Below are 42430 nucleotides of genomic sequence, written 5' to 3'. Positions count from 1 at the left end.
CACCCCCCGGCGCGGCCCCGACCCACCACCCGGCGATAGGCGCTACGCGCACCCCACCAAACCCGCACCCTCACGCCACCGACCCGATCCGCGTCCTGATGTCCTCCGGCGACAGTGCCCCCTTGGCTGTCACATGGTCCCCCGACGACTCCCCGCGCAACCGGCGTCCGATCCACGGCACCAGGAACTCGCGCGCCCAGTGGACGTCGTCCCGCCGGATGTCGAGCGTGCCGCGGGGCGGCAGCGGAGGCCACTCCTGCTCGGGGTCGGCCGGAACATCGAGGCCGAGCACCTGGCCCGCGCGGAGCGCCACGCGCGTGTGGCCGTCGGGCGACAGGTGCAGCCGGTCGGCGTCCCAGGCCCGGCGGTCCTGGACACTGCGCAGGGACCACAGGTCGAGCACCGGACAGCCGTACCGGTCGGCGATGGCCCGGACATGCCCGTTGTACGTGGCGATCTTGCCGCGCAGATGCCTGAGCACGGGCACGCGACGGGTGTCGAACCCGGTCGTCACCATCACCGTGCCGGCCACCGCGGCCAGCTGGGCGATGGCCTGCTCGAACCGCTCGGCCACCTCGTCCGGGTCGGTGCCGGGCCGGATGATGTCGTTGCCCCCGGCGCAGAACGAGACGAGGTCCGGGGCCATGTCGACGGCCCGCGGGAGCTGGTTCGCCACGATCTGGTCGAGGAGTTTTCCGCGTACGGCCAAGTTGGTGTACCGGAAGTCGCCTTCGGGCCTGCGGTCGGCGAGCAGGACGGCGAACCGGTCGGCCCAGCCGACGAACGCCCCGTCGGGGCCGGGATCGCCGACGCCCTCGGTGAAGCTGTCCCCCAGCGCCACGTACGACCCGATCACTGCTCTGCTGTCACTCTTCGAATCGTCTGCCACAGCCGCTCATGATTCACCCTCGAATGTGACCTACGCGACCGTAGGAAGGGGTTGACGGGCGGTGAGATAAGCCACTCCTAAAGGCTTCGCCAACTCCGGAATAGGCCGCCCCTCACGGACGTTCCGGGGTCAGTCGCCAGACCCGGAAGCCCGTGATCCGGAAATGGCTCCACACGGTCCGGAAGGCGAAGTGCCCGCTCGTGTACGGCTGCGGATCGGTGTAGTCGAAGACGAGCCGCCCGTTGTTCCACCACCGCACCGTCGACCCGTCGGAGACGATCCGGACCCGGTTCGGCTCGCCCGGGACCAGCAGCGGCTCGGTGTAGTCGTAGACCAGTGGGCGCACACCGGCCTGGCCCACGTAACGCCGCAGCCGGGTCGTGGTGTTGTAGTTGGCGCCGAACCCGGCGTAGTACGTCGTCAGGTGGTCGTACTCCTCCAGCGCCCCGCCGCGCGGCGTCGCGAAGAGGTCCTCCGGGGAGCGGACGTCGGTCGCGTTCCAGAAGTTGTTGAGGTCCGAGACCCGGTCGTTGACCCCGCCCTCGGAGACGGGCGTGGCGGTGTACTCGAGGACGTACGGCCCCTCGAGACGCCGCCTGAACCAGACGGTCGCTCCGCCCGGTACGTCGATGTCCAGGACGCCGCGGGAGGCGGTGACGGAGCCGCCGTCCTGGAGTTCGGCCGCCCACCGACCGAGGCCGTGGCAGAAGTCGTCGTGGGCGATGAGGCGGCGGCGCCGGGGTGCGGCGTGGGCGCTCCCCGACGGGGCGAGGGTCGCCAGCGCGGCTCCGGCCGCCAGGGCTCCGAACGTTCTGCGGGTGGTCGGCACGGGACACGGCTCCTTCAGAAAGCGCTTGCACTCACGACGGGATCACTGTGTCCCAACTGCCGCCTTCTGTCGATCCCTTGAGGGCCGATCGATTGAGTCGACCGGCAGCCGCACACACCGAAGGCCGGACCCGGGGATCGGGGTCCGGCCTTCGGCTGCGTGTCAGGCAGGTGGTCGTGCGAGGGGTCAGCCCACGGAGACGCCGTGCGAGCGCAGGTAGGCGACCGGGTCCACGTCCGAGCCGTAGTCCGGCGAGGTGCGGATCTCGAAGTGCAGGTGCGGTCCGGTCACATTGCCGGTCGCACCGGACAGGCCGACCTGCTGCCCGGCCGTCACGGTCTGGCCGGCCGAGACGGAGAGCTGGGACAGGTGGGCGTACTGCGCGTACTTGCCGTCCTCGAGCTGGATGACGACCTGGTTGCCGTACGCGCCGCCCCAGCCGGCGGAGACGACCGTGCCGGCGCCGACGGCCTTGAGCGAGGTGCCGGTCGGGACGACGAAGTCGACACCGGTGTGGTAGCCGCTGGACCACATGCTGCCGGACATGTGGTACGGGGTTCCGACGGCGGCGCCGTCCACCGGGAGGCTGAAGCCGGAGGCCTCGGCGGCCGGCTTGGCGGCGGCCGGCTTCGCGGCGGTGTCGGCCTTCGGGGCCGACTCGGAGGCGGACGACTTCTCAGCCGACGCCTTGGGCTTCTCGGCCGCCTTGGGCGCGGACGACTGCGTCTTGGGCGCGCTCGCCGTCTTCTTGCCGATCGAGAGCTTCAGGCCCGGGTGGATCAGCGACGGGTCGGAGCCGACGGCGTCACGGTTGTCGCTGTAGAGCTTCTTCCAGCCGCCGCTGACGTTCTGGTCGTCGGCGATCTTCGCGAGATAGTCGCCGGCCTTCACGGTGTACGTGTGGGCGCCCGTGGCCTTTCCGGCGGCCTTCTTCTCTGCGGCCGGAGCGGACTGGACGGCCTTTTCCGGAGCCGACTGCGGGGTCGCGGCGTGGGCGCCTGCGGCCCCCATGAGCGGAAGGGCGAGGGCGGCCCCACCGGTTCCGGCGACGGCTATGGAGCGGGTGAAGCGCTGGGACTTCGGGCGGCGGTGCTTACCCTTCGCGGGCATGGCGAATTCCTCTCCGGCGCCTGCGAGGTGAGCTGTCGGGTGCGGGCTGGAGATGCCCGGCCGCGCCGAAGTGCGGCTGAACCCCAAGCCGTTCCGGGAACCGGAACAGGCGTCTTACCTGTGGGTCCCCCGCTCCTGCCATACACGGGTGAGTGTGTGGGGCTCCGGGCGGCGGCAGGATTAGGCGTCCGTCCGGATTGGTGTGGAACGTAAGCGACCGAGACGCAATGGGACAAGCTTGCGGTTGCCCGTGAGGGCGTTTTTCTTGACGCGTCGGCACATTTCCCGTCACCGAGCGTGGATTTCCGATCTCTGTTTCGCCTCAATGCCCCTGAATAACGCAAGAATTACGTGAACATGACGACAACAGATCGTCACGAATATGACGATGGTCACGCACCCCGACCTCATCTCCTTTACGATCGGGGCACGTTATACCTAAACACCTGAAGTGCCTTATTCGCCTTATCCACCCGATCCGGACAGAACGGCTACTTGCGCCGAAGGCGGACTACCGCGGCATCCAGATCCCCGCGCAGACCGATCCGCAGTCCGTGGTGAGTGAGTACGACCCCTCGGTGAACTTCGCCCGTTTCGAGGCATTCGTACACTGCTGTCGGGTCGAGACCCCGCAGCCGGAGGGCCGGAACGGGCTCGCCGTAGCGCTGCGCCTGGAGCCAGGCGAGGACGACGGTCTCGTCACCGAGGACGTACTGCACCGCGCTCGAGCCGCCCTCCGGCGCCCGCAGCCGGTACAGGTCGCCGCGCTGCACCACGGGCCGGATCTCCTTGTAGAGCTCCACCCAGCCCCGCGCCTCGGCGAGCTCCTCCGCCGTCCACCGTGTGAGGTCGCCACCCACTCCGAGCACACCGGCCATGGCACTGACGAACCGGAACCGCAGGGAGCTGGCCCGCTGGTTGAGCATGGCGTTCGGGCTGTCGGTGACCCAGGCGGCCATGACCCGGGCCGGATGGATCTGGCTGAAGCCGTGCTGGATGGCGAGCCGGTCGAGCGGGTCGGTGTTGTCGGAGGTCCACACCTGGTCCGTGCGGCCCAGCACCCCGAGGTCGATCCGGCCGCCGCCGCCCGAGCACGACTCGAAGGCCACACCGGGGTGGGCCGCCCGCAACCGGTCCAGCAGGGCGTACAGGGCATGGACGTGGTCGACCCAGAGCCGCTGCGGGTAGGGGTCGTCCGGCCAGCCGGCGTCGGTGAAGCAACGGTTGAAGTCCCACTTGACGTAGTCGATGGGTGCGCTGGAGAGCAGTCCGTCGAGCTGCTCCCACAGGTACTCCTGGACGTCCTCGCGGGCCAGGTTCAGTACGAGCTGATTGCGAAACTCCGTCCGCTTTCGTCCCGATTGGTACTGCACCCAGTCCGGGTGGGCGCGGTACAGGTCGCTGTCCGCGTTGACCATCTCCGGCTCGACCCAGATCCCGAACCGCATGCCGAGGCCGTGCACATGGTCGGCGAGCGGCTTCAGCCCGCCCGGGAAGCGGTCGGGGTTGGGGGTCCAGTCACCGAGCCCGGCCCGGTCGCTGGTCCGGGATCCGAACCAGCCGTCGTCGACCACGAACAGCTCGACGCCCATGGCCGCGGCCCGCTCGGCGAGCGCCCGCTGCTGCTCCTCCGAGATGTCGAACTCGGTGGCCTCCCAGGAGTTGAACAGCACCGGCCGGTCCCGGTCCGCGTCCGGGACGACGTGGGCCCGCTGCCAGGCGTGCCAGGCGCGGCTCGCCCCGCCGAAGCCGCCGTCGCTCCAGAGCCCGGCGAAGACGGGGGTGGTGTACGACCCGCCCGCGCCCAGCCTCAGCAGGCCCGAGTCGTCGTGTCCGGCCCCGCCGGTGATCTGCACGCGCGCGTCCGGGAGTTGGGCCACCGCGATCCGCCAGGACCCGGACCAGCCCAGGGCGCAGCCGTAGACCTCCCCGCGCTCCTCGGTCGCGTCGGAGTCGAGCGCGACCCAGGGCAGATGCTGGTGGGAGGTGTGGCCGCGGCGGCTGCCGATGACCTTCTCGCCGTAGGTGAGGGCGGAGCGCGTCAGCCGGGACTCGGCGCCCCAGCGGCCGTGCAGTTGGGACAGCCGCCAGGTGTCGCGGTCGGGCAGGGTCCAGGTGGCGGAGTCGGCGCGCAGCACCTCGACGTCCGGCCCCTGGTTCTCCAGGGTCACCCAGCGCTCCACGACATCGGCCGAGGAACGCATCCGGTAGTGCAGCGTGACGGCCAGGCCGCCGTCACGGAAGCGGAGCCGCAGCTCGCCGTCCTCGGCGTCATGCCCCTCGTAGGACCACTCGGTGCCGCGGCGCTCTGCGGTGCGCACGGACAGGGCGGGCCGGGCGAAGCGGGGGCCGCCCTCGACCGGATACTCCTCGCGTCCGTCGAGCGGGGACTCGAAGGCCCAGTAGTCCGGCAGTGGCCGGACGGCCAGGGCCTCGGCGTCGGCGAGGCCGATCCGCGCCCCCCAGTGCAGGTGCAGCAGCTCGTCCCGGTCGGTGACATGGACGGCGTAACTGCTGGCCGGCCCCGAGAGCACCCATGTACGACCGTCTTCGGAGATCTCCAGCATCAAGCCCTCACAGATTCGAACAAGCCCGACCAGGTGCGACCAGGCCCCAACATCATCAAGGGCTTCGGGGGCTCCCGGCAACGCCTGTGGACAACTCATTGCCCCTGGCAGGCATGTCGTATCGTCAAGTGGTGCCCGTCGACGAGCCGCGCCGACGGCACCGAGTGGGAGGAGCCCCCGTGACGCAGCAGGTCCCCTCGACCGAACCCGAGCTGGCCGCAGTGCGCAATTTCCGTGATGTGGGCGGACTGCCGACCGTGGACGGACGGCGGGTGCGGCCGGGAGTGCTGTTCCGCAGCGGCCACCTCGCGCACGCGACCGGTGAGGACGCCGCCTTCCTGACCGGTCTGGGCCTGCACACGATCTTCGACTTCCGTAACGAGGCGGACCAGAAGCTCGAAGGCCCGGACGTCGAGCTGCCGGGCGTGCGCAATGTAAATCTGCCGCTGACCGACCCAGCGGACGGCGCGGAGTTCTGGAAGATGGTCCGCGACGGCGACCTGGAGCAGCTGCGCGCGCTCCTCTCGGACGGCAAGGGCGCGGGCCGGATGATCGCCTCGTACCGCACGATCATCAAGCACCGCACCGCCGAGCACTCGAAGGTGCTGCACGCGCTGGCCGAGGACAGCGTCCCCGCGCTGATGCACTGCGCGGCGGGCAAGGACCGCGCGGGCCTCTCGATCGCGGTGACGCTGCTCGCGGTGGGCGTCGAGCGCGAGGCGATCGTCGAGGACTATCTGAAGTCGAACGCCAAGCACCGCCGCTACAAGGTGCGGCGCAGCGGTTCAGCCGACTCGGCCTACTCCCCCGAGGTCATGGAGCTGCTCAGCCCCCTGTTCGACGCGCGCGCCGAGTATCTGTCGGCGGCCTTCGACACCATCGAGGAGACCTGGGGCGGCGTCGACGCCTATCTGGAGAAGGGGCTCGAGATCGCTCCGGAGACGCGTGAGCGACTGCGCGAGCGGCTTCTCGACTGAGACAAGGGTCAGCGGGCCCCCGCCTCGAAGAGGAAATAGACGAACGCGGCGAAGACGTGCCCCATCACGAGGTAAACGAACAGCCGCACCCACAGGGCGCGCGGGAACTTCTCCTCCATGTCGCTCAAGGCGTCTCTCCAAGGGTGGGGCCCAGGCACAGGGTGGCCGTGGGACTCTGCAACAGGGTGTGGACGAAAAGCAGCTCGACGCCGTCCTGGTCCTCGGCGGCGATCCGGTGCGGGGTGAGCGAGTCGAAGTGGGCGCTGTCGCCGGGCGCCAGCCGGTGCGTGGTGTCCCCGAGGCGCAGCCGCAGCCGGCCCCGCAGCACATGGAGCCACTCCTCGCCCGGGTGGACGCGCACGATGTCGCCCTGGGAGCCGTGGGGCACGTGGACCCGCAAGGCCTGCATCCCGCGTCCGGGGGCGCCGGCCTGCCAGTACGTCCAGCCGCCCGCCGTGGTCGGTTCCATGTCGGCCGAGCGGACGACGGCGTCCCGGTCGGCGACCGTCTCGCCGAGCAGTTCGGAGACAGTCGTACCGTAGACACGGGCGAGTGCGAGCAGCATCGGCAGCGAGGGCTGGCGCTGCCCGGTCTCCAGACGGGAGAGGTGGGCGGGCGACAGCCCGGCGGCACGGGCCGCGGCCTCCAGCGTCAGGGAGGCCTGACGCCGCAGCGCGCGCAGCTGCGGGGCTACGACGGGCAGCTCACCGGGCTGTTCGGAGGAGCTCATGCCTCCATTCAGCCGGAGACTTGCCTCTGCGGCAACTTTCTTGCCTCTGAGGCAAAGTCCGCCGAGCCCGCGCCTACCGGTTGGCCACCGCCTGCTTGACCAGGGTCTTCCCGAAGTCCCACACCAGGCCGCCGTTGTGCGCGTCGTCCATCACGGCGGTGAAGGCGTCGACGAAGCGGTCCACCTCCCGCTCGCCGATGATCAGCGGCGGGATCAGCTTGATCACCTCCATGTGGTCGCCGGAGACCTGGGTGAGGATCCGGTGCCGCTGGAGCAGCGGTACGACGACCATCTGCGCGAACAGTCCCTTGCGCGCGGCCTGGAGCATGGTCCAGCGGCTGCGCAGCTTCAGCGACTTCGGCCGGCCGAACTCGATGCCGATCATCAGTCCCCGGCCGCGGACGTCGGAGAGCATCTCGTACCGGTCCGTCAGTGCCGCCAGCCGGGATCTGAGCCGTTCCCCGGTTGCCCGGACATTGGCCACGACCTGCTCGTTCTCCATCACCGACAGCACCGCGAGGCCCGCCGCCATGGCCTGCGCGTTGGACCCGAAGCTCGCCGAGTGGACCAGCACCCGGTCCATGGACGAGTAGACCTTCTTGAAGATCCAGTCCTTGCCGAGCGTGGCGCCGACCGGCACATAGCCGCCGGAGAGCGCCTTGGCCACGCACACCAGGTCCGGTTCCACGCCCTCCTCGTGCTGGTAGCCGTAGAAGTCGCCGGTGCGGCCGAGGCCGGTCTGCACCTCGTCGGCGATGAGCAGCGCCTTGTGCCGGTGCAGCAGCTCCTGGGCGGCGGGCAGATAGCCGGGCGGGGCCGCCAGCACGCCCTTGCCCTGGATCGGCTCGACGATCAGGGCGGCGACATCGCCCTTCTTCAGCTCCCGTGAGAGCGCGTCGAGGTCGCCGAGCGGTACGGCCGTGTCGGGCAGCAGCGGGGCGAAGCCGTCGCGGAAGCCGGACTCGCCGTTCACGGAGAGGGAGCCGGTGGTCAGGCCGTGGAAGGCGTGCGCGCAGTACAGGATCCTGGGCCTGCCGGTGACGAACCGGGCGAACTTCAGCGCTCCCTCGACCGCCTCCGTGCCGCTGTTGCCGAAGAACACCCGGTCCAGATGCGGGCTGTGCGCGAGCAGCTTCTCGGCCAGCAGGCCCGGCAGCGGCTGGCAGTCGAACCGGGTGAGGTCGGCGAGCCGGGCGTCCAGGACGTCGTGCAGTGCCTTGCGTACGACGGGGTGGTGGCGGCCGATCCCCATCACCCCGAACCCGGCGAGCATGTCGAGGTAGTCGTTGCCGTCCGCGTCGTAGAAGTAGGCGCCCTCGGCGCGCTCGTAGACCTTGTCGAAGCCGATGGTGTGCAGCATGCGCGGGAGCTGGTGGTTGAGGTACCGGGTGTGCAGCTCGTAGCGCTCGGCTCCGCGCTCGGCCAGCAGCTTGCCGAGGTCGAACTCCCCTGCCTGCGACGACTCCGACGCGGATTCGGCGGTTGTCATTCCAGTGGCTCCTTGGACAGCTCTTGCGTGACGGCCATGCTTCCGCTGATCCGTCCGGCGATCTCGACGGGTGTCAGGCCGATGTCGGCGAGCACCTCGCCGCGCTTGGCGTGCGCGAGGAACTGCTCCGGGATGCCGAAGCGCCGTACCGGTACGTCGACGTCGGCGTCACCGAGGGCCAGCGCCACGGCGGAGCCGACCCCGGCCGCCCGGCTGTTGTCCTCGACGACGGCGACCAGGCGGTGTGCGGCGGCGAGGCCCGGGAGCGCCGGGTCGACGGGCTTGACCCAGCGGGGGTCGACGACGGTGCAGCCGATCCCGCGGGCTTCGAGCAGTTCGGCTGCCTGGAGGCAGACGGGCGCCATCACGCCCACGGCCACCAGGAGGACCTGTGGCTCCGGAGCACGGTGCAGCACGTCCAGTCCGCCCACCCGGTCCAGAGCCGGGACCGCCGGGCCGACGGCCTCCTTCGGGAAGCGCAGCAGGGTCGGGGCGTCGTCGACGGCGACCGCCTCGCGCAGTTGGGCGCGCAACTGGTCGGCGTCGCGCGGCGCGGCGATCCGCAGACCGGGGACGACCTGGAGGACGGACATGTCCCACATGCCGTTGTGGGAGGCCCCGTCGACGCCGGTGACCCCGGCCCGGTCCAGGACGAAGGTCACCCCGCAGCGGTGCAGGGCCACGTCCATCAGCAGCTGGTCGAAGGCGCGGTTGAGGAAGGTGGCGTAGACGGCGACGACCGGGTGCAGGCCGCCCGTGGCCAGGCCCGCCGCGGAGACGGCCGCGTGCTGCTCGGCGATGCCCACGTCCCACACCCGGTCCGGGAACCGCTCGGCGAACGAGCCGAGGCCGACCGGGTGCAGCATGGCGGCGGTGATCGCCACCACGTCGTCCCGCTCCTCGCCGATTTTGACGATCTCGTCGCCGAAGACCGAGGTCCAGGAGGGGCCGCCGGCCGGTGAGAGCGGCGCGCAGGTCAGCGGGTCCATGACGCCGACGGTGTGGAAGTGGTCCTCCTCGTGGGCGAGGGCGGGTTCGTAGCCGCGGCCCTTCTCGGTGAGGCAGTGGACGAGGACCGGCCCGTGGAAGCGTTTCGCGCGCCGCAGGGCGGACTCCACGGCCCCGATGTCGTGCCCGTCGATCGGGCCGACGTACTTCAGGCCGAGGTCCTCGAACAGGCCCTGCGGGGCGAAGGCGTCCTTGAAGCCCTTCTTCGCGCCGTGCAGGGCCTCGTAGAGGGTGTGGCCGATCAGGGGCGTGCCCTGGAGCACGTCCTTGCCCCAGGCCAGGACCCGCTCGTAGCCGTCGGTCGTGCGCAGTGTCGCGAGGTGGTTGGCGAGGCCGCCGATGGTGGGGGCGTAGGAGCGTTCGTTGTCGTTGACGACGATGATCAGCGGCCGGTTCTTGGCGGCCGCGATGTTGTTCAGGGCCTCCCAGGCCATGCCGCCGGTCAGGGCGCCGTCGCCGATGACCGCGACGACATGGCCCTTCTCCCCCTGTACCTGGCGGGCCTTGGCCAGCCCGTCGGCCCAGCCGAGGGCCGTGGAGGCGTGGCTGTTCTCGATGACGTCGTGCTCGGACTCCTCACGTGAGGGGTAGCCGGACAGGCCGCCCTTGCCGCGCAGTTTGGAGAAGTCCTGCCGTCCCGTCAGAAGCTTGTGGACATAGCTCTGGTGGCCGGTGTCCCACAGGATGCGGTCCACCGGTGACTCGAAGACCCGGTGCAGGGCCACGGTGAGCTCCACCACGCCCAGGTTGGGTCCCAGATGGCCTCCGGTCCTGGCGACCGCGTGCACCAGGAACTCCCTGATCTCATCGGACAGTTCACCGAGTTCCGCCTCGGACAGCGCCTTCAGATCGCGTGGTCCCCGGATGCTCTCCAGAATCGTCACGTCGGGCCCCCTTCGAATTCCGTGCTGCTCAGCTCACGGTGACGGCCGGCTCCCCCGGGCCCGTGCCGTCCTGCTCCATCTGCTCGGCGATCTTCATCGCCTCTTCGATCAGCGTCTCGACGATCTTCGACTCGGGGACGGTCTTGATGACCTCGCCCTTCACGAAGATCTGCCCCTTGCCGTTGCCGGAGGCCACCCCCAGATCGGCCTCCCGCGCCTCGCCGGGGCCGTTGACCACACACCCCATGACGGCGACGCGCAACGGCACCTCCAGGCCATCGAGTCCGGCCGTGACCTCGTCGGCGAGCTTGTAGACATCGACCTGGGCACGTCCGCAGGAGGGACAGGAGACGATCTCCAGCCTGCGCTCCCTGAGGCCCAGGGACTGCAGGATCTGGATGCCGACCTTGACCTCCTCGGCCGGCGGCGCCGACAGCGACACCCGGATCGTGTCGCCGATACCGCGCGACAGCAGCGCGCCGAACGCCACCGCCGACTTGATCGTGCCCTGGAACGCCGGGCCCGCCTCCGTCACCCCCAGGTGCAGCGGGTAGTCGCACTGCTCGGCGAGTTGCCCGTACGCCTCGATCATCACGACCGGGTCGTTGTGCTTGACGGAGATCTTGATGTCCCGGAAGCCGTGCTCCTCGAACAGCGAGGCCTCCCACAGAGCGCTCTCCACCAGCGCCTCCGGGGTCGCCCTGCCGTACTTCTGGAGCAGCCGCCGGTCCAGCGACCCGGCGTTGACGCCGATCCGGATCGGGGTGCCGTGGTCCTTGGCGGCCTGCGCGATCTCCTTGATCCGGTCGTCGAACTGCTTGATGTTGCCGGGGTTGACGCGGACGGCGGCGCAGCCCGCCTCGATGGCCGCGAACACGTACTTCGGCTGGAAGTGGATGTCCGCGATCACCGGGATCTGCGACTTGCGCGCGATGGTCGCGAGCGCGTCCGCGTCGTCCTGGGTCGGGCAGGCGACCCGGACGATCTGGCAGCCGGACGCGGTGAGTTCGGCGATCTGCTGCAGGGTGGCGCCGATGTCCGACGTACGGGTCGTCGTCATCGACTGCACCGACACCGGGGCCCCGCCCCCGACCGCCACCGGACCGACCTGGATCCGGCGCGAGGCGCGCCGCTCCGCGATCGGCCGGGCCGGCACCTCGGGGACACCCAGCGAAATGGCGGTCATGGCATCCGCTCCCGGTTCCCGGAGACCGTCTCGCGCATGGCGCGCAGGGACTCCTTCAGCGATCCCATGGTGGCCAGCACGGCGGTGGGCTCGTAGCCGCAGTGCGCCATGCAGTTGGCGCAGCGCGGGTCCTTGCCGCGTCCGTACTTGTCCCAGTCGGTGTCCTCGACCAGCTCCCGGTACGTCGGCACGTACCCGTCGCTCATCAGGTAGCAGGGGCGCTGCCAGCCGAACAGCGAGTAGTTCGGGATCGCCCACGCGGTGCACGGGAAGTCGACCTTGCCCTCCAGGAAGTCCAGGAAGAGCGGGGAGTGGTTGAGCCGCCAGCGCCGCCGGTTGCCGCCCGCGAAGGCCTTCTTGAACAGCTCGCGGGTCTGCTCCACACCGAGGAAGTGCTCCTGGTCGGGGGCCTTCTCGTAGGCATAGGCGGGCGAGATCATCATCTCGTCGACCTTGAGGTCGTCGTTGAGGAAGTTCAGCACCTCGATGATGGTCTGCGGGGTGTCGGTGTTGAAGAAGGTCGAGTTGGTGGTCACCCGGAAGCCGCGCCGCTTGGCCTCCTTGATGGCCTCCACGGCCTCGTCGAAGACGCCCTCCTTCGCCACCGACTCGTCGTGCCGCTCGCGCAGCCCGTCGATGTGCACCGCGAAGGCGAAATAGGGGGAGGGCTTGAACTTGTCCATCTTCTTGCGCATGAGCAGCGCGTTGGTGCACAGGAAGACGTACTTCCGCCTGGCCACCAGCTGACGCGCGATCTCGTCGATCTGCGGGTGCATCAGGGGCTCGCCACCGGCGATGGACACCATGGGGGCACCGGACTCCAGCACCGCTCCGACCGCCTGCGCGACCGGCATCCGCTGCTTGAGCACCCCGGCCGGGTGCTGGATCTTGCCGCACCCCTCGCACTTGAGGTTGCAGGCGAACAGCGGCTCCAGCTCGACGATCAGCGGGAACTTGTCCCGCCGGCGGAGCTTCTGTTCAGCCAAGTATGTAGCGACCTTGATGGACTGTCGAAGCGGCATGGCCATCTGGCTCACCTCCTGGGGAGCAGCAAGGAACGGTGCCATTCGAAGAAAGCGGGAAGGACGGAACGAAGAACACGGAAAGCTGATATTCCACCGCGCACCGTGCCGATCCGGACGAGTTCATGTTCTGGAGCGTCCACGACCACCCGGACGGCCGCAACCGGGCGCTCGCCCGCGCGCACGGCGCTCAGGAGCGTGACGGCGGACTCCATGTCGACCGCGATCGCCCCGGTCGCGCGCAGATCGGACCGTTCGGGACCGCGCACGACGTGGTCGGAGCCGGTGAGCGGCCCGGTGTGCACGGTCCGCCCGGGTACGGCCCGGGCCAGCTCCTTGACCAGCAGCTCGGTCCCGACGCAGGCGGTCGTGCCACGCGGGTCGCGGGTCTCCTCGGCGACGACCAGGTCACCGGGGTGCATGCCGGGGGCGAGGCCCGCGCAGAAGCCGGTGGCCAGGACGGCGGCCTCGCTCAGGGCCGGATCGGCGAGCATCCGGGTGACGGACCGCTCGGCCGCCGCCGGCCCCATGCCGGTGCGCAGCACGGTGACCAGCCCGCCGGCGCCGCCTCGGTCGCCCGCGCGCAGGGCGAGCTGCTCGATGCCGAGCGCGCAGGCGATCAGCAGCGGGACCGGGGCGGGCGGGGTGCTCATCAGCTCCCCTCAGCCTCGGTGAACGGCCTCCCGGCCGCACCACTCCCCTTGTGCCGGTCGGCGAAGGGCTCTCCGTGGAGGTACCGGCCGAGCGCGGTGAGCGGGAACACCTGCCGGTAGAGGTGGTAGTTGATCGAGAAGTCCCACGGGAAGCCCGTCCCCGTGAAATAGGGCTCGTCCCAGGAACCGTCCTCCCGCTGGGTGGCCGCGAGCCATTCGACACCGCGTTCGACGGCCTTGGAGTCCCGCTCCCCCGCCGCGAGCAGGGCCATCAGGGCCCACGCCGTCTGGGAGGCGGTCGAGGCGCCCTTGCCGCTCCATTCCTTGACGTCCTTGTAGGAGCGCAGGTCCTCGCCCCAGCCGCCGTCGTCGTTCTGGACCGACTCCAGCCAGGCCACGGCCCGCCGGATCGCCGGATGCGCGGCGGGGAGGCCCGCGGCCACCAGGGCCGGTACGACGGATCCGGTGCCGTAGACGTAGTTGACGCCCCAGCGCCCGAACCACGAGCCGTCCGCTTCCTGTTCGGCCAGCAGCCATTCGATGCCGCGCCGGGTGCGCGGGTGGTGGGCGAGTCCCTCCACCGCGAGCATCTCGACGACGTGCGCGGTGACGTCGGCGGAGGGCGGGTCGATGACCTCGCCGAAGTCGCAGAACGGCAGCCGGTTCGGGAACGGGCTGGTGTTGTCGACGTCGAAGGCGGCCCACGCGCCGTTCTTCGACTGCATGCCGAGGGTCCAGCGCAGACCGCGCCCGATGGCCTTGTCCAGCTTCTCCGGGTCGTGGTGCGTGATCCTGCGCAGCGCGAGGATCACCTCGGCGGTGTCGTCGATGTCGGGGTAGTTGTCGTTGTGGAACTCGAACGCCCAGCCGCCGGGCGGCAGTCCGGGCCGCTTGACGGACCAGTCGCCCGGTCTGACGATCTCCTCGCCCAGCATCCAGTCCGCGGCCTTCACCAACTGGGGGTGGTCGGCGGGCAGTCCGGCGTCGACGAGCGCGATCGCGGCGAGGCAGGTGTCCCAGACCGGCGACTGGCAGGCCTCGATCATCCGGGCCCCGTCCTCGCGCCACACGGCGAACCGGTCCAGGGACGCCAGGCCCTCCCGCATCACGGGGTGCTCAAGGTCGTAGCCGAGCAGGTGCAGGGCGATGATCGAGTACACGGCGGGCGGCTGGATTCCGCCCCAGCAGCCGTCGTTCTCCTGCCGTTCGACGATCCAGCGGGCGGCACTGTTCATGGCGGCTCTGCGCAGCCGGCGCGGGGCTACCTTCCGCAGGGCGTGCAGGCCCTTGTCCATCCGCTGGAAGGCGCCGTCCCAACTGACCACCGGGGCAAGGGGCTTGGCGGGATTCGGGACGGCCGGGTCGGTGTGCAGCTCGTCGAGCGGGAAGGGCGCGGGGCGTACCGGCCGCTTCGCGGAGACGATCGTCAGCGGCACGATGGTCTGCCGGGCCCAGCAGCCGAAGTCGTAGATGTTGAGCGGCAGCCACTTCGGGAACCAGATCAGTTCCGGGGGGAGTTCGGGCAGGTCCTCCCACTTCCACCAGCCGAACAGGGCCAGCCAGATCCTCGTGAAAACCCGGGCGGCGGCGATGCCGCCCTGCTCGCGGATCCAGGCGGAGGCCTTGGCCATGTGGGGCGCGTCGGGCGCGTCGCCCGCCAGGCGGAGGGCGACGTAGGCCTCGATACTGGCGGAGAGTTCGCCGGGGCCGCCGTAGAAGGTCGCCCAGGCGCCGTCGTCGCGCTGCTCGCCGCGGATGAAGAGGGCCGCGGCCCGGGTGGTCTTCTCATCGCGGATGCCGAGGAACTGACGGAGCAGCAGGTCCTCGGCGTCCATCGTGACGTTGGTCTCGAGGTCGCCCTTCCACCAGCCCTCGGCGTCCTGGCGGGAGAGCAGGAAGTCGGTGGCGCGCCGGGCGGCGCGTGCGGCGGCTTCTGGTACCCCGGCCGCCGCGGGGATGTCGGTGTCGTGTTCGCTGGCCGCGGCGGCGCGGGGTGGCAGGGCCCCGGTGCTTCCGTCGGTCGTCGCTGTCATGGCTTCCCCTTCGTGCAGTGGTGCAAGGTGTGCAGCTGCTGTGGGTCCGCCGTCGGCCGGTGCTCCGTGCTGTCTCGCGGCACCGGCCGGCGACTACGCGAGGGCTATTCGACCGATAGTGATCATCTCTTTCGTACGACGACGAAGTCGGCGAGCGCCGCGAACTGGTCCCGCACCCGGTCGGGCATGTCGACGGCGTCGAGGGCTTCGATGGCGATGGTGTGCTGGCGGCGTGCCTCGTCGGCGGTCCACTCGCGGCCGCCCGCCTCCTCGATGAGGGCGGCGCGGGCCGCGAACTCCTCCTCGGAGAAGTTCTCGAAGTCGCTCGCCTTGGCGTCGGCGGCGAGGATCTCGCCGAGCCGCTCGGAGGCGGAGCCGCCCGCCGCGAGGGCGGCCACGACCGGCAGCGACTTCTTGCGCTGGCGCAGGTCGCTCCAGGTCTGCTTGCCGGTGGAGACCGGGTCGCCCCAGATGCCGAGGAGGTCGTCGACCGCCTGGAAGGCGAGGCCCAGGTGGTAGCCGTACTTCTCCAGTGTGTCGGCGGTGCGGTCGTCGGCGCCGCCGAGAACCGCGCCGATGGAGCTGGCGCTGGCGAGCAGGGCGCCGGTCTTGTTGCCCTCCATCTCCAGGCACTCCTCGACGGTGACGCGGTCGCGGTGCTCGTAGGAGATGTCCTGGGCCTGACCGTCGATCAGGGCGCGGCTGGCGGTGGTCAGACGGCGGGTGGCGCGGCCGGCCTCGACGGTGCCGAGTTCGAGGAGCACCTCGTTGGCGAGGGCGAACAGGGCGTCGCCGACCAGGATGGCCTGGGCGGGGCCGTGCACCTTCCAGACGGTGTCGCGGTGACGGCGCTGCTCGTCGCCGTCCATCAGGTCGTCGTGGAGGAGGGAGAAGTTGTGGACGAGTTCCACGGCGACGGCGCCGGGGATGCCGGTCTCGGGGACGGCGGACATGACCTCGGCGGAGAGCACCGCGAGTGCGGGGCGCACGGCCTTGCCGCCGTCCCCCTCCGTGGGCCTGCCCTGGGCGTCGATCCATCCGAAGTGGTAGGCGGCAACAGTGTCCATGGGAGGTGCCAGGCGGTCGATGGCCGCCCGCAGGACCGGCATGGCCAGGGTCCGACCGCGCTCCAGGAGCGCGGCCACGTCCACCGCGGTCTCTCGAGCGGCCTTCGAGGCCGGGGGCACAGTGGGCACAGTCTCTCCTCTTGTTGCGGTACCGGAGGTGCGGGGGCCGCCTGCCGTGTGGTGCTGGTCGAGCATCACGCCGCCTCGTCGAACTCGAAGAGGTGGCGTGGGCGGGGCCGGCCCAGGGCGCCCAGCACGGCGTCCGCCGCACCGACGCCGCTGCGGACCGCACTCTCCATGGTCGCGGGCCACCCGGTGGCGGTCCACGCTCCGGCCAGGTAGAGGCCGGATGCCTTGGTGCGGGCGCCGGGCCTGAGGCGCCCGACGCCGGGGGTGGGAGCGAAGGTCGCGGTGCGCTCCCGGGTGACGAAGAAGTCCCTCACCTCGGCGCCGCGGGTCAGGGGCAGCAGCCGCTCCAGTTCGGGCAGGTACCGCTCGCGCAGCACGGCCACGGGTTCGTCGATCTCGTCCTGGGCCGCCGACTGGGACAGGGCCAGGTACTGGCCCTCGCGCAGCCCCGACGCCTCGGTACGGTCGAAGACCCACTGCACCGGGGAGCCGAGGGCGGTGAAGAAGGGCCGGGCGAGCACCTTCCGGTCGTACACCACATGGACGTTGAGGATCGGCGCGGTGCCGATCTCCAGGAGCCGCTCGGGGGCGTCCAGCGCGCCCTCGGGCAGCAGGTCGTAGGCCTCGCGCTGCGGTACGGCGAACACCACCGCGTCGGCCTCCAGCGTCTCGCCGGGAACCTGGACGCTCCAGCCGCCGTTCGTGTTCCCGGCGACGGAGGTGACGCGGGTGCGGAGCTCGGTGCGGACGCCCGCGGAGTCGAGCGCCTTGCGGGCCAGCCGGTCGTGCAGTTCGCCGAGCGGGACGTGCGCCCAGCCGATGTCGGCCGCGCCCGGGTCGGACAGCAGACCGGTCTTGAACACCATCGCGGCGAGGCCGAGGGAGGCGTCGCCCGCGACCGCGTTGAGGGTGGCGATTCCGACCAGGTCCCACAGGGCCTCGACGGCACGCGCCGACTGGCCGTGCGAGGCCAGCCAGCTGCCGAAGTCCTGCGCGTCCAGCGCCGGATCGGCGAGGTCGAGTCCCTTGAGCGCGAGCGCGGCCCGGCCCACCTTGGCGCGGTCGGCGAGCGAGAGGTGCGGGTAGGTGGCGAGGCTGCGCCCCAGATGCAGGGGCACGGGCAGCGCGTCGCGCCGCAGCCTGCCGAGCCGGCGTCCCTCGGGCCGCGCGACGTCGAGGACGGGTACGTCGAGCCGGTCCTGCAGCGGAGCCAGCGCCGCTCCCTCGATGCGGTCGAGGAACCAGCGGTAGGCGGTGCAGCAGCGCAGGTACACGTGCTGTCCGTTGTCGACGGTGAGATCGCCGCGCTGGAAGGAGAAGGCCAGTCCGCCGAGTCTCGGCCTGCTCTCCAGCAGCGTGACACGCACTCCGGCGTCGGCGAGCGCGAGCGCGGTGGTGACACCGGCGAGCCCGCCGCCCACCACGACGGTGTGCCGTCCGTCCGCGACCGGCCCCTGGGACCGCGTGCCGTGGGTCATCGCGCACCCTCCCCTGCGCGGCGGCCGTGCGACTCGAACGACGCACGGCCGGCCATCTCAGTCAGGGACGCCGCCCCGCGCCGGAGGGTTGCCCGCCGCTTGTCTCCGACGGTGTGGCGGAGGAGGACGTCGCAGCCGCGCCCGACCGCCGCTACCACGCCGACGCGGCCGCCCGGCCCGGCGCCGACGACCGCGACACATCCCGGGAGGCGGAGCGGGGAAGGCCCCGGCTGGGGCCCCCGGCAGGCGCGCGGGTCGCGCGCCGTCACGCCGAGACCGCCCAACCCACCCCGGGCCACCCGGCAAGCACGCGAGACGCCCGCCGTCACACCGAGACCGCCCAACCCACCCCGGGCCACCCGGCAAGCACGCGAACCGCGCGCCGTAGCGTCCAGGTTGTCCGGCTCGCCGTGGGTCTCCCGGCAGGCGCGCGAGTCGGGCGTGGGCGCGCCCGGCGGCGTGGCACGGCCGGAGTGCGCCTCGTCGCCGGCGGCCCCCTCCTGGCTCCGTTCCCTCGTCACGCACGCCTCCTGACGGCCCGTCGCGTCACGTGCCGGGCGTCCAGGCCGGACAGGCCACGCACGGCGACGTACGCCTTCTCGCGGCCGGGGAGGGAGACGCGGCCGCGCAGCACGGCCTCCGGGTCGCGCTCGATACGGTCGAGGAGGCGGCGGTAGATGCCGGCCATGGCGGCGACGCAGGCGCCGCTGCGCCGGTCGAGCATGGGGAGCAGCCGGTAGCCCTCGGCGAAGAGAGCGCGGGCCCGTCGCACTTCGAAGTGCACGAGGCCCGCGAAGTCGGAGCCCTCCGGTGGCCGTGGCCCGCTGAAGCCGGCCGAGCAGCCGAACTTGGCGAGGTCGTCGGCGGGCAGGTAGGTGCGCCCGCCCACGGCGTCCTCGCGCACGTCCCTGAGGATGTTGGTGAGCTGGAGCGCGAGCCCGAGCGTGTCGGCATACTCAGGCGCGCGGTCGACGCCGCGCGCCCCCGGTTCCGTGCCGAACACCCCGAGCGAGAGGCGGCCGATGGCGCCCGCGACACAGCGGCAGTAGACCTTCAGGTCGTCCCAGGTCTCGTAGGTCTCGCCGCGGACGTCCATCAGGACGCCGTCGATGAGTTCGTCGAGGCCGCCCAGGGGGATCGGGAAGGCCCCGGCGGCGTGCGTGAGCGCGACGGCGACGGGGTCGATGTCGTCCTCGTCGACCTCGCCCTCACGGATCCGGGTGAGCAGCGCCCGGGTCTCCTCCATCCTGGCGACCTTGACGTCGTGGGCGAGCGCGCCGTCGCCGATGTCGTCGACCCGCCGCGAGAACGCGTACAGGGCCGACATCGCACGGCGCTGAGGCGTCGGCAGCAGCCGGATGCCATAGGCGAAGTTGCGGGCCTGCCGCCCCGTGACGGCCTCGCAGTAGCTGTAGGCGGCGAGTACCGGTGGGGACGCGTGTGGTTCCGGCTCCACGGTCCGGATCACCCCTCTCCTCGCAGAGTCACGCCCACCTCACGCAGCAACCGGACCTTGCCGGGCTCGGGCGGGCCGGGAAGTACGTCGTACTCGGCGGCGGCGATCGCGTGGACGGCCGCCCTTCCCCCCGCCACGAACCCTGCGAGCAGCAGCTTCAACCTGCCGTGGACGCTACCCACCAGGGGGGCGCCTTCATTCAGGAGATCCCGGGCCCTTTGCGCTTCATACGCAATCAACGCACGGACCGACGCTCCGGCAGATTTCGTGGCGAGGTCCGCCTCCTGGACGTGAAAACGCTTCATGTCCGCGGCGGGCAGGTAGATACGGTCGCGGCGGAGGTCCTCGGCCACGTCCTGAAGGTGCTCGACGATCTGCAGGGCCGTGCAGATCATGTCGGAGCGGCGGATCCGCTCGGGCGTCGAGGTGCCGGTGACGGAGAGGACGAGACGGCCGACGGGGTTGGCCGAGAGCTCGCAGTAGGCGAGGAGGTCGTCGTAGGTCTCGTACCGGCTGACCAGCTGGTCCTGGCGGTTGGCGGCGATCAGGCCGAGGAACGGCTCCGGGGTCAGCGAGCAGCGGCGGACGGTGGGCTGGAGGCGGCGCAGCAGGGGGTGGCGCGGGGTCGAGTCGAAGACCCTGCGCAGGTCGGCCTCGAAGGCGTCCAGCAGGACCAGTCGGTCCTCGGCGTCCTGCGGGGACACGCCGAGCAGCCGGGCGTCGGCGCCGCCGGGGGCGAGGTCGCCGTCGCCGATGTCATCGACCAGACGGGCAAAGCCGTAGACGGCCATGAGGTCGGTGCGCCAGGCCCGGGGCAGGAAGAACGGGGCCACCGGGAAGTTCTCGCCCGCGGCCTTGTCGAGGGTGCCGCGCTCCGGGTCGAGGGCGCGCGCCGTGCCGGTTCCCGTCACCGCCGGCTGCCCGGCGCGGGGACGGCACGTGCTGCGTGGAGCTGGGGAGTATCCGTAGCCATTGCCGTCACATCTCCCGTTCTACACTGCCGACCCAATACACACTATTTCGGACACGCCGCCCAGCCGTCCGCACGGCTGCCCGACGGGCGGTGTCGCGCATTATCGCCCTGATTGCCGTGTTTCGGGACCTGTACAGCTTACGTTGTACAACGTGTCGCGGTCCGCCAGGGTGTCCCGCACATCACGAGAACACACCGATTGGCCCCAAGCTTCCTGAGATGGACCGGAGTTGACGTTTCCTTTGCAGACGCGGGGCCCCGCCGGAACAGTTGCGGCGGGGCCCTGGCCGATCCGGGCTACTTGCCCGTGAACTTCTCGTACTCCTTGAGGACCTCGTCGGTCGGGCCGTCCATCCGCAGCTCACCGCGCTCCAGCCACAGGACGCGGTTGCAGGTGTCGCGGATCGACTTGTTGTTGTGGCTGACCAGAAACACCGTGCCCGCTTCCTTGCGCAGCTCCCGGATGCGGTCCTCGGAGCGCTTCTGGAACTTGCGGTCACCGGTGGCCAGGGCCTCGTCGATCATCAGGACGTCGTGGTCCTTGGCCGCGGCGATGGAGAAGCGGAGCCGGGCCGCCATGCCGGAGGAGTAGGTGCGCATGGGCAGGGTGATGAAGTCGCCCTTCTCGTTGATGCCGGAGAAGTCGACGATCTGCTGGTAGCGGTCCTTGATCTCCTCACGGGACATGCCCATGGCGAGCCCGCCCAATATGACGTTCCGCTCGCCGGTGAGGTCGTTCATCAGGGCCGCGTTGACACCGAGCAGCGAGGGCTGGCCATCGGTGTACACCTTGCCCTGCTCGGCGGGCAGCAGACCGGCGATGGCACGCAGCAGGGTCGACTTGCCGGAGCCGTTGGAGCCGATCAGGCCGATGGCCTCGCCGCGGTAGGCGACGAAGGAGACACCGCGCACGGCGTGCACCTTGCGCACACCGCGTTCCTCGCCGCGCTTGAGGATGCGGCTGAGGGCGGCGGTGGCACTGCCCTTGCCGCTCTTGGCGCCGTTGACGCGGTAGACGATGTGCAGATCGTCCGCGATGACGGTGGGGATCCGCGCGTCCTGCTTCTGCTCAGCCACGGCCGTACCTCTCCTCCGCCTTCCAGAAGTACACGAAGCCGCCGATGGCGATCAGCACGGCCCAGGCTCCCGCGGCCGCCCACACGTGGTCGGGGAGGTAGCGGGAGCCGTAGTCGTCGATGAGGGAGAAGCGCATCAGGTCCATGTAGATCGCGGCCGGGTTCCACTGCAGGACGTTCGAGATCCAGGCCGGCTTGGACTCGAGGAAGATCGGGATGGAGAACATCACGCCGGACGCGTACATCCACGTCCGCATCACGAACGGCATCAGCTGCGCGAGGTCCGGGGTCTTGGCGCCCGCCCGGGCCATGATCAGCGCGAGGCCCGTGTTGAAGCAGAACTGCAGGACGAGCACCGGCACGATCAGCAGCCAGGACAGGTCGGGATAGTGGCCGAAGCCGATCGTGATGGCGAACAGCACGATCATCGAGAACAGCAGCTGCTGGAGCTGCTGCAAGGCGAAGGAGATCGGCAGGGAGGCGCGCGGGAAGTGCAGGGCGCGGACCAGGCCGAGGTTGCCGGAGATCGCGCGCACGCCCGCCATCACCGAGCTCTGCGTGAAGGTGAACACGAACACGCCCGTGACCAGGAACGGGATGTACACCTCCCGGCTCATGCCCCGGTCGGCTTCCAGGAGCATGCCGAAGATGAAGAAGTACACGGCCGCGTTCAGCAGCGGTGTGGCCACCTGCCACAGCTGGCCGAGCTTGGCCTGGCTGTACTGGGCGGTCAGCTTCGCGCGGGAGAAGGCGAGGATGAAGTGCCGCCGGTCCCAGAGCTGACGGACGTACTCGATGAGGGACGGCCGGGCGCCGCTGACGCTCAGCCCGTGCCTGGCGGCGAGTTCCCTCGCCGTGAGTCCCTCGTCGGGCGCCGCGGACGCGCTCACCGCGACCGGGGCATCGTGCGTTGTCTCACTCACTAGTGGAAACTTTCGTCTTCGAGATGCGTGGCCTGTGCGGGCCTGCATGAGCCGGGGGCCAGGGTACGGCCCGGGTGCTCCCGGATACCCGGATACGAGCTTGTCAGATGACGGGGGGCCGGCCCAGCCGGGTCAGCCGCCACACCGTACGCCACTTCATGGGCCGGCGGGGTCCGCACGGGGTCGTCCAGCCCTCGCGGAATCCGCCGAGCCAGGCCCGCAGGGCGGGGCGGGAGGGACGGCGTACGAGGGTGAGCAGCAGCCAGACGCCGAGGTAGACCGGGACGAGCGGTGCGGGGAGGTTTCTGCGGGCCAGCCAGACCCGGTTGCGGGCGACCATGCGGTGGTAGACCGCGTGCCGCGAGGGAGCGGTCGTCGGGTGGTACAGCACCATGTCGGACCGGTAGTCGATCATCCAGCCCGCGTCGAGGGCCCGCCATGCCAGGTCGGTTTCCTCGTGGGCGTAGAAGAACTCGTCCGGCAGCCCGCCGACGTCGGCGAAGACCCGGGTGCGGACGGCGTTGGCGCCGCCGAGGAACGTGGTGACGCGCGAGGAGCGCATCGGGTCGGCGGCGCGCAGCCGGGGCACATGGCGGCGCTGGGTGACCCCGGTCTCGGGGTCGGCTATGCGGAAACTCACGATGCCGAGCTTCGGGTCGGCCTCGAAGGCCTTCCGGCACAGCGCGGCGGTGTCGTGGCTCGCGAGCAGCCCGTCGTCGTCCAGGAACAGCAGGACGTCGACGTCCCGGCCGGCCGGGCCGAAGGCCTCGATGCCGACGTTGCGGCCGCCGGGGATGCCGAGGTTCTCGGGCAGTTCGATGGTGCGGACGCCCTCGGGGACGTCCGGGACGGGTGAGCCGTTGCCGACGACGACCACCTCGACCGGGTCGCCGTCCTGCTTGGCGACCGAGTCGAGGAGGGCGCGCAGTTCATCGGGGCGGTTGCCCATGGTGATGATGACGGCGCCGACCTTCATGCCGCTCACTTCAGCCTGCTCGAAGCGAGGATGGACACGAGGTGCAGCAGGGTCTGCACCAGCGCGATGCCGGCCAGCACCGCCACGCCGAGCCGGGAGAAGAACAGGTCGCCGCGGGCCTGGTCGACGATCGCCAGCACCAGGATCAGCAGGGACGCCTCGATGCCGAGGATCAGCCGGTGGAACTTCAGGGCACCGGCGGCCCTGCGGGCCAGCGCCATGCCGGAGGAGCGCATCTCGGACGCGGCCTCCTTGACCGGCGGCTTTCCGGCCTGGTGCCGGGCGACGCCGACGAGGTCCGTCTCGGCCTTGATCAGGATGGCGCCCAGGGCGGCCAGGGTACCGAGGAAGGCCCACAGCCAGTCGATACGGCCGCTGCCCCACAGGTCGGCGGCGCGCAGGCCGAAGCCGACGAGCACGGCGGCGTCGGTGAGGTAGGCGCCGACCCGGTCGAGGTAGACGCCGTTGAGCGAGTACTGCTTCTTCCAGCGCGCGATCTCGCCGTCGACGCAGTCCAGCAGGAGATACATCTGGACCATGACGACGCCCAGGACCGCACCCGCGATCCCCGGCACCAGCAGGGCCGGGGCCGCGAGCACACCGAAGACGGTCATCAGGTAGGTGAGCTGGTTGGGCGTGACCCTGGTGTTGACCAGGTAGCGGTCGACCCGCAGGGACACCTCACGCATGTAGAGGCGTCCCATCCAGTGCTCACCGCTGCGCCGGTCCTTCACCCCCGCGGGGTGAACGACGGGGCGGAGTTCAGCTACCGATGGCCTTGACATAGTCGGCGTAGATGTCCTTGATCTGTTCGGTGTTCAGGTCGAGGTGTTCGAGGATGGTGTAGCGGCCGGGCCGGGTCTCCGGGGCGAACTCGACGGCCTTGACGAACTCGTCCGTCGTGAAGCCGATCTCGTCCGGCAGCACGGGCAGCCCGTGCCGACGCAGCACCTCGGCCATGTACGCCGACTCCTCGTGGGCTCCGCGCAGCCACATCGCGAAGGCCGCGCCCAGTCCGCACTGCTCGCCGTGGGCGGCGGCCCGCTTCGGGTAGAGCAGATCGAAGGCGTGGTTGATCTCGTGGCACGCCCCGGAGGACGGCCGTGAGTCACCCGACACCGACATGGCGATGCCGCTGAGGACCAGCGCCTCGGCGAGCACCTGGAGGAAGTCGTTGTCGCCGATGCCGCCGGGGTGCCGGAGCACGGCCTCGCCCGCCTGGCGGGCCATGGCCGCGGCGAGGCCGTCGATGCGCTCGCCCTTGACGCGGCCCGCCAGCTCCCAGTCGGCGATCGCCGAGATGTTGGAGACGGCGTCACCGATACCGGCGCGGACGAACCGGACCGGGGCCTCACGGATGACGTCCAGGTCGATGACGACCGCGATCGGGTTCGGCACACCGTACGAGCCGCGGCCCGCGTCGTTGTCGAGGGTGGCGACCGGCGAGCACAGGCCGTCGTGCGCGAGGTTCGTCGGCACGGCGACCAGCGGCAGGCCGACGCGTGCCGCGGCGAACTTGGCGCAGTCGATGATCTTGCCGCCGCCGAGCCCCACGACCGCGTCGAAGTGGCCGGCCTTTATGTCGCTCGCCAGCCGGACCGCGTCGTCGAGGGTGCCGCCGCCGACCTCGTACCAGGTGGCGCCGGGCATGCTCGGCGAGATGCGCTCGCGCAGCCTGGCGCCGGAGCCGCCGCTGACGGCGACGGCGAGGCGGCCGGACTGCGAGATGCGCTCGTCGGCGAGGACGCAGGCCAGATCGTCGAGGGCACCCGGGCGGATGTCCACGACGAGCGGGGAGGGGATGAGCCGGGTCAGTACTGGCACGCGATCTCCCGTCCGCGGGCGAGATCGTCGTGGTTGTCGATCTCCACCCACTTGACGTCGCCGATCGGCGCCACGTCGATACGGAAGCCGCGGTTCACGAGCTCCTGGTAGCCGTGCTCGTAGAACTGCTGCGGGTCGGTCTCCCACACGGTCTTGAGCGCGTCGGCCAGCTCGGGGGCCGCGTCGCCCTCGATGAGGGTGACGCCGATGTACTCGCCGGTGGCCTCGGCGGGGTCCATCAGCTTGGTGATCTTCGTCATGCCCTTCTCGGGGTCGACGACGACCTTCATCTCCTCGTCAGCCAGGTCCTTGACCGTGTCCAGGGCGAGGATGATCTTCTTGCCGTCGCCGCGGGCGGCGAGCAGCGTCTTCTCGACGGAGACCGGGTGGACGGTGTCGCCGTTGGCGAGGATCACCCCGTCCTTGAGGGCGTCACGCCCGCACCACAGGGAGTAGGCGTTGTTCCACTCCTCGGCCTTGTCGTTGTCGATGAGGGTGAGCTTGAGGCCGTACTTCGCCTCCAGCGCTTCCTTGCGCGCGTACACGGCCTCCTTGCGGTAGCCGACGATGATGCCGACCTCGGTGAGGCCGACCTCCGCGAAGTTGGCGAGGGTCAGGTCGAGAACCGTGGGTTCGCCCTCTATGCCCGCAGGACCCACCGGCACCAGAGCCTTGGGAAGGACATCGGTGTAGGGGCGCAGACGCCGTCCGGCGCCGGCCGCCAGCACGAGGCCGATCATGCGGGTTCTCCTTCATCGTGTACGGCGGGCGCCCCTGCGGACACCCAGAAGCGGATGCTCTCGACGAGCACCACCAGGGCCACGGCCACGGCGAGGACCGTGAGCGCGACAGTGAACTGCGAGGCGGTGAGCAGCGCGGCGAGGACGGTGACGAGCAGCGTCCGTCCCTCGTGCCCCCCGATGGAACGCACCAGCCAGGCCGGGGACGCTCCGGCGTTGCCGCGGATGCGGTACACCGTGTCGTAGTGATGGTAGGCGACCGCGGCCACCAGCCCGAAAGCCGCAGGAAGGGCTCCGTTCACATCGGCTTTGGCTGCCAGGACGAGGACGGTGCCGTACTCGGCGGCCCGGAACATCGGCGGGACGAGCCAGTCCAGGGCGCCCTTGAGGGGCTGCGCCACGGCGGCGGCCGAGGTGAGTACGTAGAGGACGGCCAGGGCGATGGGGAGCACACTGCCGTACGACTCCAGCCCGGCGGCGGCGACCAGGAGCGCGGCGCCCGGCAGCGCCAGGAGGGCCCGCGAACCGAGCGGACCCCGGGCGGGCAGCTTCCGCAGGAACCGTGAGAGGCCCTCCGCGAGCGGCCCGCTGTCGGTGAGGTCGGCCAGCGCCTGCGCGGCCCGGTCGGTGCGGCGCGCCTTCCGCGTCAGCGACCGCAGCACGCGCCCCGCTGTGGTGTACGTCGCCGCGAAGGCGCAGCCGATGAGCAGCGCGTAGAAGGTGATACGCGGGGTCGTGGCGGCCGTGAGCACCGCGATCATCGCCCAGCGCTCGCCGATCGGCAGGACGATCATCCGGCGCACCCACACCGTCCAGCCGACGCTGTCGAGCTTGTCGGAGAGGGCGGCGGTGGGGCTGGTGTTGGCGGTGGCGTCGTGGTTGGCCTCGTTGAAGGAGAAGTCGACCACGTGCCGGCAGGTCTGCAGGATCATCGCGCCGAGGGCGAGGGCCCAGACGTCGTCACCGCCGCGGGCGGCGCCGAGGGCGAGACCGGCGTAGTAGGCGTACTCCTTGGCCCGGTCGAAGGTGGCGTCGAGCCAGGCGCCGAGCGTGGAGTACTGCAGGGAGTAGCGGGCGATCTGGCCGTCGACGCAGTCCAGTACGAAGGACGCGATCAGCAGGACGCCGGCGGCGACGAAGCCGCCGCGGGTGCCGGTGGCCGCGCAGGCCGCCGCTATGAGCGCGGTGATGAGCGAGGCGGTGGTGACCTGGTTCGGGGTCAGACCGCGGCGGGCGCACCAGCGGGCGATGTAGCGGGAGTACGGGCTGATGCAGTAGGTGGTGAAGAAACCGTCGCGGGACTTCACGGCCGACTTCAGACGTACGGCCTCGTCGTCGACGGCCGTCAGGGCCTGCCGTGCCTCGTTGCGGGCCTGCGGGTCGGCGGGGACGACGGCGACGAGGCTGCCCAGCTCGGGGCGGTGCACCTCGGTGCCGTCGGTGTCCAGGGCTGTGAGGATGCGGTCGGCGAGGCTGTCGACCAGGGTGGTGCCGCCGCCCGCGGAGTTCTCGCGGGCCATCGCCCGGGTGAGGGCCTGGCGCCCGGCGGGCTGGGCGGTGACGGCGCCGGGGATCGCGGCGAGCGGGAAGCGGGGGTCGGTGAGGCCGAGGCGCAGCGCGTGCACATGCCCCACGAACCGGGCGTCGACCAGGGCGACCCGTTCCTCGCCCGGCACCGCGGCGAGCAGGGTCTCGGCCTCGGCGGTGTCGGCCGCGCTCCGCACGTCGAAGCCGAGGGACCGCAGGTCGGCCTCGATCGACGATCCGGGGACCGGCTGACCGGTGAGGATGACGGTCGACAACCGAATTCACTCCCTGTACCGACGCGTCCGCGCCGGTGCTGTGCTGGGTGGGGGCGCCCGCTCCGGTGGCTCCCGGGCGGCATGTCGGCAGAGGCTATCGGATACCGGGAAGGCCACGTTCACCGCCTGTTAGGCAGATCGATCAACGTGGTTCGCACAAGCCTTTGCCGCGATCATCATCGGGGATCCGGGGCCCGCCCCACAAACCGCGCCCCCCAGACCGGACATCGGGGACATCGCGTGGGGCCCGGTCGTGGCCGCATAGGGTGAGCGACCATGACTTGGCTGATCACAGGCGGGGCCGGCTACATCGGGGCACACGTGGCGAGGGCCATGACCGAGGCCGGGGAACGCGTTCTGGCGCTGGACGACCTCTCGGCCGGGGTGCCCGCGCGGCTCCCTGGCGACGTGCCGCTCGTGGAGGGGTCGTCGCTCGACGGTGAGCTGCTCAAACGGGTGTTCGCCGAGCACGGCGTGACGGGTGTGGTGCATCTCGCGGCACGCAAGCAGGTCGCCGAGTCCGTCGCCCAGCCGACGCGGTACTACCGGGAGAACGTCGGGGGTCTGGCGACCCTGCTGGACGCGGTCGCCGGGGCTGGCATCGAGCGCTTCGTCTTCTCCTCGTCGGCGGCCGTGTACGGCGACCCGGGTGTGGACCTCATCACGGAGGACACGCCCTGCGCGCCGGTGAACCCCTACGGCGAGACGAAGCTCACCGGTGAGTGGCTGGTGCGGGCGGCGGGGCGGGCACACGGGATCTCCACCGTATGTCTGCGGTACTTCAACGTGGCGGGCGCCGCGGCGCCGGAGCTGGCCGACACGGGTGTCTTCAACATCGTCCCGATGGTCTTCGACCGGCTGACGCGCGACGAGGCGCCGAGGATCTTCGGCGACGACTACCCGACCCCGGACGGCACCTGTATCCGTGACTACATTCACGTCGCCGACCTGGCCGAGGCGCATCTCGCGGCGGCCCGGCGGCTTGCCGACGGGGGCGTCACGGGCGATCTGACGGTCAACATCGGCCGCGGCGAGGGTGTCTCGGTGCGCGAACTCATCACGGTCATCGGCGAGGTCACCGGCGACCGGCGGCCCCCGCTCGTCGAGGGGCGCCGCCCGGGGGACGCCCCTCGGGCGGTGGCCTCGGCGGCCCGGGCGGCCGAGGCTCTCGGCTGGACCGCGCGGCGCGGGGTACGCGAGATGGCCGAGTCGGCGTGGCACGGCTGGCTGCTGCACCACGGCTCCTGAACGGCTCCCGACATGCCGAGGGCGCCCTGACCTGCGCATCGTTTTCGCAGGTCAGGGCACATGACAACGGTGTTCAGTGCCGCGTTGCACATACCCCCTCCCCGTAGTTCACTGGGGCACCCGGACACGATCGGACGGACACAGGAGGCGGCTTTCATGGGGGCTGGGCACGATCACGGGCACGCGCACGGAGCGTCGGCCGGTGGTACCGCGACGTCGGCGTACCGCGGCAGGCTGCGGGCCGCGCTGGCGATCACGCTCGGCATCGTGGTGGTCCAGATCGTCGGCGGGCTCCTCGCGGACTCGCTCGCGCTCGTCGCGGACTCGGCGCACATGGCGACGGACGCGCTGGGCCTGTGCATGGCGCTGCTCGCGATCCACTTCGCGGGCCGCCCGCCCAGCGACCGGGCCACCTTCGGCTACGCACGGGCCGAGATCCTCGCCGCCCTGGCCAACTGCCTGCTGCTGCTCGGGGTCGGCGGGTACGTCGTGTACGAGTCGGTCCAGCGCTTCATCACCCCGGCGGACACCGACGGCGGACTCGCCATCGTGTTCGGTGTGATCGGCCTGGTCGCGAACATGGTGTCGCTGGCGCTGCTGATGCGCGGCCAGAAGGAGAGCCTGAACGTGCGCGGCGCGTTCCTGGAGGTGGCGGCGGACGCGCTGGGCTCCGTCACGGTGATCGTCTCGGCCACCGTGATCATGCTCACCGGCTGGCAGGCCGCCGACCCCATCGCCTCGCTCGTCATCGCCCTGATGATCGCGCCGCGCACGTGGAAGCTGCTGCGCGAGACGCTCGACGTCCTGCTGGAGGCGGCGCCCAAGGGCGTCGACATGGCGGAGGTACGGGCCCACATCCTGGCGACCGACGGGGTGGAGGACGTCCACGACCTGCACGCCTGGACGATCACCTCGGGCATGCCGGTGCTCTCGGCGCATGTGGTCGTCAGCTCGGAGGCGCTGAGCGCGATCGGCCACGAGAAGATGCTCCACGAGTTGCAGGGCTGCCTCGGCGACCACTTCGACGTGGAGCACTGCACCTTCCAGCTGGAGCCGACCGGGCACGCGGAGCACGAGGCGCACCTCTGCCACTGACAGGTGGCTGATGTGGTGTCCGGGGCTGGTGGGGCGCGTTCCGATCCGAGTGCGCCGGGGGACGCAGCGCTACGGCGCACGCCCACGCCCTGCCCCTCCCCGCACCGGCAGGGACGATTTTCGGCCCATCGCGCCGGGCACGATCAGCTCCTGGGTCCCTCTTCCGGCGTCGTGCGGCGCCGTCCGCGCTCCGCGCTGCCGCGCGGGGACATGCGGGCACGCAGCGAAGTGCCGGGAGTGCCGGATTCGTACGGCAGACTTGGGGCGCGAAGACCGATGTGAAGGATGGGTATGCCGATCACACCTGCCACCGCGACGCACAACCCGTCGAACGGCACCGCAGACGCGATTTTGCTGGAACTGGTCGACGAGGACGGCGTGACGATCGGCACGGCGGAGAAGCTCGCCGCCCACCAGCCACCCGGACAGCTGCACCGCGCGTTCTCCGTGTTCCTCTTCGACGAGTACGGCAGGCTGCTGCTCCAGCAGCGCGCGCTGGGCAAGTACCACTCCCCCGGTGTGTGGTCCAACACCTGCTGCGGCCACCCCTACCCCGGCGAGGCGCCCTTCGCGGCGGCGGCGCGCCGGACCTTCGAGGAACTCGGCGCATCCCCGTCCCTGCTGGCCGAGGCGGGCACGGTCCGCTACAACCACCCGGACCCGGAGTCCGGTCTTGTGGAGCAGGAGTACAACCACCTCTTCGTCGGCATGGTGCAGGCCGTGCTGCGGCCGGATCCGGAGGAGGTGGCGTCGACGGCGTTCGTGACCCCGCCCGAGCTGGCGGAGCGGCATGACAAGGACACGTTCTCGTCCTGGTTCATGACCGTTCTGGACGCGGCCCGGCCGGCGATCAGGGAGCTCACGGGACAGTCGGCCGGCTGGTGACGAAGACTCTGACGGCCGGCCGGACAGGCTTGAGGAAACCGGACAGGCTCTAAGGGAAGCGTGCGGGCTTGAGCGGCAGGGCGGCCCAGATCACCTTGCCGCCGCTCGCGGTGTACTCGACCTCACACCTGCCGCCCGCCTCCCGGGTGACCTCGCGCACCAGGAGCAGTCCGCGGCCGCCGGTCCGGCCGTGGTCGGCCTCCAGGGCGGTGGGCCGGTACGGGTGGTTGTCCTCCACGGACACGCGCAGCCACTCCGCCCCGACGGCCACCTCGACGGCGACCGTGGGCGACAGCACCGCCGCGTGCTTCACGGCGTTCGTCACCAGCTCCGAGACGATCAGCAGCAGCCCCTGGGCCAGGTCGTCGGAGACCGGCACTCCCTGACGCAGCAGCAGGTCCCGTACGGCGTGCCGCGCCTGCGGGACCGAGGCGTCGACCGCCGGCGCGGTGAACCGCCAGACCCCCTCGTACGGCAGCGGATCCGCGGGCCCGAGGGGCACCGCGCCGCCCTGTGGGCGTGGGCCGGACCCATGCCCCTCGTCGTCCATCGTCCGGTCGCCACCCTCGCGCTCGATTGTCGCCACGACTCGAGTGTTGGTAACGATGCGCTCCGCACCCCGGGACTGAACAGAAGTCAGCAACTATCGAGCACTTCTGACCGTTGGCGTATGACACGGTCAGTTGTGGGACTGGTCCTGTCCCTGTTGTGCCGTCTCGGCGAACTATTCGGGTTGTACGGGTTTGCCTTCCGGATAGCATCCGGCCCATGGAGCCGCAGCTGCTGTACAGCGTGACCGACTCGGTCGCGACGGTCGTCATCCGTCATCCGGAGAAGCGCAACGCCATGACGGCCGCGATGTGGCGCTCGCTGCCGCCGCTGCTGGAGGCGTCGGCGGGCGATCCGGCCGTGCGGGCACTGGTGCTCACCGGTGAGGGCGGCACGTTCTGCGCCGGTGCCGACATCTCGACGCTCCGGGGCTCGCCGGAGGAAGCGCAGGGCCTCGCCGTGCGGGCCGAGGAGGCGCTCGCGGCGTTCCCCAAGCCGACGCTGGCCGCGGTGCGCGGGCACTGCGTGGGCGGCGGGGCGCAGCTGGCGGCGGCCTGTGATCTGCGGTTCGCCGAGGAGGGCGCGCTGTTCGGTGTGACGCCCGCGAAGCTCGGCATCGTGTACCCGGCGTCCTCGACCAGGCGGCTGGTGTCCCTGGTGGGCCCTGCCACCGCCAAGTACCTGCTGTTCTCCGGTGAGCTGATCGGCACGGAGCGGGCGCTGCGCACCGGTCTGGCCGACGAGGTGCTGCCCGCGGGTGAACTCGGCAAGCGGGTCGCCGAGTTCACCCGGATCCTGGTGTCCCGTTCGCAGCTGACGCAGGCGGCGGCGAAGGAGTTCGCCAACGGCGGTACCGACCGGGACGCGCACTGGGCCGGGCAGGCGCGCGCGAGCGGCGACACCGCGGAGGGCGTCGCCGCTTTCCTGGAGCGCAGGCAGCCGCGATTCGGCTGGAGTGTGTCTACGTCAGCATGACGCCGGCCTCCGCCCGGATCCGTTCGACGAGGTGGGCGGGTGCCTTCTCGGGCGATCCGGCGTCGTAGGGCGGCTGCGGGTCGTACTCGGTGACGAGTTGGACGAGCTGGGCGTGTTCGTCGCCGGCGACACGGCCGAGAAGACTCAGTCCCATGTCGATGCCGGAGGAGACGCCGGCGGCGGTGACGTACTTGCCGTCGGTGACGACCCGCTCCCCCGTGGGCTCGGCGCCGTAGCGCTTCAGCTCCTCAAGGCCCAGCCAGTGGCAGGTCGCGCGACGGCCCCGGAGGAGTCCGGCCGCGGCGAGCAGCAGGGAGCCGGTGCACACGGACGTCGTCCAGGTGGTGCCCGCGTCTGTGGCGCGCAGCCAGTCCAGGATCGGCTCGTGCTCCATCATCGTCACCTGGCCCGGTCCGCCGGGCACGACGACGATGTCGGGGTTCGGTACGTCGGCCAGGGTCCGGTCGGCGGTGAGCGCGAGGTTCCCCGTGTCGTTCCGTACCGGGCCGGTCCGCTCGGCCACGAAGACGGTGTCCGCGTCCGGTACCCGGCCGAGGGTCTCGTACGGGCCGACGGCGTCGAGGGCGGTGAAGCCGTCGTAGAGGACGATGGCGATCTGCATGGGGTGGTCCCTTCTGGTCGGGTGAGGAACTCAGGGCGTGTTCGCGGGGCGGAAGCGGCGGCGGTACTCGGCCGGGGGCGTCCCGAGGGCTTTGACGAAGGCCCGGCGCATGGCCTCGGGGGTGCCGTAGCCGCTGGTGCGGGAGATCTCCTCGATGCCGTCGGTGGTGTCCTCCAGGAGGCGGCGGGCGTGTTCGAGGCGGACGCGGTCCACGTACCGCCCGGGCGTCATACCGGTCTCGGCCCGGAAGGCGCGGGCGAAGTGGCGGGGCGACAGGCGGGCCCGGGCGGCGAGCGCGTCCACGCAGAGGTCGGCGTCCGGGCGTTCGGTGATGAACCGCTGGACGTCCCGGAGGGGCTCGCGATGAGCGGTCTGGGCTTCGAGCTGCGCGCTGAACTGGGCCTGGTTCCCGGGACGCCGCAGGAAGACCACCAGGTGGCGGGCGATGGCCAGCGCGGCGTCCCGGCCCAGGTCCTCCTCGACCAGGGCCAGGGCGAGGTCGATGCCGGCGGTGACACCGGCCGAGGTGGCGATGTGCCCGTCGCGTACGTAGACGGGGTCGGGGTCGATCTCGACGGCCGGGTGGTCACGGGCCAGCCGGTCGCAGTACGCCCAGTGCGTCGTGGCGCGGCGGCCGTCCAGGAGCCCGGCCTCGGCGAGTACGGCCGCACCGGTGCACACGGAGACCAGGCGCACGGCACGCGGCCCGTGCTCGCGCACCCAGTCGACCAGGCGCGGTTCCGGATCGAGGGAGCCCGGACCGCCCGGGACGAGCAGGGTGTGCGGATCGGACGCGCCGTCCAGGGACTCGTCGGGTACGAGGGTGAGACCGCTGGTGGTCCGCACCGGCGCGCCGTCCGGGGAGGCCGTACGGATCCGGTACGTCCCCGGGGAGAGCAGCTCCGCGCCCGCGAAGACCTCCACGGGCCCCGTGACGTCGAGACTCTGCACGCCGTCGAAGAGGACGGCGAGAACGGTGCGCTGGGCCATGCCCTTGATTCTTCGCGGGCCCGGAGTGTGGCCGCAATGACGAACTTCCCACCTTTCCTGCCATGGGGTGTGCGACCCTGGAAGGCATACCAAGCGGTTGGTAACCTGCCCGGCATGACGACTGCCGCCCTAGAGCCGCGCGCCGGCCGACGCTGTCAGAGCGTGCTCAATTCCCTGCACGCGACGCACTACTTCTCGCCGGATCTGGGACGGGAAGTGGGTGCTGCCGGGATCACCCATCCCCACGCCGTGAACTTCGCCGTGCGGTCCGCCGCCCTCGGCCCGGTCGGGCCCGGCGCGGTGGCGGCGGCCTTCTACAACTACAAGTACGAGCTCGTGGCCCGGCACGTGCCGGCGGTGTGGGAGAGCGCCACACCCGGTCAGGTGCTGGCGGCACGCGCGCGTGCGGTCGACGCGACGCTGCGGCGCCTGCTGGGCGCAGAGACCCTGGCGTCGGCGGAGATGGCCGAGGCCGCGCGGCTGGCGCTGCGCGCCACCGAGGCCTGCTCGCGTGGTGCGAGGCCGCTGTACGCCGCCCATGCCGACCTGCCCGTCCCCGAGGAGCCGCACCTCGCGTACTGGCACGCGGCGACCCTGCTGCGCGAGCACCGGGGCGACGGGCACCTGGCCGCCCTGGTGTCCGCGGGTCTTGACGGTCTCGAGGCGATGGTGACCCACACGGCGACGGGCAAGGGCATGGCCCCGAAGTGGGTGTTCACCACCCGGGGCTGGAGCCAGGAGGACTGGGACGCGGCGACGGACCGGCTGCGTGAGCGCGGGCTCCTGGACACGGCCGGCGAGCTCTCCGAGCGGGGTGCCGCGCTGCGCGAGGAGATCGAGCGGGAGACGGACCGGCTCGACCGGGCCCCGTACGAGCACCTGGGCCCGGAGGGCGTGGCCCGGCTGACCGAGCTCGGCGCCGGTTTCGCGCAGGCCGCGCTCGTGGCCGGGGCCTTTCCGGCGGATCTGATCGGCAAGGGCTGAGGGCCGCCCCGTACCCCACCCCCGCATGCGTGTTCTGGTGTGACGCATGGTGAGGCGTCTGTGAGGTACCCGTCCTTTCCCGATCGGTGCGATCGGGAGAGGAAAGGGGAAACACCGTGTTCCGTGCTATCGCAGACGTGCTGCGCCAGATCGGCGGCGCCATCGCCACCGTCGTGACCCTGCCCTTCCGGGCCCTGGCCCGGCTCTTCGGCGGGGCCTCCTCCGCCACCCGCAGCCGCAGGGCCTGACCGGGGGCCGCCGGCGACCTGCCGGGGGTACCGCCCTGGACCCCGAGTGTCGGTGTCACCTGCCACAATTGCCGCGCAACCTCAGTGGAGAAGGCGGTACGGGATCGTGACGACACCCGGGTCCATCGAAGTAGGGTCCATCGAAGGCAGGATCGCCGAGGAGCTCGGCGTACGGGAGCGGCAGGTCAGGGCCGCCGTGGAACTGCTCGACGGCGGTTCTACGGTGCCCTTCATCGCTCGCTACCGCAAGGAAGCGACCGAGATGCTCGACGACGCGCAGCTGCGCACCGTCGAGGAGCGGCTGCGCTATCTGCGGGAGCTCGAGGAGCGGCGGACGGCGATCCTGGAGTCGGTGCGCGAGCAGGGCAAGCTCACCGAGGAGCTGGAGGCACGGATCCGGGGCGCCGAGACGAAGGCGCGCCTGGAGGACATCTACCTCCCGTACAAGCCCAAGCGGCGCACCAAGGCGCAGATCGCCCGCGAGGCGGGGCTCGAGCCGCTGGCGGAGGGGCTGCTCGGCGATCCGGGTGTCGAGCCCCTCGCCGCGGCCGCGGCGTTCGTCGACGCCGACAAGGGCGTGGCCGACCCGCAGGCGGCCCTCGACGGCGCCCGGGCGATCCTCACCGAGCGGTTCTCGGAGGACGCCGACCTGATCGGCGAGCTGCGCGAGCGCATGTGGGTGCGGGGGCGGCTGGCCGCCAAGGTGCGGGACGGCAAGGAGGAGGCGGGGGCGAAGTTCGCCGACTACTTCGACTTCGCCGAGCCGTTCACCGAGCTGCCCTCGCACCGCGTCCTGGCCATGCTGCGCGGCGAGAAGGAGGACGTCCTCGAACTGTCCCTGGAGCCCGAGGAGGCCACGGACGGCCCGTCGTCCTACGAGGGGATCGTCGCGAACCGGTTCGGGATCGCCGAGCGGGGCCGCCCCGGCGACAAGTGGCTGAAGGACACGGTCCGCTGGGCCTGGCGCACCCGCATCCTCGTGCACCTCGGCATCGACCTGCGGCTGCGGCTGCGCACGGCCGCCGAGGACGAGGCGGTGCGGGTCTTCGCGGCGAACCTGCGCGACCTGCTGCTCGCAGCCCCGGCGGGCACGCGCGCGACGCTCGGCCTGGACCCCGGTTTCCGCACGGGTGTGAAGGTCGCCGTGGTAGACGCGACCGGCAAGGTCGTCGCGACGGACGTCATCCACCCGCACGTCCCGGCCAACCGCTGGGACGAGGCCATCGCCAAGCTGGCCCGGCTCGCCAAGGAGCACGCGGTCGAGCTGGTCGCCATCGGCAACGGCACGGCGTCCCGCGAGACCGACAAGCTCGCCGGGGAGCTGATCACCAAGCACCCGGAGCTGAAGCTCACGAAGGTGATGGTGTCCGAGGCCGGCGCGTCCGTGTACTCGGCGTCCGCGTTCGCCTCGCAGGAGCTGCCCGACATGGACGTGTCGCTGCGCGGTGCCGTGTCGATCGCGCGCCGGCTGCAGGACCCGCTGGCCGAGCTGGTGAAGATCGACCCGAAGTCGATCGGCGTCGGCCAGTACCAGCACGACCTGTCCGAGCTGAAGCTGTCGCGCTCGCTGGACGCGGTGGTGGAGGACTGTGTGAACGGCGTGGGCGTGGACGTCAACACGGCCTCAGCCCCGCTGCTCGCCCGGGTCTCGGGCATCACTTCCGGGCTCGCCGAGAACATCGTGGCGCACCGGGACGCCAACGGGCCGTTCACGTCCCGGGGCGGGCTGAAGAAGGTGGCACGGCTCGGTCCCAAGGCGTACGAGCAGTGTGCGGGCTTCCTGCGGATCCGCGGCGGTGACGACCCGCTGGACGCGTCCAGCGTGCACCCGGAGGCCTACCCGGTCGTGCGGCGCATGGTGAAGACCAGCGGCCAGGAGGTCGGCGCGCTCATCGGCAACACCGGTGCGCTGCGCTCACTGAAGCCGCAGGACTTCGTGGACGAGTCGTTCGGTCTGCCGACCGTCACCGACATCCTGAAGGAACTGGAGAAGCCGGGCCGCGACCCGCGTCCGGGCTTCAAGACGGCCGCCTTCCAGGAGGGCGTGGAGAAGATCTCCGACCTCTCGGCCGGGATGGTCCTGGAGGGCGTCGTGACGAACGTCGCCGCCTTCGGGGCGTTCGTCGACGTCGGTGTGCACCAGGACGGCCTGGTGCACGTCTCCGCGATGTCGAAGACGTTCGTCAAGGACCCGCGGGACGTGGTGAAGCCCGGGGACATCGTCAAGGTGAAGGTCCTCGACGTCGACATCCCGCGCAAGCGGATCTCGCTGACGCTGCGGCTGGACGACGAGGCGGCGGCCTCGCAGGGCCAGGGCGGCGGCTCCGGTGAGCGCGGTGAGCGCGGTGAGCGCCGGCAGCGGGGTGGGCGTCCGCCGCAGCAGCGGCAGCGTGGCGGTGGTGGTTCGCGTCAGGCGCCGCCGCCTGCCAATAGTGCGATGGCCGATGCGTTGCGCCGTGCGGGGCTGGCGGACCCCAAGGGCGGCAAGCGCTGACGGCTCCGCCAGGGAGGTTGTGGGGAGCTGCGGGTCCGTTGTGGCTGGTCGCGCAGTTCCCCGCGCCCCTGTGTGAAGAGGCGCTTCGCGCCCTTCACGGCCTAGGGTGACCGGTATGTTCGCTGCACGTGCCATTACCTGGGAAGTGTCCGGGAGCCAGGGGTTCGAGACCGCCTGGGCCGAGCAGGAGGACGGTGTGCTGTGGGCCCGGGGGCGGGCCGTCGGTACCGTTCCGGAGCCGTACTGGATCTCGTACGAGCTGGAGACGGCCGAAGGCTTCGTGACCCGGCGGTTGAGTGTCACCGCGGAGGCCGAGGCCGGGACCCGCTCGCTCGATCTGCTCCACGACGGTCAAGGCCGCTGGACCGCGAACGGCGAGCCGCTCCCCGATGCCGACGGTGCGCTCGACTGCGATCTGGGGCTGTGCCCGCTCACCAACACCATGCCGGTGCTCCGGCACGGGCTCCATCAGGCGCCCGGCGAGCGGGAGTTCCTGATGGCCTGGGTGTCGGTGCCGGATCTGGCGGTACGGCCGTCGCGGCAGACGTACACGCATCTGGGGCCCGGGCGGGTCCGTTTCGCCTCCGGTGACTTCCGCAGCGACCTGGAGTTCGACGAGGAGGGGTACGTCGTGGAGTATCCCTCCCTCGCCACCCGGCTGACGGCCCGCTAGCGCTCGGTCACCTTGCCGTCCGCCACCTCCAGGCGGCGCGTCACCCGGACGGCGTCCAGCATGCGGCGGTCGTGCGTGACCAGCAGGAGCGTGCCCTCGTAGGCGTCGAGGGCCGACTCCAGCTGCTCGATGGCGGGCAGGTCGAGGTGGTTGGTCGGCTCGTCGAGGACCAGGAGGTTGACGCCCCGGCCCTGGAGCAGCGCCAGGGCGGCTCTCGTGCGCTCGCCCGGGGAGAGGGTCGCCGCCGGGCGCAGGACATGCTCCGACTTGAGGCCGAACTTGGCCAGGAGGGTGCGGATCTCGACCGGTTCGGTGTCCGGGACGGCCGCGCGGAAGGCGTCGAGCAGGGCCTCCTGGCCGTGGAAGAGCTTGCGGGCCTGGTCGACCTCACCGAGCAGGACACCCGAGCCGAGCGCGGCGTGCCCGGCGTCCAGCGGGACACGGCCGAGCAGGGCGGCCAGCAGCGTAGACTTGCCGGCGCCGTTCGCGCCGGTCACCGCCACCCGGTCCGCCCAGTCGATCTGGAGGGACACCGGGCCGAGGACGAAGTCGCCGCGACGTACCTCGGCGTCCCGTAGGGTCGCGACGACGGCGCCCGAGCGCGGGGCCGACGCGATCTCCATGCGCAGTTCCCACTCCTTGCGCGGCTCCTCGACGACCTCCAGGCGTTCGATCATGCGCTGGGTCTGCCGGGCCTTCGCTGCCTGCTTCTCGCTGGCCTCGCTGCGGAACTTGCGGCCGATCTTGTCGTTGTCGTTGCCCGCCTTGCGGCGCGCGTTCTTCACGCCCTTGTCCATCCAGGACCGCTGTGTCTGTGCGCGGTCCTGGAGGGCCGCCTTCTTGTCGGCGTATTCCTCGTACTCGTCGCGGGCGTGCCGGCGGGCCACGTCCCGCTCCTCCAGGTAGGCGTCGTAGCCACCGCCGTAGAGGTTGATCTGCCGTTGGGCGAGGTCGAGTTCGAGGACCTTGGTGACGGTGCGGGTGAGGAACTCGCGGTCGTGGCTGACGACGACCGTGCCGGCGCGCAGGCCGCTCACAAAGCGTTCGAGGCGTTCCAGGCCGTCCAGGTCGAGGTCGTTGGTCGGCTCGTCGAGGAGGAAGACGTCGTAGCGGGAGAGCAGCAGGGAGGCGAGGCCGGCGCGGGCCGCCTGACCGCCGGACAGGGACGTCATCGGCTGGTCCAGGTCGACCGCGAGGCCCAGTGAGTCGGCGACCTCCTCGGCGCGTTCGTCGAGGTCGGCGCCGCCGAGCCCGAGCCAGCGCTCCAAGCTGGTGGCGTAGGCGTCGTCGGCGCCGGGCGCCGCGTCGACCAGGGCCTGGGTCGCCTCGTCCATGGTCCGCTGGGCCTCGGCGACGCCGGTGCGGCGGGCCAGGAACGCCCGAACGGTCTCGCCGGGCCGGCGGTCCGGCTCCTGCGGGAGGTGGCCGACGGTGGCGGTCGGCGGGGACAGGCGCAGTTCGCCCTGCTCGGGTGCGGTGAGTCCGGCGAGCATCCTGAGCAGGGTGGACTTGCCGGCGCCGTTGGCTCCGACCAGGCCGATCACATCGCCGGGCGCGACGACGAGGTCGAGCCCGGTGAACAGGGAGCGGTCGCCGTGGCCGGCGGCGAGGTTCTTGGCGACGAGGGTGGCAGTCATCAGGTCGCCGATTTTAATGGGCGCTCAGTGGGTCACTGCCGTCACCAGGACACTTCCGGAGGTGCGCGCCACCACGTAGGACCGTCCCTTCACCGCCCTGGCGTCGAGGGCGATGTGGTGACGGCCCGGTTCGAGGACGCCGTCGAAGATCTCGTGGGTATGGGTGCGGGAGAGCCGGTCGAGGCGATACGCGGTGAGGGTGACCCGGCAGGCGGAGGTGACCTCGATGTCCGCCCCGCCGTCGGCGGCGGTCAGGCCGGTGAGGCGGCGCTGCGCCAACGTCCCACGGTCCAGGGCGTGTTCGATCTGGGCGACGAGCAGGGGCACGATCGGGGCGAGGCCGTCGACGTAGGCGACGGGGACCTCGGCCTGTTCGAAGGCGCGGCGGACGGCGGCACGGTCCCGCTCACCGGTCGCGTGGCCGAAGACGACGGCGCCGTAGCCGCGCAGTTCGTCGGCGGGCACCCCGTCGGCGTCGTGGGCGATGTCGGCGCCGACGCCGATGGTGCGTAACGCCGCGGCGAGCTTGGCCAGGACGGCGACGCGGGCGCCGATCAGCAGGACGCGGCGCCGGGGGTCCGGGGCGGAGCCGTTCAGCAGGGCGCTCAGGGCCGCGCGGTACTCGGCGCCGCGGAAGCGGAACGGGCCGATGCCGTGGTAGCCGTTGAGGTCGAGGTCGGCGTGTTCGTCGGTCTGCCAGGCGAAGTCCCGCCAGATGAAGTCCTCGCCGTCCCGCCGGATGACCGCGGTGACGGCGCCGCAGGCCAGGTCCTCGCACTCGGGGCAGCCGTACACGACGTAGCGGCCCTCGGGCAGCGGTGCCGGGCTTTCCAGGAGCAGGCTGCGGACCTGTGCGGTGAAGATGGCGGGCGGGACGTCGGAGGCGAGCGGGGAGACCGCGTCGAGGTCGGAGAGGCGGAACAGCAGCGGGCGTCCGTCGACGATGAAGTCCACGAAGTCCCGGTGGACCTGGTAACCACCGTCGTGGAGAACTCCGCCGGCCCGCATCGCGGGTGCCAGGCCGAAGGTCGCGTATTCAGGACACATGCTGTGAGTATCCCCATACTGCGCGTGATGTGAGCACGGCATGACACATTCCGCTACGGTCCCGGCATGGCGGGCGAGCGAAGTGACGAGATCGTGGTGATCGGTGGTGGGGTCGTCGGGTTGACGACGGCGGTGCTGCTGGCCGAACGCGGGCGGCGGGTGCGGGTGTGGACGCGGGATGCCGTCGAGGCGACCACCTCAGCGGTTGCGGGGGCGCTGTGGTGGCCGTACCGGATCGAGCCGGTCGCGCTCGCGCGTGCGTGGGCGCTGCGGTCGCTCGAGGTGTACGAGGAGCTGGCGGCGCGGCCCGGACCGACCGGCGTACGCATGGTCGAAGGGGTACTGGGCGAGACCCGTCTCGACGAGGTGGACGGGTGGCTGGCGGGGCGGGTGCCGGGGCTGCGGCCGGCCACGGCCGGGGAGTACGCGGGGACGGGCGTCCGGGCACGGCTTCCCCTGATCGACATGCCCGCTCATCTGCCGTGGCTGCGGGAGCGGTTCGTGGCGGCGGGCGGGGTGGTCGAGACCCGTACGGTGTCCTCGTTCGCGGAGGCGGACGCGCCGGTCGTGGTCAACTGCACGGGGCTGGGGGCGCGTGAGCTGGTGCCGGATCCGTCCGTACGGCCCGTGCGCGGGCAGTTGGTGGTCGTGGAGAACCCCGGGATCGACACCTGGCTCGTCTCCGCCGACCCGGCCGGGAACTACGCGTACCTGTTTCCGCAGCCGGGCGGGCTCGTCCTCGGCGGTACGGCGGAGGAGGACGCGTGGTCGCCGGAGCCCGACCCCGCGACGGCCGAGGCGATCGTCCGCCGCTGCACGGCACTGCGGCCGGAGATCGCCGGGGCGCGGGTCCTGGAACACCGAGTCGGACTGCGCCCCGCCCGCCCCGCGGTCCGCCTGGACCGCGACGCCCTGCCGGACGGCCGGCCCCTGGTGCACAACTACGGCCACGGCGGCGCCGGGGTCACGGTGGCCTGGGGATGCGCGGAGGAGGCGGTACGGCTGGTGTGCGACTGAGGGGACGGGGCGCCGCGCGACTGACTGCCCCAGCCGGAGCGAGGGGCGGACGCCGCCGGGCGAAGGCAGCCGGGCCGCACGGCCCGAAGCACCCCGGCCCAGCCGCGCCGGCAGGCCGGGGCCGCGCGCGGGCAAGGACCCTGAG

At 71.3% G+C, this 42430-nt stretch carries 39 protein-coding genes and 1 riboswitch; of the genes, 10 read left to right on the top strand and 29 right to left on the bottom strand.

Going from position 1 to position 42430, the window contains the following annotated elements; genetic code table 11:
• Positions 1-70: 70 nt before the first annotated feature.
• The 4 genes from ACWIF2_RS24925 to ACWIF2_RS24910 all read right to left on the bottom strand — a co-directional run bounded on the left by ACWIF2_RS24925 (position 71) and on the right by ACWIF2_RS24910 (position 5395).
• On the bottom strand, positions 71-856 hold the full coding sequence (locus tag ACWIF2_RS24925; protein WP_454362863.1) for an SGNH/GDSL hydrolase family protein: 786 nt from the start codon (positions 854-856) through the stop codon (positions 71-73).
• A 145-nt stretch (positions 857-1001) separates the two neighbouring features.
• Entirely contained in the window at positions 1002-1718 is a 717-nt protein-coding gene (locus tag ACWIF2_RS24920) for a DUF6250 domain-containing protein (protein ID WP_454362858.1), read from the bottom strand.
• 186 nt (positions 1719-1904) lie between these two features.
• On the bottom strand, positions 1905-2828 hold the full coding sequence (locus ACWIF2_RS24915; protein ID WP_454362857.1) for a M23 family metallopeptidase: 924 nt from the start codon (positions 2826-2828) through the stop codon (positions 1905-1907).
• A gap of 4 nt (positions 2829-2832) precedes the next feature.
• A riboswitch (cyclic di-AMP (ydaO/yuaA leader) is annotated at positions 2833-2989 on the bottom strand.
• A 330-nt stretch (positions 2990-3319) separates the two neighbouring features.
• Positions 3320-5395, bottom strand: a complete 2076-nt coding sequence (locus tag ACWIF2_RS24910; RefSeq protein ID WP_454362856.1) for an alpha-galactosidase — start codon at positions 5393-5395, stop codon at positions 3320-3322.
• A 179-nt stretch (positions 5396-5574) separates the two neighbouring features.
• Here ACWIF2_RS24910 and ACWIF2_RS24905 point away from each other — a divergent pair, with 179 nt between their 5' ends.
• A complete protein-coding gene (locus ACWIF2_RS24905; protein WP_454362855.1) occupies positions 5575-6372 on the top strand; it encodes a tyrosine-protein phosphatase in 798 nt (265 codons plus the stop codon).
• Between the two features lie 8 nt (positions 6373-6380).
• On the opposite strand, the gene ACWIF2_RS24900 is transcribed toward ACWIF2_RS24905, so the two are convergent.
• The 20 genes from ACWIF2_RS24900 to ACWIF2_RS24805 form a co-directional block, all read right to left on the bottom strand.
• A complete protein-coding gene (locus ACWIF2_RS24900) occupies positions 6381-6500 on the bottom strand; it encodes a DUF6126 family protein (RefSeq protein ID WP_190050455.1) in 120 nt (39 codons plus the stop codon).
• Positions 6497-7102, bottom strand: coding sequence for a helix-turn-helix domain-containing protein (locus ACWIF2_RS24895; protein WP_454362854.1), 606 nt, complete (start codon positions 7100-7102; stop codon positions 6497-6499). Before ACWIF2_RS24895 ends, ACWIF2_RS24900 begins: the two co-directional genes overlap by 4 nt.
• 73 nt (positions 7103-7175) lie before the next feature.
• Positions 7176-8591, bottom strand: coding sequence for an aspartate aminotransferase family protein (locus ACWIF2_RS24890; RefSeq protein ID WP_454362853.1), 1416 nt, complete (start codon positions 8589-8591; stop codon positions 7176-7178).
• Positions 8588-10483 (bottom strand): 1-deoxy-D-xylulose-5-phosphate synthase, encoded by a 1896-nt coding sequence (dxs, locus tag ACWIF2_RS24885; RefSeq protein WP_454362852.1) that lies wholly within the window; start codon positions 10481-10483, stop codon positions 8588-8590. Before dxs ends, ACWIF2_RS24890 begins: the two co-directional genes overlap by 4 nt.
• Before the next feature lie 28 nt (positions 10484-10511).
• Entirely contained in the window at positions 10512-11669 is a 1158-nt protein-coding gene (ispG, locus tag ACWIF2_RS24880) for a flavodoxin-dependent (E)-4-hydroxy-3-methylbut-2-enyl-diphosphate synthase (RefSeq protein WP_454362851.1), read from the bottom strand.
• The gene (gene hpnH / locus ACWIF2_RS24875) at positions 11666-12697 is read right to left on the bottom strand and encodes an adenosyl-hopene transferase HpnH (protein ID WP_454362850.1); all 1032 of its coding nucleotides are present in this window, start codon (positions 12695-12697) and stop codon (positions 11666-11668) included. Before hpnH ends, ispG begins: the two co-directional genes overlap by 4 nt.
• Positions 12698-12702: 5 nt before the next feature.
• Complete coding sequence (locus ACWIF2_RS24870; RefSeq protein WP_454362849.1) at positions 12703-13344, bottom strand: phosphorylase family protein; 642 nt, start codon at positions 13342-13344, stop codon at positions 12703-12705.
• Complete coding sequence (shc, locus tag ACWIF2_RS24865; RefSeq protein WP_454362848.1) at positions 13344-15377, bottom strand: squalene--hopene cyclase; 2034 nt, start codon at positions 15375-15377, stop codon at positions 13344-13346. Before shc ends, ACWIF2_RS24870 begins: the two co-directional genes overlap by 1 nt.
• Positions 15378-15499: 122 nt before the next feature.
• Positions 15500-16564: a polyprenyl synthetase family protein gene (locus ACWIF2_RS24860; protein WP_454362862.1), complete on the bottom strand. Its 1065-nt coding sequence runs from the start codon at positions 16562-16564 to the stop codon at positions 15500-15502.
• A gap of 74 nt (positions 16565-16638) precedes the next feature.
• Complete coding sequence (gene hpnE / locus ACWIF2_RS24855; RefSeq protein WP_454362847.1) at positions 16639-18051, bottom strand: hydroxysqualene dehydroxylase HpnE; 1413 nt, start codon at positions 18049-18051, stop codon at positions 16639-16641.
• A complete protein-coding gene (locus ACWIF2_RS24850) occupies positions 18048-18209 on the bottom strand; it encodes a DUF6380 family protein (RefSeq protein WP_454362861.1) in 162 nt (53 codons plus the stop codon). The genes hpnE and ACWIF2_RS24850 overlap by 4 nt, the downstream gene beginning before the upstream one ends.
• 359 nt (positions 18210-18568) lie before the next feature.
• On the bottom strand, positions 18569-19519 hold the full coding sequence (gene hpnD, locus ACWIF2_RS24845; RefSeq protein ID WP_391112409.1) for a presqualene diphosphate synthase HpnD: 951 nt from the start codon (positions 19517-19519) through the stop codon (positions 18569-18571).
• A complete protein-coding gene (gene hpnC / locus ACWIF2_RS24840) occupies positions 19516-20418 on the bottom strand; it encodes a squalene synthase HpnC (RefSeq protein WP_454362846.1) in 903 nt (300 codons plus the stop codon). Before hpnC ends, hpnD begins: the two co-directional genes overlap by 4 nt.
• Before the next feature lie 359 nt (positions 20419-20777).
• Entirely contained in the window at positions 20778-21557 is a 780-nt protein-coding gene (locus ACWIF2_RS24835) for an ABC transporter ATP-binding protein (protein ID WP_454362845.1), read from the bottom strand.
• Positions 21550-22479, bottom strand: a complete 930-nt coding sequence (locus ACWIF2_RS24830; RefSeq protein WP_454362844.1) for an ABC transporter permease — start codon at positions 22477-22479, stop codon at positions 21550-21552. Before ACWIF2_RS24830 ends, ACWIF2_RS24835 begins: the two co-directional genes overlap by 8 nt.
• Positions 22480-22582: 103 nt before the next feature.
• Positions 22583-23455: a glycosyltransferase family 2 protein gene (locus ACWIF2_RS24825; protein WP_454362860.1), complete on the bottom strand. Its 873-nt coding sequence runs from the start codon at positions 23453-23455 to the stop codon at positions 22583-22585.
• A 5-nt stretch (positions 23456-23460) separates the two neighbouring features.
• On the bottom strand, positions 23461-24240 hold the full coding sequence (locus ACWIF2_RS24820; RefSeq protein WP_215117296.1) for a CDP-alcohol phosphatidyltransferase family protein: 780 nt from the start codon (positions 24238-24240) through the stop codon (positions 23461-23463).
• Complete coding sequence (locus ACWIF2_RS24815; protein WP_454362843.1) at positions 24218-25279, bottom strand: iron-containing alcohol dehydrogenase family protein; 1062 nt, start codon at positions 25277-25279, stop codon at positions 24218-24220. Before ACWIF2_RS24815 ends, ACWIF2_RS24820 begins: the two co-directional genes overlap by 23 nt.
• Positions 25267-26019: a phosphocholine cytidylyltransferase family protein gene (locus ACWIF2_RS24810; protein WP_454362842.1), complete on the bottom strand. Its 753-nt coding sequence runs from the start codon at positions 26017-26019 to the stop codon at positions 25267-25269. Before ACWIF2_RS24810 ends, ACWIF2_RS24815 begins: the two co-directional genes overlap by 13 nt.
• Positions 26016-27821, bottom strand: coding sequence for a DUF5941 domain-containing protein (locus tag ACWIF2_RS24805; protein WP_454362841.1), 1806 nt, complete (start codon positions 27819-27821; stop codon positions 26016-26018). The genes ACWIF2_RS24810 and ACWIF2_RS24805 overlap by 4 nt, the downstream gene beginning before the upstream one ends.
• A gap of 276 nt (positions 27822-28097) precedes the next feature.
• Here ACWIF2_RS24805 and galE point away from each other — a divergent pair, with 276 nt between their 5' ends.
• The 3 genes from galE to idi all read left to right on the top strand — a co-directional run bounded on the left by galE (position 28098) and on the right by idi (position 31049).
• On the top strand, positions 28098-29069 hold the full coding sequence (gene galE, locus ACWIF2_RS24800; protein ID WP_454362840.1) for a UDP-glucose 4-epimerase GalE: 972 nt from the start codon (positions 28098-28100) through the stop codon (positions 29067-29069).
• Positions 29070-29225: 156 nt separating this feature from the next.
• A complete protein-coding gene (locus ACWIF2_RS24795; RefSeq protein WP_454362839.1) occupies positions 29226-30164 on the top strand; it encodes a cation diffusion facilitator family transporter in 939 nt (312 codons plus the stop codon).
• Positions 30165-30455: 291 nt separating this feature from the next.
• Positions 30456-31049: an isopentenyl-diphosphate Delta-isomerase gene (idi, locus tag ACWIF2_RS24790; protein WP_454362838.1), complete on the top strand. Its 594-nt coding sequence runs from the start codon at positions 30456-30458 to the stop codon at positions 31047-31049.
• A gap of 49 nt (positions 31050-31098) precedes the next feature.
• Here idi and ACWIF2_RS24785 read toward each other — a convergent pair whose 3' ends face one another.
• Positions 31099-31599 carry an ATP-binding protein gene (locus ACWIF2_RS24785; protein ID WP_454362859.1) on the bottom strand — a complete coding sequence of 167 codons (501 nt, stop codon included), beginning with the start codon at positions 31597-31599 and terminating at the stop codon, positions 31099-31101.
• 218 nt (positions 31600-31817) lie between these two features.
• On the opposite strand from ACWIF2_RS24785, the gene ACWIF2_RS24780 reads away from it, so the two are divergent.
• A complete protein-coding gene (locus ACWIF2_RS24780) occupies positions 31818-32573 on the top strand; it encodes an enoyl-CoA hydratase/isomerase family protein (protein ID WP_454362837.1) in 756 nt (251 codons plus the stop codon).
• On the opposite strand, the gene ACWIF2_RS24775 is transcribed toward ACWIF2_RS24780, so the two are convergent.
• Both ACWIF2_RS24775 and ACWIF2_RS24770 read right to left on the bottom strand, forming a co-directional pair.
• Positions 32560-33195: a DJ-1/PfpI family protein gene (locus ACWIF2_RS24775; RefSeq protein WP_454362836.1), complete on the bottom strand. Its 636-nt coding sequence runs from the start codon at positions 33193-33195 to the stop codon at positions 32560-32562. The genes ACWIF2_RS24780 and ACWIF2_RS24775 overlap by 14 nt on opposite strands.
• A 30-nt stretch (positions 33196-33225) precedes the next feature.
• Complete coding sequence (locus tag ACWIF2_RS24770) at positions 33226-34185, bottom strand: GlxA family transcriptional regulator (RefSeq protein WP_454362835.1); 960 nt, start codon at positions 34183-34185, stop codon at positions 33226-33228.
• Positions 34186-34299: 114 nt separating this feature from the next.
• Between ACWIF2_RS24770 and ACWIF2_RS24765 the strand changes: the two genes are divergently transcribed.
• The 4 genes from ACWIF2_RS24765 to ACWIF2_RS24750 all read left to right on the top strand — a co-directional run bounded on the left by ACWIF2_RS24765 (position 34300) and on the right by ACWIF2_RS24750 (position 38584).
• Positions 34300-35169, top strand: a complete 870-nt coding sequence (locus ACWIF2_RS24765) for an SCO6745 family protein (protein WP_454362834.1) — start codon at positions 34300-34302, stop codon at positions 35167-35169.
• Positions 35170-35285: 116 nt separating this feature from the next.
• Positions 35286-35417 carry an LPFR motif small protein gene (locus ACWIF2_RS24760; RefSeq protein ID WP_276327110.1) on the top strand — a complete coding sequence of 44 codons (132 nt, stop codon included), beginning with the start codon at positions 35286-35288 and terminating at the stop codon, positions 35415-35417.
• A 106-nt stretch (positions 35418-35523) separates the two neighbouring features.
• Positions 35524-37911, top strand: a complete 2388-nt coding sequence (locus tag ACWIF2_RS24755) for a Tex family protein (RefSeq protein ID WP_454362833.1) — start codon at positions 35524-35526, stop codon at positions 37909-37911.
• Between the two features lie 115 nt (positions 37912-38026).
• The gene (locus ACWIF2_RS24750; protein WP_454362832.1) at positions 38027-38584 is read left to right on the top strand and encodes a putative glycolipid-binding domain-containing protein; all 558 of its coding nucleotides are present in this window, start codon (positions 38027-38029) and stop codon (positions 38582-38584) included.
• Here the strand turns inward: ACWIF2_RS24750 and ACWIF2_RS24745 are convergent.
• Both ACWIF2_RS24745 and ACWIF2_RS24740 read right to left on the bottom strand, forming a co-directional pair.
• Complete coding sequence (locus ACWIF2_RS24745) at positions 38581-40221, bottom strand: ABC-F family ATP-binding cassette domain-containing protein (protein WP_454362831.1); 1641 nt, start codon at positions 40219-40221, stop codon at positions 38581-38583. The genes ACWIF2_RS24750 and ACWIF2_RS24745 overlap by 4 nt on opposite strands.
• A gap of 24 nt (positions 40222-40245) precedes the next feature.
• Positions 40246-41268 (bottom strand): oxidoreductase, encoded by a 1023-nt coding sequence (locus tag ACWIF2_RS24740; protein ID WP_454362830.1) that lies wholly within the window; start codon positions 41266-41268, stop codon positions 40246-40248.
• 66 nt (positions 41269-41334) lie between these two features.
• Between ACWIF2_RS24740 and ACWIF2_RS24735 the strand changes: the two genes are divergently transcribed.
• Positions 41335-42285 carry an FAD-dependent oxidoreductase gene (locus tag ACWIF2_RS24735; protein ID WP_454362829.1) on the top strand — a complete coding sequence of 317 codons (951 nt, stop codon included), beginning with the start codon at positions 41335-41337 and terminating at the stop codon, positions 42283-42285.
• Positions 42286-42430 lie beyond the last annotated feature (145 nt).

This window comes from Streptomyces sp. NPDC055506 (assembly GCF_053643595.1).
The sequence above is the reverse complement of the archived record's forward strand: the minus strand, read 5'-3'. Positions and strand labels throughout refer to the sequence as shown.

What these genes read in the sequence shown, in the direction of transcription:
- ACWIF2_RS24735 (WP_454362829.1), top strand. Translation starts at nt 41,335, where the DNA reads ATGGCGGGCGAGCGAAGTGACGAGATCGTGGTGATCGGTGGTGGGGTC.
- hpnH (WP_454362850.1), bottom strand. Translation starts at nt 12,697, where the DNA reads ATGGCCATGCCGCTTCGACAGTCCATCAAGGTCGCTACATACTTGGCT.
- shc (WP_454362848.1), bottom strand. Translation starts at nt 15,377, where the DNA reads ATGACAGCGACGACCGACGGAAGCACCGGGGCCCTGCCACCCCGCGCC.
- ACWIF2_RS24745 (WP_454362831.1), bottom strand. Translation starts at nt 40,221, where the DNA reads ATGACTGCCACCCTCGTCGCCAAGAACCTCGCCGCCGGCCACGGCGAC.
- ACWIF2_RS24780 (WP_454362837.1), top strand. Translation starts at nt 31,818, where the DNA reads ATGGAGCCGCAGCTGCTGTACAGCGTGACCGACTCGGTCGCGACGGTC.
- ACWIF2_RS24770 (WP_454362835.1), bottom strand. Translation starts at nt 34,185, where the DNA reads ATGGCCCAGCGCACCGTTCTCGCCGTCCTCTTCGACGGCGTGCAGAGT.
- ispG (WP_454362851.1), bottom strand. Translation starts at nt 11,669, where the DNA reads ATGACCGCCATTTCGCTGGGTGTCCCCGAGGTGCCGGCCCGGCCGATC.
- ACWIF2_RS24810 (WP_454362842.1), bottom strand. Translation starts at nt 26,019, where the DNA reads ATGATCGGCCTCGTGCTGGCGGCCGGCGCCGGACGGCGTCTGCGCCCC.
- ACWIF2_RS24820 (WP_215117296.1), bottom strand. Translation starts at nt 24,240, where the DNA reads ATGTCAAGGCCATCGGTAGCTGAACTCCGCCCCGTCGTTCACCCCGCG.
- ACWIF2_RS24740 (WP_454362830.1), bottom strand. Translation starts at nt 41,268, where the DNA reads ATGTGTCCTGAATACGCGACCTTCGGCCTGGCACCCGCGATGCGGGCC.
- ACWIF2_RS24915 (WP_454362857.1), bottom strand. Translation starts at nt 2,828, where the DNA reads ATGCCCGCGAAGGGTAAGCACCGCCGCCCGAAGTCCCAGCGCTTCACC.
- ACWIF2_RS24910 (WP_454362856.1), bottom strand. Translation starts at nt 5,395, where the DNA reads ATGCTGGAGATCTCCGAAGACGGTCGTACATGGGTGCTCTCGGGGCCG.
- ACWIF2_RS24825 (WP_454362860.1), bottom strand. Translation starts at nt 23,455, where the DNA reads ATGAAGGTCGGCGCCGTCATCATCACCATGGGCAACCGCCCCGATGAA.
- ACWIF2_RS24895 (WP_454362854.1), bottom strand. Translation starts at nt 7,102, where the DNA reads ATGAGCTCCTCCGAACAGCCCGGTGAGCTGCCCGTCGTAGCCCCGCAG.
- ACWIF2_RS24890 (WP_454362853.1), bottom strand. Translation starts at nt 8,591, where the DNA reads ATGACAACCGCCGAATCCGCGTCGGAGTCGTCGCAGGCAGGGGAGTTC.
- ACWIF2_RS24750 (WP_454362832.1), top strand. Translation starts at nt 38,027, where the DNA reads ATGTTCGCTGCACGTGCCATTACCTGGGAAGTGTCCGGGAGCCAGGGG.
- ACWIF2_RS24870 (WP_454362849.1), bottom strand. Translation starts at nt 13,344, where the DNA reads ATGAGCACCCCGCCCGCCCCGGTCCCGCTGCTGATCGCCTGCGCGCTC.
- ACWIF2_RS24795 (WP_454362839.1), top strand. Translation starts at nt 29,226, where the DNA reads ATGGGGGCTGGGCACGATCACGGGCACGCGCACGGAGCGTCGGCCGGT.
- hpnE (WP_454362847.1), bottom strand. Translation starts at nt 18,051, where the DNA reads ATGACCCACGGCACGCGGTCCCAGGGGCCGGTCGCGGACGGACGGCAC.
- galE (WP_454362840.1), top strand. Translation starts at nt 28,098, where the DNA reads ATGACTTGGCTGATCACAGGCGGGGCCGGCTACATCGGGGCACACGTG.
- ACWIF2_RS24775 (WP_454362836.1), bottom strand. Translation starts at nt 33,195, where the DNA reads ATGCAGATCGCCATCGTCCTCTACGACGGCTTCACCGCCCTCGACGCC.
- ACWIF2_RS24765 (WP_454362834.1), top strand. Translation starts at nt 34,300, where the DNA reads ATGACGACTGCCGCCCTAGAGCCGCGCGCCGGCCGACGCTGTCAGAGC.
- ACWIF2_RS24785 (WP_454362859.1), bottom strand. Translation starts at nt 31,599, where the DNA reads ATGGACGACGAGGGGCATGGGTCCGGCCCACGCCCACAGGGCGGCGCG.
- idi (WP_454362838.1), top strand. Translation starts at nt 30,456, where the DNA reads ATGCCGATCACACCTGCCACCGCGACGCACAACCCGTCGAACGGCACC.